Genomic DNA, 55550 nt, shown 5'->3' on the forward strand with positions numbered 1-55550 from the left:
CACGGCGGGCCCGGCGTCGGCAGCCCCATGGGCCCCGGCGGTCCGGGCGGCCCCGGAGGACCCGGTGGTCCCGGCCGTCCGGGCGGTGGCGGAGGGCGCGGCCCCGGCGGCCCGGGCGGACCCGGTGGGCCTGGAGGCCCCGGGGGGCCGGGCGGCCCCGGCGGTCCCGGTGGTCCGGGTGACGACTTCTGGGGTGGTGCGGAAGAGCGCGAGGGCCGCCGCGGACGCCGTGGCGGAGGCGACGGCGGCAAGGGCAAGCCGAAGAAGACCGGCTGGCGCCGCTACGTCCCGTCCTGGAAGATCGTCGCCGCCGCGACGGCGCTGTGCGTGCTGGCCTTCTCCACGCTGATCGTCGTGGGGTACATGCTCACCGGCGTCCCCAAGGACGCGCAGGACGGCGTGAACGACCAGGGCACGTCGATCCTCTACGCCGACGGCAGCACGCCGATCGCGCGGATCGGCACCCGCCGGCAGAGCGTCTCGATCAAGCAGGTGCCGCCGGTCGTCCAGAAGGCGGTGCTCGCCGCCGAGGACCGCAACTTCTACGGGGAGACCTGGGGCGTCTCGCCCAAGGGCCTCGGCCGCGCCGTCTACAAGACCGCGACCGGGGGCGACGTCCAGGGTGGTTCGACCATCACCCAGCAGCTCGCCCGGAACTACTACCAGGGCCTCAGCCGGGACAAGACGATGAGCCGGAAGGTGAAGGAGATCTTCATCTCCATCAAGCTCCGGCGCAAGGTCGACCCGAACAAGATCCTGGAGATGTACCTGAACACCGTCCCGTTCGGGCGCAACGCCTACGGGATCCAGGCCGCCTCGCAGGCGTACTTCCGGACCGACGTCAAGAACCTGAAGTACGAGCAGGCGGCGATGCTCGCCGCGATGATCCAGCGGCCCAGCTTCTTCGCCACCCAGGGCAACTCGGTGAACCACCGCCTGCTGGTCGAGCGCTGGCAGTACGTCCTGGGCGGCATGGTCAAGATGGGCGTGATCAGCGAGCAGCAGAAGCAGAGCGCCAAGTTCCCGAAGACCGCCAAGGCGTGGAGCGACGTCAAGGGCAACTCCCAGGGCGTCTACATCCAGCAGCGCGTCGAGTCCGAGCTGAACGGGCTCAAGCTGGACGACAACTGGCGCAAGGACGGCGCGCGGATCACCACGACGCTCGAACCCAAGTGGATGAAGTACGCCCAGGACGCGGTGAACGAGGCCGGCGTCAAGAGGTGGCCCAAGAACATCTCCAGCGGCCTGATCGCGGTCGACTCCAGCAACGGTGAGATCAAGGCGTTCTACGGCGGCGACAAGCGGCACAACGGCGACTACGACACCGTCTTCAACCCGAGCGCCCAGGCCGGTTCGTCCTTCAAGCCGTACGTGCTGGCGGCCGCCCTCAAGCAGGGCTACAGCATCAAGTCCACGATCGACGGGCGTTCGCCGCAGTGCTTCGACTCCCAGGGCGAGGACCTGAACGCCGGCGTCTCCCCGGCCTCGTGCGCCGCGAAGGGCGGCTACCGGGTCCAGAACGACGCGGGTGACGGGCCGATGGGCGTCATCGACCTGGTCAAGGCGACCGAGAAGTCGGTCAACACCGCCTACGTCAAGCTCGGCCTCAAGCTGGGGACGAACGAGGTCGCCAAGACCGCCATGCAGTTCGGCGTGCCGCAGAAGTCCATCGACGGCATCAAGCAGGCGAGCGGCGGCATCCCCGGCGGTATCTCGCTGGGTATCGCCGACGTCCCCGCCGTCAACCAGGCGGCCGGTTACGCGGCCTTCGCCAACGGCGGCCTGAAGGTCACCCCGCACCTGATCAAGAAGGTCGAGCGGTTCAACCCGCTCACCAAGAAGTGGACGGCGATCCCGCTCCCCTGGGACAAGGACAAGCCCCAGCGGATCCTGGACGAGGACCTGGCCGCGCAGGCCGACACCGCGATGAAGGCGGTGGTGCGCAGCGGTACCGCCACGCGGGCCAAGCTCAACGACGGACGCGACGTGGCCGGCAAGACCGGTACCACCGAGAAGAACGTCGCCGCCTGGTTCGTCGGCTACATCCCGCAGCTGTCCACGGCCGTGACGATGTTCAACAAGAACCACAAGACGATCGAGAACATCCCCGGCTTCCAGGGCAACAGCATCTACGGTGGCACGGTCCCGGCCGCGATCTGGAAGTCCTTCATGGAGAAGGTCATCCACGGCGAGAACCTGCCGGCGAAGAACTTCCCGGAACCGAACTACTCGGGCACCCAGCCCAAGCAGTGGGACACCCCGACCTCGACGGCCGAGCCGACCAAGGAGCCGACGGAGACCCCGAGCTGCCCGCCCGGCGAGACCCCGGGCCCGGGCAAGGGCCGCAAGGCGTGCAAGCCGACCACACCGACCAGCCCCACGGTGCCGACCCGGCCGACCACGCCGCCGCCGTCGAACCCCAACCTCCCGCCCTGCTTGGACAAGAACGGTGGCAAGCCGTTCTGCGACCCGGACAAGCCGCCGCCCGGGCCGCCGAAGTGGTGGTGCGACACGCACCCGAACAACGATGCCTGCCCCGCCGATCCGCCCGGTCCCGGCGGTCCGAACGGGGTCCAGCCGCAGGCGCTTCCCCAGTACTCGGGCCCGCCGCCGCGCGAGCTCTGGTGACCGGAACGCCGGGTTGACAGGCCGACGCGGGGCCGCCGTCCAGAAATGGGCGGCGGCCCCGCGCCGTTTTGCGTCGAGGTCATGAGAACGGTGAAGCGCGCCCTCCCGTGTGGGAGCGGCGCGCTTTTTCGTGCTGCTTTCCGTGCCGGCGGCCCGCCGGGCGTACTCCCGGCCTACCGAACGTGCCGGCCGGTTACTGGAAGATCGTTCGCCACGGGGTGCAGCGGCTGTACGAGATCTGCGGATAGTTGCCATTCATGACGATGTTGCTCGCCAGGCAGGTGCGGACGCGGAACATCCCGGTGCACTGGGAGCCGAAACTCGACGTGTGGGTCTCGCCGGGCTTGGCGTACTCGACGCCGTAGTCGCACATGGGGCCGCCGTCGGAGTGTTGGTGCTCGAAGACGGCCCATCCCTTGGACGCGGTCATGCGCAGCGTGAGCGTGCCGACGAACCGACCACCCCTGGTGTCCCAGTTGCCGGCCGCGCTGATGCCGGGCGCGGCGGACGGCGCCGTCCAGCCACCGGTGGTCTTCGGAGGCTTCTTGGCGGGCGGCGAGGCGGACTTGCTGGGGGACTTGCTCGGTGACTTGCTGGGCTTGCCGCTCTTCTCGGCCGTCGTCGCGGAGGACGGCTTGGCAGACGCGGACGGCGATCCCGAAGGCGCCACGGACGGTGTGGACGGCGTGGGCGTGCCGACGACGGCGACGGGGGCGGAGGGCTTGCCGTCCGGCCAGAGCGCGTAGGCGGCCGTTCCGGCGACGAGCAGGCCCGCCGCCACCCCGGCCGCGACACCGACCACCGGGCCGACGCGCCGCTTGGGCGCGGGCGGTCCCGGGACAGTCGGCGGGGACGAGGGCGGTCCGGCCCAGCCCATGCCGTGAGCCGCTGCCGGGGATGAGGGCGACGCGTCCGGCTGCCCGGCGCGCGGGTGGGTCGAGCCGGAGGCATCGCCAGGACCCCCGCTGCCGGACGGCGCGCTGGCGAAGCCTTGCGCGCTCGAGGGCGTCCCGGGGGAGCCGGGGGTGTTCGAGTGGGCTCCTGAGCTGGGCGTACTCGCGTCCGAGCCCGGCCCGGACGGATGAGAGCCGGAGGCCGGGCCAGGACCGTCCGCGTCCGCCGCAGGCACCCCGGGAAACCCGGGAGAGTCGGCGGCCGGAACCCCGGGGAAGCCTGAGGATCCGAGGGATCCGCCGGATTCGCCGCTGGGGACGCCCGTGAAGCCGGGACCACCGGCGGAATCGGCGCTCGGCACGCCGGGGAAGCCGGGAGCACCGGCGGAGTCAGCGAACGGGACACCCGGAAAACCGGACGAGCCGGACGAGCCGCTCGGTACGCCGGGGAAGCCCGGCGTGTCCTGCGGGACGCCGGGGAAGGCCGGGAGCGGCGGCACGCCCGGGACGCCCGGCGCGTCCGCCGGAACGCCCGGGAAGCCCTGCGCGCCCGCCGAGGAACGCCGGGCCGGGTCTGCGGAGCTCTGGTCCCCGGACTGGAGGGGGCTGGAGGCGAGGTCGGCGCCCATCCCGAGCATCTGCGACGCGGTGGGCCGCGCCGGAACGGTCCCGGACGCGCGCCCGGTGAGCAGCCGCAGCAGCAACTGCTCGGCGGTCGGACGGCGCGACGGGTCCTTGTCCAGGCAGTCGCCCACCAGGGGCAGCAGCCGCTCGGGGACGCCGGTCAGCGCGGGCTGCTCGTGCAGGATGCGGTGCGTCGTCATGGCGTCCGCGCCGAACGGGGGCCGGCCGGTGGCGACGAAGACGAGCGTGGCGGCCCAGGCGAACACGTCCACGGCACTGCTCGGCGACGTGCTGCTCAGCTGCTCGGGCGCCATGTAGGCGGGCGTGCCGACGACGGCGGTGGTCGCGGCGACCTCGGGCCCGGACGCGCGGGCGATGCCGAAGTCGATCACGCGCGGGCCGTCCGGACCCATGATCACGTTCGCCGGCTTGAAGTCCCGGTGCACGATCCCCGCCTGGTGGATCGCGACGAGCGCGGTCGCGGTGGCGACGGCGATCCGGTCCAGGTCCGAGCCGGTGCGCGGGCCGCGCTCGGTGACCAGCGCCTGCAGCGACAGGCCGGGCACGTACTCGCTCACCAGGAAGGGGCGTCCCTGGTCGGTGCCGACCGCCAGGACGCGGGCGGTGCAGAACTGCGCGACCGCCATCGCCGCGTCCGCCTCGCGGGCGAACCGGCGGGCCACGTCCTCGGACACCGCGCCCGGCGCGTCGCCGAGCAACTTGATAGCGACCGGCCCGTGCTCGGCCGAGTCGGCCAGGTAGACGACTCCTTGCCCGCCCCGGCCCAGCCTGCGGCGGATATCGTACGAGCCCAGCGTTCTGGGATCCCACGGCCCCAGCGGTTCGCCGATCGCGCCCGGATCCATGTGCCAGGGCCCCCTTTGGTTTCGCCAACTATGGAGTGAGACGAACGAGTATGTCGACCGAACACCCGAAGATCAGGATTTGATGGCACCGTGAGGCTACCTATCGGCCGGCTCCGGCCGGGTGACCGCCGTGCGCTCGCCCTGTGGCTCGGGTCCTGGGTCGGCGTGATGTTCTTCGTCGCCGTCGTCCCCCGGGTGCTGCCGTCGGTCTTCGACGGCAAGCCGTACCTGGATCGCTGGGCCCAGTGGGACGCGGTGCGCTTCCTCAACATCGCGACCTACGGGTACGGGGGAGTGCCCGGCGAGAAGTTCGATCCCGGTTGGCCCGCATTCTTCCCTGGGTATCCGCTCGCGCTCAAGCTCGTCGGGATTTTCACGGGCGGTGACTACAAGGTCGCGGGACTGCTCATCTCGTTCGTCGCGGGCGGCGTCGCGGCCGTCGCGCTCGGCAGGCTCGCCGAGGACGAGCTGACGACCCGTCCGCGGCGCGGCGGCGCGATCCGGAGGCGGCTGTCCGGGCCGGCGTCCCGGTCCGGCTCGTCCGCCGGGGAGGACGGGCACGGCGAGGCGCCCGACCACGAGGGACGTGGTGGCACGATCCAACGCGGAGTCCACGCGGCCGATGTGGCCGTGCCCTCCCGGACGACGCTCCGCCGCCCCGAAGGGAACGGCCACGCGGCGGCCGGCGGACGCGCGACCGGTGAGACCGACGCCTTCGACGACCTCGACGCCGTCGACGACCCCGACGCGCCCGGCGGACGGCGCGAGGCCTCCAACGGGCGACGGGACGCGTCCGAGGGGCCGCGCGACGCGTCCGTCGGGTCGCGTGATGGTGCCCGCTCCGCCGAAGCGGCGCATGACGGCGACGGGACGACCATGGACCGGCACGGGACGGTCGGCGCCGGCGCGGTCACGGCGATGCTGGCGGGCCCCGCGGCGGTGTTCCTGTTCGCGGGCTACTCCGAGTCGCTGTTCCTGGCGTTCGCGCTGCCCGCGTGGCTGATGGCGCGGCGCGGCCGGTGGGCCTGGGCGGCGCTGCTCGCCACGCCCGCCTCGGCCGTCCGGATCACCGGGCTGTTCCTGGTCCTCGCGATGATCGTGGAGTACGTGGTCGGACGGCACGGACGGCGCGAGCACGGCCGGCGCCCGATCGCCTGGCTGGCCCTCCCGTTCACCCCGCTGCTCGCCTACACCGTCTACCAGTGGAACCGGACCGGCGACTGGATGGCCTGGCAGCACGCGCAGGAGGCGGGCTGGCACCGGCAGTTCACTATGCCCTGGGACGCGTTCGACCTCACCTGGCGCTCGGCCTTCGAGACCGACTACGAGTTCACGCTCGCGTTCCGCATCGAGATCTTCGCGGCGCTCGTCGGCGTGCTGCTCTCCCTCTACCTGCTCTACCGGCGGCGCTGGCCGGAGCTGGCCTACGTCGGGCTGCAGCTCGGCGCCCTGCTGACCTCGTCCTACTACCTGTCGGTCGGGCGGGCGACGCTGCTGTGGTGGCCGCTGTGGATCTGGTTCGGGATGCTCGCGCTGCGGCACCGGTGGCTGTTCGGCGCGGCCGTCGCGGCGGCGGTGCCGTTCGCCGTCCTCCAGTTGCTCACCTTCACCTCCGGCGGCTGGGCGGGGTAAGCGCGGCCTGCACCTCACGCAGGGGTTTCTTCACCTCGGGACGCTTGTACGCCCTCCGGAACAGCGGAAAGGTTGCGGAGCGTCAGAACCCGACCGAGGAGGAAGCATGCGGCGTACCGCACTGGCTCTCGGCACGATGACACACGGCACGATGAAACTCGGCGCGACGGCTCTCGGCACGATGGGGCTCGTCGGCGCCCTGACCGCGGGGACCGCCCTGGCGGCCCCGTCCGGCGCGGAGACGGCGAAGGCGCACCGCTGGAGCCTGTCCGTGCAGGGCGGCAGGGCCGACGGGGCGTACACGATCTCCGGCAGAGGCTTCACGTCGACTCTGAACCTGTACAAGACCGCCCGGAACGGCAAGTACCTGGTCTTCTGGCACCGGCAGGCGAGCAGGAGCGGCGTGTGGGGCCGTCCGGGCGTCAACTACACGAAGTCCAACAGTCCGTACCGGGCGACGTTCAGCGCCCCGGAGACCGGTCGCCTCCAGGCCCGGCTGTGCTGGGCCGACCGGGTCATCGTCCACCCGAACAACACCGTGACCTTCAGGAACCTGAAGTGCGGCGAGCTCCACACCTGGCGGCTCGTCCGCTGACACGACGATCACCCTAGGCCGCGGACCACACGCGACGATCGCCCTAGGCCGCGGACCACACGCGACGATCGCCCTAGGCCGCGGACCACGCGCGACGATCGCCCAAGGCCGCGGACCACGCGTGAGGACGGCGGGACGCGCCCCGAGCCCGGGGTGGCGCGTCCCGCCGTTTCCGTCTTCATTTCGCAGGTCAGCGCGTCGGACGGGAGGGGCGGTCCGCGCCGTATGCGACGATCACCGGTGAGTAGAGGTGGTGCGCGGATGACGGTCGGCCGAAGGCTGCGACGGATGCTGGCGGCCCTGGTGCTGGTGCCGCTGCTGGCGCTGACCGGGCTGACGGCGTGCGGCGATGTGGCGCCCGGCGACGCCAACGCGTCCGGGACGACGTCCGGACGTCCCGGCGGCGTCCGGCAGGGCGGCGGAGCGCCCAAGCCGGGACGGACGGCCGACACGATCCGCACCGTCCCCGCGTCGAGCCTGCCCCCCGAGGCGCGCCGCACCCTGAAGCTGATCGACGCGGGCGGCCCGTTCCCGTACCGGAAGGACGGCTCCGTCTTCGCCAACCGCGAGCACCGGCTGCCGTCCGAGCCGAACGGGTACTACCGGGAGTACACCGTCCCGACGCCGGGCGCGGGCGACCGCGGCGCACGCCGCATCATCGGCGGCCGGAGCGGCGAGCGCTACTACACCCAGGACCACTACCGCAGTTTCGCCCGGGTCACCGGCGGATGATCGTCCAGCGCGTCCACGGGCGCCGTCCGCCGGTCGGGATCCGCCGTTCGCCGGCCGGGGTCCGCCGCGCACGGACGCCCGCGGCGCGTGGGCGGGCCGCGAGCGCGCACGGGTGGGGCGCGCGGTCGTCCGGGGTACGAACGGAAACGGAGTTCGGGGAGGTGACGTGGACGCGAACCAAGCACTCGACGAGCTGCTGACCGGACGGCTCAAGCCGGGCGTCTACCAGTGGCGGGCGACTCCGGGACACGGCGCGGCCCGTGACCTGGGGTGGATGCGGCGCGCCGCCGAGCAGGGATGGCGTCCGTTCCATCTCGAAGGCCGCCGCGCCCACGACAAGGACGGCTTCCTGCGGGTGTGCGCCGAGGCGTTCGACCTGCCGGACTGGTTCGGGCAGAACTGGGACGCCCTGGAGGACTGCCTCACCGATCTCTCCTGGGCCCCCGCCGACAAGGGCTACGTGGTGCTCTACGAGTCCTGGGCCGAACTCGCCGACGCCGACCAGGCGTCCTTCCGCACCGCCCTGGACGTCTTCGCCGAGGCCGTCGCGTCCTGGCGGGACACCGCGACCCCGATGACCGTCATGCTGTCCAGCGTCGGCGTCGAGGTGGCGGGCGTCCCCCGCCTCACCTGACGCGTCCGCCCGCCTGAGCGACGCGTCGTCCTCCGGGCGACCTCTCGACCGGGGGACCGGCCCACCTGACGGGCCGGGCGTTCAACCCCGTCCGGCCCGCGCCCGCGCCGCGAGCCCGTCCAGCGAGCCCGCGCGCGGCCGAACGTCCGCGTACCGGTGAGCCGCAGTGCCCCGGCGGCACGACCGGGCGGACGCCGCCGCGCGTCAGTACGTGGTCGAGGACGATCCGGCCATGGCCGCGAAGAGGCCGATGTAGAAGAGCCAGAAGACCAGCCAGCCGGCGGTGACGATGTAGCCGAGGACCAGGCCGGCCGTCGCCATGCCGGCCCCGCCCTCGCCGGTCCGCTTGATCTGGCTCTGCGCGATGTGCCCGAAGATGATGGCGAGCACCGAGGTGAAGCCGCAGAAGACGATCCCGATCAGGCCGAGGACCATCGACGCGGTCGCCATGCCGTTGGTCGGCGGGGCCGTCGGCCCGCCGTAGTAGTTGTGCTGGATGGGCGCGGGCACCGGCGCGGGCTGGGCGTACTGCGGGGGCTGCTGGGCGGCGTAGGGGTCCTGCCCGTAGCCGCCGTACGGGTCATAGGGGGGCTGTGCCATGGACTTCCCGATCGGGTCGCGCGCCCGCCGTCGAAGCAACTCCGCGTGCGCTGGTGGTAGGGGATCCGGATTATGCCAGTGTGTCGTGACATCGGGTCTGCGCGATATTAGATGGTGCGCCCCCGCGCGGGGTTCCCCCGGAACTCCCCGAGTTCCTGCGGCGTCCGGCCGACACTGGCCACCCAGCCCGACGGGACGCTCCTCCACGACGTTCACCGCGGCAAGAACCGCCCGCCGGACGGCCGCGAGGGGCCGCCGACGAACGGCGCGTGAAGCGAAGCGCCTGCCGCGTGTCGCGGGACGGTCAGGAGAGGTTGTCGCGGAGGAAGGCGATGTCGGCGGCCTGGCCGTCCGACGGTGTCTCGACGACGACCGGGGCGCCCGCGCCGCGCACCACGCCGAGGATCAGCTCCGGGTCGATCTTCCCGGCGCCGAGGTTGGCGTGCCGGTCGGCGCCCGAGGCGAACGCGTCCCGACTGTCGTTGCAGTGCACCAGGTCGATCCGCCCGGTGATCGCCTTGATCCGGTCGACCGCGTCGATCAGCTCCTCGCCCGCGGCGTGCGCGTGGCAGGTGTCGAGGCAGAAGCCGATCCGGGACTCCATGCCCCGGACGCCCGCCAGGACCTCCCAGAGCCGGGCGACCCGGTCGAACCGGCGGGCCATGGCGTTGCCGCCGCCCGCGGTGTTCTCGATCAGCACCGGGACCGGGACGTCGTCCATCCGCTCGAAGACCTTGCGCCAGTTCTCGAAGCCGGTCTCCGGGTCGTCGTCCTTCAGCACGTGGCCGCCGTGCACGATCAGGCCCTTGGCGCCGATCGACGCCGCGCCCTCCAGGTGCTGGGCCAGCAGCTTGCGGCTCGGGATCCGGATCCGGTTGTTGGACGTGGCCACGTTGATCACGTACGGCGCGTGGACGTAGACGTCCACGCCGGAGCCCGCAAGGTCGGCCGCGCCCTCGGGGACGACCGGCTTCTTCCAGCCCTGCGGGTCGCCCAGGAAGAACTGGACGACGTCCGCGTTCAGGGCGCGGGCGCTGTCGAGCGGACGGGTCTGGTCGACGTGGGCTCCGATGCGCATGCCATCGAGCCTATCCCCGCCCGTCCGCCCCGCGGCCCCGGACAGGCGGACCGCGCCGGACCCGCCTGGAGCCCGTCACCGCGACCGCCTGCCCGCCGCCTCAGATGGAGAAGCCGCCGTGGCGCAGCGCGAAGCCGAAGCCGACGAACGAGCCGACCAGGCCGATGACGTTCAGCCATCGCTCCCCGGTCGTCTTGGACGTCATCTGGGAGTACAGGGACAGGGGAAAGCCGATCACTCCGGCGAGCGCGCCGAAGAAGTGCGTCGCCGGGATCCAGCCGAGGACCAGCGCGAGCAGGCCCAGCACGACGGCTCCGCCGGCCAGCCCGTTCTGGACCGTGTGCCGCTCGGCCGCGCGGGCGGCGACGGCCGCGCGTTCGCTTCTGCGCCCGGCTACCTCCTGTGGCATCGGGACACCCCCTTGGGATAGGTGCGGTGTGTGTCTGGCTCGGTTGTCGAGCGCGCGGACCGTGCCGGCGGCGCGAACCAGAAGGGACGGCGCGGACCGCAGGGATACGGACCGCGCACCCGCCCGGACCACGCGCCCCGTGCGGACCGCGTGCCCGTGCCGTGCCCGCCGCGCGCCCGGCGGGGCGGGCCGTGCACGTCCCGAAGATTCCCGGACGGGACGCGGGTCAATCCGGAGCGCGTGCGCGGAAATGTCGGCGGCACCCGGTAACGTCGAACAGGAATTCGACCGGACCTGTCCGGCCGGGGAGGGGCTGATCATGAGGGAGAGCGAACTGGCGGTCATCGGCGACGCCGAGCTCGTCGAGGAACTGTCCATGCTGACGACGCAGACCGCCCGCATGCGGGCGCGGATGGTCGACATCATGACCGAGCTCGAACGCCGCCGCTGCGCCCGTCCGGCACAGCACGCGGCGTCCGCCCGCCGCTGAGCCCGTGCCGCCGAGCCCGAACGGCCAGGCCCCGAGCGGCCGGGGCCGAGCGGTCGGGGCGGAGCGGCCGGTAGAGCGGCCGAGCGCGGGTCCGGGCACGGTGGCGGGCGCGGCATCGCGTGCGGCGTCGCCCCCGAGTCCGGGAATGGCTCGCACGCTGCCGAGTCTTGATAGCCTGTATCGGTCTCGCGGCCGGTCCGCCGGTGCGGACGGGCGCCCCGAGGGGCGCGGGCCGCGACGGACGCAAGAAGCCCTCCTGTCACGGAGAGACCGTGACCGCATCAGTCCAGAGGAGGTAGGGACAAGCATGCGTCGCTACGAACTCATGACCATCCTCGACCCCGCGATCGACGAGCGCACCGCGGGTGCCGCTCTCGACCCGTTCCTGAAGGTCGTCAAGGACGACGGCGGGAGCGTCGAGAAGGTCGATGTCTGGGGCCGCCGTCGGCTGTCCTACGACATCCAGAAGAAGTCCGAAGGCATCTACGCGGTGATCGACCTCACGGCCGAGCCCGCGACGGTCAAGGAGCTCGACCGTCAGCTCAACCTGAGCGAGACGATCCTCCGTACCAAGGTCATCCGCCCCGAGGTCCACTGAGCCGGAGCGGTCCAGCCCACCACCAGCCGGAGCGAAGCCCCATGGCAGGCGACACCGTAATCACGATCGTCGGGAACCTCGTCGAGGACCCGAATCTGCGTTTCACCGCGAGCGGCCAGGCGGTCGCGTCCTTCCGCATCGCCTCGACGCCGCGGTTCTTCGACCGCCAGTCGAACGACTGGAAGGACGGCGAGGCGCTGTTCCTCACCTGCAACGTCTGGCGGCAGGCGGCCGAGAACTGCGCCGAGAGCCTGCAGCGCGGCATGCGGGTGATCGTCCAGGGCCGGCTCAAGCAGCGCTCGTACGAGACGCGCGAGGGTGAGAAGCGCACCGTGTTCGAGGTCGAGGTCGACGAGGTCGGCCCGTCCCTGCGCAACGCCACCGCCAAGGTCAACAAGACCCAGCGGCAGGGCGGCGGAGGGAACTTCGGCGGCGGCGGTGGCGGCTTCGGCGGCGGCCAGGGCGGCCAGTCCGGCGGCGGTTTCGGCGGCGGCGGCCAGGGAGGCCCCTCGGGCGCTCCGGCCGACGACCCCTGGGCCACCGGCGGCGGGGGCGGCGGGTTCTCCGACGACCCCCCCTTCTAACCATCCACACCACGTCCATTCCCGCGTGAGCGGGGCTCTCCCCAAAGGAGCACCACGATGGCGAAGCCACCTCCGCGCAAGCCGAAGAAGAAGGTTTGCGTGTTCTGCCAGGAGAAGATCTCCTACGTCGACTACAAGGACACGGTCCTGCTGCGGAAGTTCATCTCCGACCGCGGCAAGATCCGCGCCCGTCGCGTGACCGGCAACTGCACCCAGCACCAGCGGGACGTCGCCACGGCGATCAAGAACGCCCGTGAGATGGCGCTGCTGCCCTACACCAGCACCGCGCGCTGAGTCGGGGGGAAGTGACACCATGAAGCTCATCCTGACCCAGCAGGTCACCGGCCTCGGCGAGCCCGGTGACGTCATCGAGGTCCGCGACGGCTACGGCCGCAACTACCTCGTCCCGCGCGGCTTCGCGATCCAGTGGACCCGCGGCGCCGAGAAGCAGATCGACTCGATCAAGAAGGCGCGTTCGGCCCGCGAGATCGCGACCGTCGAGCACGCCAAGGAGATCGCGGGGCAGCTGAAGGCCCTCAAGGTCAACCTGCGCACCCGCACCGGCAGCAACGGCCGCCTGTTCGGCGCCGTGACCGCCGCCGACATCGCCGCCGCGGTCCAGGCCGCCGACGGCCCCGAGCTGGACAAGCGCCGGATCGAGATCGGCAACCCGATCAAGACCGTCGGCACCCACCGGGTCAGCGTCCGGCTGCACCCGGAGGTCAGCGCCTCGATCGACGTCAACGTCCTCGAGGGCTGAGCCGAACCCCGGTTCAGGACGGCCGGGCCCCCGTATCACGGGGGTCCGGCCGTTTCCGTTGGCGTTTCATGTGAAACGTCAGCGAACCTCCCGGTGCTTGGGAGGGGGCCCGCAGTGCGGCTACTTTCCGTAACCACATCGGTGGTTCGGAAGGGTCGGCATGCAGGGTCTCGCAGCAGAAGAGCCAGAACAGCCGGATCAGGCCGATCCGCGTGATCCGTCGGCTCTGCTCCGGGCGGTGACCCGGCGCGGCCTGCTGGTCGGCGTCCTCGGCGCCTGGACGATGGACGCGCTGTGCGGGCCGCAGAATACGGCCATGGCGAACAATGCTTCGGGGCCCCGTCCCTCCACCGGCCACCACGGCGACGGCGCGCACGGCGGTGCGCGCGGTGTGCATGGCGGAACACGCGGTGGGTCCGGTGGTACGCAGGGTGCGTCCGGCGAGACCCCGAAGAACCTCGGGGGCGCGCGGTCCCACGGGACCGGATCGCCGGCGCCGGTGGTCCACCCACGGCCGGACTGGAAGGCCCGTCCGCCGCGTCGCCCGGCGACCATCCTGAACAAGGCGCCCGACCGGATCGTCGTCCACCACACCTCGACGCCGAACTCGCCCGACACCTCGCTCGAACACGCCTACCGGCTCTCCCGCGACATCCAGCGGTTCCACATGGACGCCCGCGGCTGGGACGACACGGGCCAGCAGCTCACCATCAGCCGCGGCGGGATCGTCATGGAGGGCCGCAACCGCAGCCTCCGCGCCATCCGTTCGGGGAAGCTCGTCCTCGGCGCCCAGGCCCTCAACCACAACTCGCACACGATCGGGATCGAGAACGAGGGCACCTACGGTTCCGAGGACCCGCCGGACGCGCTCTGGTCGGCGCTGGTCGAGGTCTGCGCGTGGCTGTGCGTCCGGTACGACCTGCATCCGGCGGCGGCGATCGTCGGGCACCGCGACCTCACCGACACCGACTGCCCGGGGGACCGCCTCTACGCCCTGCTGCCCGATCTGCGCAGCGACGTCGCCCTCCGCCTGTCGTCGCCGGACGCCCTGGCGGTCGCCGAGGACGAGGGGCCTCCGCCCGGCCTGCTCGGCGACCCGCCGTTCACGGAGCCCGCGTCGAGGTCGTCCCGGCCCGGCACGGCGTCCCGCAGGCCGGACGCCGAGGGCCTGTCCCTACCCCGCAGCCTCAAGGGCTTCCCGCGCACCAAACGCGCTCACTAGCCGGCCCGCCCGACCGCGATCGGGTCGCGGGTGGGCGGGGCTCTTGGTGGTAGGGCCTGGGCGGCGGTCAGAGGGTGCCTTCGGTGGCGAGTCTGGCCAGTGCGCCGGAGGTGTCGGTGAACGTGGCGTCGCCGAGGATGGCGCGCAGCTCGGCGTTGAAGGCGTCGATCGTGGGCTGGGCGGCGCGCAGGGCCGCCTCGCCGGCGGGGGAGAGCCGCAGCACGACGGCCCGGTGCTCGTCCGGATGCGGCTCGCGGACGATGAGCTCCGCCGCGGTCAGCCGACCGACGAGGGAGGTGACGGCGGACTCGCGGAGGCCGAGCGTGTGGGCGAGGTCCCGTTGGGTGCGGCCGGGCCGGTCCTGGATCGCGAAGAGCGCGCCGAGCTGCGCCGTGGTGATCCCGGCGGCGGCGAGGCAGCGCCGGTCGGCCGCGAGCCGGAGCCGGTGCGCCGCGCGTTGCAGCAGGAAGAAGAGGCGCTCCTCGGGTTCGGCCATACGGCGATCTTGACAGACCCGGCCCGCATCTTCCATTCTCACTTCACTAGCGAAGTGAGGATGGCCCATGGAACTCGACCTCGGACTCGCGCAGAAGGTGCTGGCGGCGCAGCCGTTCAGCCGTCTGCTGGACGCGCGCATCACGGCCTTCGGTGACGGCGTGGCCGTCCTGGAGCTCGACATCCGCGACGAGCTGCGGCAGCAGAACGGGTTCGTCCACGGCGGCGTCCTGGCGTACGCGGCCGACAACACGCTCACGTTCGCCGCGGGGACGGTGGCGGGCGCGAACCTCATGACGGCGGGGTTCACGATCGACTACATGAAGCCCGCCGTGGGCGAGGTTCTGCGTGCGCGTGCGGAGGTCGTCCGTGCCGGGCGCACCCGTGTCGTCTGCCGTTGCGACATCTCCACCCTGGACGCCGAAGGCGCCGAGACGCTGTGCGCCGTCGCCCAGGGCGCGATCGCCGTCGGCGTCCGGTAATCGGGGTCTGGGGGCGCCTCAGCTCCTGGGCGCCTGAGATTCGCCTGCCCGCGCCGCCTGGGGCTCGCGGCGTCCAGGGCTCGTCTGCTCGTCTGCTCGCCTGCTCGGCGCTCCCGGCCGCGGTCGTGCGGGCCTGGTGTTGTGCGGCGGGTGACGTCAGTCGGTCGAGCGGGGGCGGTCGTAGAGGGATCGGCGGCGGGCTATCTCGGGGTCGAGGGCCTCGACGATGGACCACAGGCCCGCGATGCGGGCCGCGAGTTCCTCGGGGGTGAGCGCGTCGGCACCGGCGTCCGCGAGATCGTCGATCGCGTCGGCGAGCCGGTCGATTCCCTCGCCCTCGGGTGAACACATGTTCGAATGATAGCGAGTGGGGTCCCTGGGACGGGTGAGCCTGACGCCATGTCCGAGAAGGTCGGACTCGTCACGCCGCGGAGGCGTCCTGTCGCGCACGGCAGCGGACGGCGCCGGTCACCAACCACGCGTCGCCCCTCGCGCGCACGCCCAGGGTGAGCATGCGCGTGAGCATCCACAGGCCGATCGCGCCCCACAGGCCGACCAGGCTCCAGTGCGCCCAGTAGAAGAGCAGCGCGGCGGGGAGGAAGACGACGGTGGCGATGAGCGTCGTCCACGCCAGGTAGGTCCCGTCGCCCGCGCCGATGAGGATGCCGTCCAGGACGAAGACCACGCCCGCGACGGGTTGCAGCACCGCCACGACCAGCAGCGATGCGATGAGCAGCCGCCGGACGTCCGGGTCGGAGGTGAACAGCGAGGGAAGCCACGGCCGGACGGCCATGATCAGCAGGCCGAACACCACGCCGCCGCCCACGCCCCAGACGACCATCCGCCGGGTGGCCGCTCGAACGCGGGGGACGTCGCCCGCTCCCAGGTACCGTCCGGTGATGGCCTGGCCCGCGATGGCGAGGGCGTCCAGCGCGTACGCCAGCAGTGACCAGACCTGGAATCCGACCTGGTAGGCCGCGATCTCGGCGTCCCCCATGCGGGCGGCCACGGACGTCCCGACGACGAGCACGATGCGCAGCGCGGCCGTCCGCACCAGCAGCGACGCTCCGGCGGACGCGGCCGTCCGCAGCCCGGCCATGTCGGGACGCAGGCCCGCCCCGTGGCGCCGGGCGGCGCGCGCGACGACGGCGACGTAGACCGCCGCGCTGCCCGTCTGGGCGATGACCGTTCCCCAGGCCGACCCGGCGATGCCCCAGTGGAAGCCGAGGACGAACGCGGCGTTCAGCGCGAGGTTCAGCGAGAAGCCGCCGACGGAGACGACGAGCGGGATGCGGGTGTCCTGCAGGCCCCGCAGCACGCCCGTCCCGGCGAGCACCACCAGCATGGACGGCACGCCGAACAGGCTGATCGCCATGTAGGTGCGGGCGTACGGGTCCACCGCGTGGGACGCGCCGAACACGTCCACCAGCCACGGGACCAGGGGCAGCCCGACGGCGACGACGCCCACGCCGATGACGAGCGCGAGCCACATGCCGTCCACACCCTGGCGGATGCCGGCGCGCAGGTCGCCCGCGCCCACCTGGCGCGCCACGCCCGCCGTCGTCCCGTAGGCGAGGAAGACCGAGAGGTAGACGAGGGTGTTGAGGAGCTGGCTCGCGACGCCGAGCCCGCCGAGCTGCGCGGTGCCGAGCGTGCCCACGATGGCCGAGTCCGACAGCAGGAACAGGGGTTCGGCGACCAGCGCGCCGAAGGCGGGCACGGCCAGCCGCAGGATCTCGCGGTCCTGCTTGCGGGATGCGCTCATGGTCCTCGTCACGCCGATGGTCGGTAACCGACGTTCATCGTACGCTCCTTACTTCGGGTGACTTGCCCGACTTTCTTTCCCACACACCCGGTGGACAGCGTTCTCGCAGGTCAGTGGCGTGCTGTGGAGAACCGGGCGAAGATTTCCCCAGGGTTGTCCACAGGTCGTGCACAACCTGGACGGCGTGTCTGCACAGGGACTCCACAGGTCCGTCCACAGATCCTTTTGTCGTCGGCCCGGCGGGCCGGGAGAATGTCGGAGCCCTGGGGTAGATGTGGCTGGACGGCGACGAGGCGGACGGGGCCGCCCGGCGCCCGAGGTGAGGGGGTGTGCCCGGGATGAGTGTTTCCGAACTCGAACCCGGCGACCGGGAGTTCGAGCGGACACCGCCGCACGACATCGCGGCCGAGCAGGGGGTGCTCGGCGGCATGTTGCTGTCCCAGGACGCGATCGCCGAGGTGATCGAGGTGCTGCGGACGGCCGACTTCTACCGTCCCGCGCACCAGATCATCTTCGACGCCGTCCTGGAGCTCTACGGCCGCGGCGACCCGGCCGACGCCGTCACCATCGCGGGCGAGCTCACCAAGCGCGGCGAGATCGGCCGCGTCGGCGGCGCCCCCTACCTGCACACCCTCATCTCCTCGGTGCCCACCGCCGCCAACGCCGGGTACTACGCCCGGATCGTCCGCGAGCGCTCGGTGCTGCGCAAGCTGGTCGAGACCGGCACCCGCATCGTCCAGATGGGCTACAACGCCGACGGCGCCGACGCCGACGAGATCCTCGACCGCGCCCAGGCCGAGGTCTTCGCGATCGCCGAGAAGCGCTCCGGCGAGGACTACGTCCCCCTCTCCGAGATCATGCCGGGCGCCCTGGACGAGATCGAGGCGATCGGCAGCCGCGGCGGGCAGATGGTCGGCGTCCCGACCGGCTTCGCCGACCTCGACGCCCTCACCAACGGCCTGCACCCCGGCCAGATGATCGTCGTCGCCGCCCGTCCCGCGATGGGCAAGGCGCTCGCGCTGGCCACGCTCGTCCCCACGCCCTCCGGCTGGACGACCATGGGCGCCCTCCAGGTCGGCGACGAGGTGCTCGACGCGGACGGGCGGCCCACCCGCGTCGTCGCCGCGACCGAGGTCATGCACGGCCGGCCCTGCTACGAGGTCGAGTTCTCCGACGGCGAGGTCGTCGTCGCCGACGCGTTGCACCAGTGGCGCACCGCCGTCGCGGGCGAGACCGCCGTCCGCACCACCGAGCGGATCGCCGCCTCGCTGGACGAGACGCACGTGATCGACGGCCCGGGCGAGCGGGTCACCAAGATCGTCGACGTCCGTCCGGTGCCGAGCGTGCCGGTCCGGTGCGTCCAGGTGGACAACGCCGACCACATGTACCTGGTCGGCCGGTCGCGGGTGCCCACGCACAACTCCACGCTGGCCCTCGACTTCGCCCGCGCGGCGTCCATCAAGCACGGGCTGACCTCGGCCTTCTTCAGCCTGGAGATGGGCCGCAACGAGATCACGATGCGGCTGCTGTCCGCCGAGGCGCGGGTCGCCCTGCACGCCATGCGCTCGGGCACCATGCAGGACGAGGACTGGACCCGCCTAGCCCGCCGGATGAGCGAGGTCGCCGAGGCGCCGCTGTTCATCGACGACTCGCCGAACATGTCGATGATGGAGATCCGCGCCAAGGCCCGGCGGCTGAAGCAGCAGCACGATCTGCGGCTGGTCGTCATCGACTACCTGCAGCTGATGACGTCCGGCAAGCGGGTGGAGAGCCGCCAGGTCGAGGTCTCGGAGTTCTCCCGGTCGCTGAAGCTGCTGGCCAAGGAGCTGCAGGTCCCCGTCATCGCGCTGTCGCAGCTGAACCGTGGTCCCGAGCAGCGCACCGACAAGAAGCCGATGGTCTCCGACCTCCGCGAGTCGGGCTGCGTCACCGCCGCGACCCGGCTGGTCCGCGCCGACACGGGCGCCGAGGTCACGATCGGCGAGCTGGCCGCGAGCGGCGCCCGGGACGTCCCGGTCTGGGCGCTGGACGACCGGCTCAAGTACGTGCCGCGCACGATGACCCACGCGTTCCCGAGCGGACGCAAGGAGGCGTTCCGGGTCACGCTCGCGTCCGGCAGGCGGGTCGAGGCGACCGCCAACCACCCGTTCCTGACCCACGCGGGGTGGACGCCGCTCGGCGAGCTGTCGCCCGGTGACCGGGTGGCCGCCGCGCGGCACGTCCCGCCGCCGCTGGAGATTCGTCCCTGGCCGGAGGAACGGGTCGTCCTGCTGGCGCACCTCCTCGGGGGCGGGTCCTTCGGCCACGGTGAGCCGGTCCGCTATGCCGGCACGGACGAGGCATGTCTCTCCGCGGTGACGGACGCCGCCAGGCACTTCGGTGTCATCGCGGTGCGGGACGAGCACGACGCCTCCCGGGGGACGACCCTTCGGGTGACGCAGGGCAGCGGCGGCCCGATCGCCGAGTGGCTGGACGACCTCGGCCTTCTGGGGCTTCGGGCGCCGGAGAGGTTCGTCCCGGACGAGGTGTTCGGCCTGCCCAAGGAGCAGGTGGCGCTTTTCCTGCGGCATCTGTGGGCCGCCGGCGGGAGCGTGGACTGGGACGCCGAGCGCGGACGTTGCGGCGTCCACTTCTCCTCGGCCGGCCGCCGCCTCGTCGAGGACGCCTCCAGGCTGCTGCTGCGGTTCGGCATCCTGCCGCGCGTCGAGACCGTCCGCGAAGCGGGCGGCACCGTAGGCGGGGCAGGTGACATCCTCCGCGAGACGGGCGGCACCGTCCGCGGGGCAGGCGAGACCGTCCGCGGGGCGGGCGACCGGCCGGTTCACCGGCTCCGCATCGACGGCGCGGAGAACCAGCTCGCGTTCTTCTCCGCCGTCCGAGTCCTCGGCGCGCGCGGAGTCGTCGCCGCCACGGCCGCGAAGGCGCTTCGCGGTGCGCGGTCGAACGCCGGTCTCGACACGATCCCGGCCGACGTCTGGGGTGATGTCCGGCAGGTCCTCCAGAGCCAAGAGGCCAGGGAACTCGTCCCGGCCGGGGGCGGCGCCGGTGAAGGGACGACGGTGAAGGCCGCGCCGGGCGGGCAGCGCCTCGGGCGGGTCGCGGCCGTTCTCGGCGATGCCGAACTGGAGATGCTGGCCGTGAACGACATCGTCTGGGACGAGATCGTCTCGGTCGAGAGCGTGGGGGAGCAGGAGGTCTACGACGCCACCGTCATGGGGCTCCACAACTTCGTCGCGAACGGGATCGCCCTGCACAACTCCATCGAGCAGGACGCCGACATGGTCATCCTGCTGCACCGCGAGGACGCCTACGAGAAGGAGTCACCGCGCGCGGGAGAAGCCGACCTGATCGTGGCCAAGCACCGTAACGGCCCGACCGCCACCGTCACCGTCGCCTTCCAGGGGCACTACAGCAGGTTCGTCGACATGGCCCAGTAGGACGACCAGGGGGACGCTCATGTGGGATGCGATCGCGCTGCTGGAGAGCAGGGGCGCCGGGGTGATCAGGCACCCCGGCGGCACTCTGCTGGCACACCTGCGCCGGGTCCACGCCCGGCTCGACGCATGGGGCGGTCGGAGCGACCTGCTGTCCGCCGGAATGTGCCACGCCTTCTACGGGACGGACGGCTTCGCCGTCTCCCTGGGAGACGTCGAGCGGCGCGACGAGCTCGCCGAGGTCATCGGGGAGAGCGCCGAGCGGCTGGTCTACGTCTACGGCTGCTGTGATCGGGGCAGGTCCTATCCCGGCCTGGCGGAAGGCGGGGAGTTCGTCGATCGGTTCACGGGTGCGCCGATGGCGTTGTCGGAGGGCGAGCGGCGCGATTTCGCCGAGCTCACCGTCGCCAACGAACTGGACGTGGTCGACGCCGGTGCCCTGAACGCCCAGCAGGCGCGCGGCCTCTACGAGCTGTTCGGCCGCTGGCGACCACTGCTGAGCCCGGCTGCGGCCCGCGAGGTGGAACTGCGGCTGACCGCCCCGACGACGGAACCGACGGACGCCTGACACATCTCGCCTGACCCTCTCGCCTGACCCTCTCGCCTGACGCGTCCCGCATGAGTGCGGACTTGGTCGGGCGCGTGGGGGCGGTCAAGGGGTGGGCAAGATCTGTTCAGCCCGTGATTCCGGCCGGACTGGGCGGGAAGGTGAGCCAGCGGGTCCGCGACCGGCCGCCGCCGCGCGGGGCCCTGCTCGTGTCGCGCGATCGGAAGGCCGTCATGTCGATTATGGCTCGTCCGCACCAGATCCCGATGCGGCTCGCTACCGGGGCGTTCATCCTGAACTCCGGCCTGGGGAAGGTCCGCGACACCGAGGCGATGGCGGAGACCATCCACGGCACCGCGTCGACCGCCTACCCGTTCCTGAAGGAGTGGGAGCCGCAGAAGTTCACGCGGATGCTCGGCACCGCCGAGGTCGCGGTCGGTGCGATGCTGCTGACGCCGCTCGTCCCGTCGCTGGTCGCCGGAATGGCGTTGACCGGCTTCTCCGCGGGACTCGTCGGCCTCTACCTGAAGCTTCCGGGGACGCGCCTGGAGGGGAGCCTGCGTCCGAGCCCCGAGGGGCTCCCGCTCGCCAAGGACTCCTGGATGCTCGGCATCGGGGTCAGCCTCGTCCTGGAGGCGCTCACCGGCAGGAAGTGCTACAAGAAGAGCTGACCAGGCGGACCGGACTTCTCGTCCGCCTGCTGTCGTCGTCAAGGCATCCAAGGCCGCCGTACGGACGGTCCGTCAGGTCGCGCCCGCCGCCATCTCGTCTGCCGTTCGTTGGACAGGGGGGCCGCCGTGGGGACGGAGTGAGGTCGGCCGTCGCCCCACCCCGCCTCTGGCGGCTCCCGCACCGGATCACGCGGCGGCGGGGACCTTGTCGAGGAAGCCGTGGACCTTGGCGATCCGGCCGTCCGCGTCGAGGACCGCGACGTCGAAGCCGACGACCGGGGCCTCGGCGCCCTCGGGGCCGAGCTCCCAGGTGAAGCGGACGATGTCGTGGTGCGCGTCCACCGGGCCCGCCAGGCGGAACACCAGGCCGGGGAACTGCTGCTGCGCGCCGGCGATCAGGGCGTCGATCCCGTCCCGGCCCTCGACCGCCGCGAGCGGGTCGGTGTAGGCGGCGCCCTCGGCGAAGACCTCGTCGATCACGGCGCGGCGGGCGGCGGCGTCGGTCTCGTTCCAGGCGGCGATGTAGCGCTCGATCTGCTGCTGCACGGTGTTCATGATTTTCCTTTCCTGCCGGGCCCGTCCCGACGTGATCAACTCTGGCGGAGTCCGCGAGGGAGATCGATTACCTCCGGGGTCATGACGCTCGCGGTTCTTCGTCCCGGATAGGGTCGGGCGTTCGGCGAGGAGGTGCGGGTGAGCGCTGGAACGATGACCATGGCGGACGCGCGGGCCTTCGGGCGTCCGGCGAGACGGCGGTGGCGCGCGGGCGCGGCGTGGCCGGGCGGCGGGGCGACGGCGTCCATCGGACTGGGCGTGCTCGGCGCGCTGTTCTTCTCCTCGTCCTTCATCGCGAACCGGCTGATGGCGGTCGGCGGCGGCGCGTGGGAGTGGACGGCCTCGCTCCGCTTCCTCTACTCGCTGCCGATCTTCCTGCTGATCGTCGCGGTGCGCGGCGCCCGGACGGCCCCCGAGACCGGCGCGACCACGCTCTCTGACGCGGGCGCGGTCCGGGACGCGGGCGTGGTCCCGGACGGTGTCCGGGATGCCGGGCTGCGGCCGGTCTTCGGCGCGCTGCGGGCCGCTCCCGGCCGCTGGACGCTGTGGAGCACGGTCTGCTTCGGCCTGTTCTACGCCCCGCTGTGCTTCGCCGCGACGACCTCGCCCGGCTGGATGGTCGCGGCGACGTGGCAGGTCACGATCGTGTGCGGGGTCGTCCTCGCGCCGCTGCTGTACGGACGCGGCGACGAGCGCGGCCGGGTGCCGGTGCGCGGCCTGGCGCTGTCCGGGCTGATCCTGGCCGGCGTGTTCCTGACCCAGCTCGGCGGCGGCGAGTCCATGCTGACCTGGAAGGCGGCGCTGGGCGTCGGGGCCGTGCTGTTCGGCGCGGTCGCCTACCCGGTCGGCAACCGGCGCGCGATGGAACTCGCCGGGGACCGCCTGGACACCTTCCAGCGGCTCGCCGCGATGTCCGTGGCCAGCCTGCCGTTCTGGCTGCTCGTCGCGGTCGTGGGCGGAATCCGGGCGGGGTTGCCGACGGGCGGACAGCTCACCGCGACCGCCGTCGTCGCGGTGTTCTCCGGCGTGATCGCCACGTCGCTGTTCTTCGCCGCCACCCACCGCGAGCGGTCCCATCCGATGCGGCTCGCCGCCGTCGAGGCCACCCAGGCGGCGGAGGTCGTGTTCGTCGCGCTGCTGGAACCGGTCCTGCTGCACTCGTCGGCGCCCGGCGCGGTCGGCTGGGGCGGTATCGTCGCGATCACCGTGGGAGTCATGCTCTACGCCCTGGCCGGAAAGCGCTGACCTGCCCTTCCGCGACCTCGCGGCGGCCGGTGGCGGGGGTGGGCGGCGGTGACGTCAATGTCGTTTTTCCGCTAGTGAAACCCCGTGTCCTCGGTGATGCTGGAGACATGCATGAGGACACGGAACGGTGCGTGCGGGCCGTCCAGGCGAAGGACGCCCGGTTCGACGGGTGGTTCTTCACCGGGGTGGTGACGACGGGGATCTACTGCCGTCCGAGCTGCCCGGCCGTCCCGCCCAAGCCGCAGAACATGCGGTTCTACCCGAGCTCGGCGGCGGCTCAGCAGGCCGGGTTCCGGGCCTGCAAGCGGTGCCGTCCGGACACCAGCCCCGGCTCGCCGGAGTGGAACCACCGCGCGGATGTCGTCGCCCGCGCGATGCGCCTGGTCGCGGACGGCGTCGTCGACCGCGAGGGCGTTCCGGGCCTGGCGACGCGCCTCGGCTACAGCACCCGGCAGATCGAGCGGCAGCTTCGCGCCGAACTGGGCGCCGGCCCGCTCGCGCTCGCCCGGGCCCAGCGGGCGCAGACCGCGCGGCTGCTGATCGAGACGAGCGCCCTGCCCATGTCGGACGTGGCGTTCGCGTCCGGATTCGCCTCGATCAGGGCCTTCAACGAGACGATCCGCGAGGTCTTCGCCCAGACCCCGACCGAACTGCGCGACCGCGTGTCCCGCGGCCATCCGGCCGCCGCGAACGGGACGCTGTCGCTGCGGCTCCCGTTCCGCCGGCCGTTCTTCCCGGACAATCTGTTCGGGCACCTCGCCGCCACGGCCGTCCCGGGTGTCGAGGAGTGGCGGGACGGCGCGTACCGCCGGACGCTGCGGCTGCCGCACGGCCCCGGTATCGTCGCGCTGAAGCCGACCCCCGAGTACGTCGCCTGCACCCTCACCCTCACCGACCTGCGCGATCTCACGATCGCGATCAGCCGGTGCCGGTGGATGCTGGACCTGGACGCCGACCCGGTGGCGGTGGACGAGCTGCTGTCCGCCGACCCGGTGCTCGAACCGCTCGTCCGCAAGGCCCCCGGACGGCGCGTCCCGCGGACGGCCTGCGGCGCGGAGTTCGGGGTCCGGGCCGTCCTCGGGCAGCAGGTGTCCACGGCCGCCGCGCGCACCCACGCCGCGCGCCTCGTGCGGGCGCACGGGGAGCCGGTGGACGATCCGGGCGGCGGCCTCACCCACCTGTTCCCGATGCCCGACGCGCTCATGGACCTCGAACCGGCCGGCCTCGCCTTCCCCGAATCCCGCCGGACGACGCTGAAGACGCTGGTCACCGCCCTGGCGTCCGGCGATCTGGACCTCAGCGTCGGAGCGGACTGGGACGAGGCGCGGGCGAAGCTCGCGGAACTGCCCGGCATCGGGCCGTGGACGATCGAGACCATCGCCATGCGGTCGCTCGGAGACCCGGACGCGTTCGTCGCGTCCGACCTGGGCGTCCGGTACGCGGCGCGGGCCCTCGACCTGCCCGGCACCCCCGCCGCGCTGACCCGGCGCGCCGCGGCCTGGCGGCCCTGGCGCTCCTACGCCGTCCAGCACCTGTGGGCGACGGGTGACCACGCCATCAACACCATTCCCGCATGAAACGAGATCAGCTGTGCACACCCACGTCGTGATCGACAGCCCGGTCGGGCCGCTGACGCTGGTCGCGGACGGCCCGGAGCTGGTCGGGCTCTACATGAACCAGCAGCGGCACCGCCCGCCGCAGGAGACCTTCGGGACGCCCGGGGACCCGGCCGACGAGCCGTTCGCGGCCGTCGCCGCCCAGCTCGCCGACTACTTCACCGGCGGACGGCACGAGTTCGACCTCCCGCTGAAGCTGAACGGAACGCCGTTCCAGCGGAGCGTCTGGGAGGCCCTGACCCGCATCCCGTACGGCGAGACCGTGAGCTACGGCGAGCTGGCCGCCGAACTGGGCAGTCCCAGCGCGTCCCGCGCGGTGGGCCTGGCCAACGGCCGCAACCCGATCGGCATCATCGTCCCGTGCCACCGCGTCGTCGGCTCCACCGGCAGCCTCACCGGCTACGGAGGCGGCCTGGAGCGCAAGCGGTTCCTGCTGGACTTCGAGCGCTCGCACCAGCCCGCCGGGGAATCGGCCGTCCTCTTCTGATCCCGGCTCCGGTTCCGGCCGGTGCCGATGGCGGCGTCCGCGTTCTCCTCGCCGCGGGGTCCGCATACCGTGGCCCTTGGACCCCGTGCACCGAAGTCGTAGGCCCCGCGCCCCGTGCGGGGCCTACGCCGGTGGACGGCCGCGCATCGCGCCCGTTGCGAGACCGAACAGCACGCCGCCGGTCAGGAACCACGGCTCGTAGACGAACGTCGCGAAACGCTCCTCCGCGCTGAGATCGCCCAGGTGGCGCATGCCCGAGGCGAGCGCGATCCAGTCGGGGACGCTGGGCAGCGCGTGCAGGACGAGCAGCGCCGTCGTCCCCCAGACCGCCGCGCGGACCATCCGGCCCGGCAGCCGCCCGCCCCAGGGACGGACGAGCGCCAGCGCGAGCCCCGCCGCGCCCAGCGACGCCGGGATGGCGATCACGTCGATGACCAGCAGCGCGGGTGTCCCGTAGATGCTGCGTCCGTCGGGAAGGCCGAGGCGTCCGTCCGCGAGCCAGTAGACGTGGACGAGGGAGAACAGCAGGCCCCAGAGTGCCGCCGCGTAGGCGGCGACCCGGCCGGTCACGGGCGTGCTCGCGGGGTGGCGGACGAGGCGGGCGGGGGTGATCTGCATACTCCGATCCTGCGCGCTCGCCTCCGGCCGCGTCTTCCCCCACGTCGGCGATCCAGCTCCCCCCCACGGGTGAGTTCTACGGGCGGGGGTTCTGTGCGTTCCCCGGGTTCTGCTTCGGCTCGGTTCTGTCGGTGGGCGGGGTTAGGGTTCGGGACGCTGCCGGATTTCGACCAGCGAGGGGTGGATCATGGAGTTCCGGGTCGATCGTGGGGCGCTCGCCGACGCCGTGGCCTGGGCGGCCCGCACGCTTCCCGCGCGTCCGGCGCAGCCCGTCCTCGCGGGACTGCGCCTGGTCGCGGACGCGGACGGCGGCCTGGAGCTGGCCGGGTTCGACTACGAGGTGTCCGCGCAGGCCAGGCTGGACGCCGCCGTGGACACCCCCGGCCGGGCGCTCGTCCCCGGACGGCTGCTCGCCGACATCGTCCGCAGCCTGCCCGCGCAGCCGGTCGAGTTCCTCACCAAGGACAGCGAGCTCGTCCTGCGCTGCGGCAGCGCCGAGTTCGGCCTGCAGACCATGCCCGTGGAGGACTACCCGACCCTCCCCGAGCCGCCCGCCCGCGCGGGCACGGTCGCCGGGGAGGCGTTCGCCGCCGCCGTCGCCCAGGTCACCCCCGCCGCCGGACGCGACGACACGCTGCCGATGCTCACCGGCGTCCGGATCGACCTCGAAGGCGACACCATGTGGCTGGCCTGCACCGACAGGTACCGCATCGCCGCCCGCGAGCTCACCTGGTCGCCGGACGCCGAGGACTTCCACGCCGGGGTCGTCGTCCCGGCGCGCACCCTCGCCGACACCGCCAAGGCCATCCGGCCGGGCGCGACCGTGGCGCTGGGCCTGACCGGGGAGGCCGACACCCTCATCGGGGTGTCCGGCGGCGACCGCAGCATGACCACGCGCCTGCTCGACGACCAGTACATCGACTACCGCAAGCGGCTCACCGGCGACTGGACGTCGGTCGCCCGCGTCCGCACCGCCCCGTTCGTCGAGGCGATCAAGCGCGTGGCGCTGGTCACCGAGCGCAGCACGCCCGTCCGGCTCGCGTTCGCGGGCGGCGAGGTCAGCGTCCGCGCCGCGTCCGGTGACGCCGCCCGGGCGAACGAGTCGCTGGGCGCCGAACTCGACGGCAACGAGATCGACATCGCCTTCAGCCCGCAGTACCTGCTGGACGGCCTGGCCGGCATCCACACCGAGTACGCCCGCCTCGAATGCGCGGGTCCGACCAAGGCCGCGCTGCTCACCGGCATCCCCGACCCGGAGAAGGAGGGCGAGGGGGCCGACCTCGACGCCGACACGGGCTTCCGCTACCTGGCCATGCCCGTCCGCCTGACCTCCTGACGCCCTCACCGCCGAGGCGTCACGGCCGGGGGCCGGGGGCCGGGCCCCGGGCCGACTCGTGACCGCGACGAACCACCCTCAGCGCCCGTCTAGGGCTGCGCCGTTCGTGCCGCCCTGGGCCGGCACGAACGGCTTTGTTCGTTGAGGGGCGGGAAGAGCCGCGCGAACGGCTCTTCCCGCCCCTCAAGGGACATCCAGGAGGAGTCAGGCGTCCTTCGGCTGCGCGGTGATGTCGGGGGAGGCGGTCGCGTCCGAGGCGGGCTCCTGAGCCCGGCTGCCCGCGAGCCAGAGCGTGCCGTCGGGGGCGGACGCCGAGGCGAGCCAGACGACCGGCTCGGCGGTGGAACGGTCCGTCCAGCCGTGGCCGTCGTAGTGGGCCGCGCCGCCGTCGCCGGCCGCGGTCCAGACGTCGTCGGATGCCCGAGCCGCCACGGTGTTCGCCGAGGTCAGCGGGGTTTTCATTCGAGACCAGCGCCGTCCGTCCCAGTGCAGGACGCCGCCGTGCCCGACGGCCCAGACGTCATCCGCGGCCGTCGCGGACACCCCGGCCAGCGGACCCTTGGCCGGGCTGCGGACGCGGTTCCAGGTTCGTCCGTCGAAGTGCAGGACGAGACCGGCCCGGTCGTCGGACCCGACGGCCCAGACGTCGTCCGGGGCCGTCGCGGCCACGGCGACGAGCCGTCCGCGCGGGATGTCCGGCATGTCGGACGGATTCCAGGATGTGCCGTCCCAGTACAGCGCCCGCGGCCCGTGCGGGGTGGCGTGCCCCACGGCCCACGCGCCGTCCTGCCCGGCCGCGCCGGCGGTTGCCACGGCGTTGAGGACGAGCCCGCGCAGCAGTTCAGGGGCGTCCCAGGACGTCCAGAAGGTGCCGTCCCCATGCCGGATGAGCGCCACGTCCCCGCGCTCAAGCCGGTCGTACGCGCCGCCGACGGCGATCACCGTCGCGCCGTCCGCCGGACCGCCCTTCCCTGATCGCGAACCGCCGCCCGCCGGACCGCCCGTCCCTGATCGCGGACCGCCGCCCGCGCCTGGATCGTCCTCCTGCCCGGCGTGCCGTCCGCGCTCGGTCGCCTGAACGCCTTCCCGGCCAGCAACCACACTGTCCCCGCCAGGGACGTGGGCCACACCGCGCAGCCGAGCTCCCACCAACGCCGCGGAAGCCAACGAGGCCTCGGAAGGATCCGGCAGGACGGCCCAGGACGAGCCGTCCCAGCGGGCGGCCAGGGGCTTCTGGCCGACCGAGCCGACCACCCAGACCCCGCACGGCCCCGCCGTGATCCCCGAAAGCAGGCATCCCGCGACGCCCGGCGGCGGCACGCTCGCGGAGGGGGCGCCGCCGGGGCCGAGGGCGGCGCGCGGGAAGAGCGCCATCACCGCGCCGGTCACTCCGGCGCGGGCTCGGGTCGCGTTCCGGTTCACCGTGAGCAGCCCCTCGTGAAGGTCAGGACCGACGTCCCCGCTGGACGGGATCATGAACGGTCCGGGGGTGTGTTGACAAGCGTCCCCCACCCTCTGAACGCACGAGGCGCTTCGGGCCGTTCCGGTCCCTCGGGAGCGTTACAGGTCCTGTACCGCGAGGGTGAAGCGCACTGGCTCCGCGGTGTCGTTTCCATAACCGTGGGGACGGTCGCCGGGGAAGAGCGCGGCGGTCCCGGCGGGAACGGCCTCGGCGTGGCCGTCCACATACAGCGTCAGCGTGCCGGACTCGACGTGCGCGATCTCCTTGGTGCCCGGCTTGTGCGCCTCGCTCTCGCGCAGCTCGCCCGGCCGCAGCTCCCAGCGCCACAGCTCCATGGTCGGGCGCGGGTCGGTGCCCGCCAGCAGCGTCCCGGTGCCGCCGGACTCGCCCTCCCACAGCACCACCTGCCGCGCGGGCGGGAACAGCCGGACCGGCGGCTCCTCGCTCACCTGCACCAGCCGGACGAGCGGGACGCCGAGCGCGTCCGAGACCCGGATGAGCGTGCCGAGGTTGGGATTGCCGCGCGCCTGCTCCAGGTTGACCAGGACGCCCTTGCTGACGCCCGCGCGCTCGGCGAGCTCGTCCAGGCTCCAGCCGTGGCCGGTGCGCAGGGCCCGGACGGTCCGCGCGACGGCGCCGCCGACCGCCTCCTGATCGCTCATCCCCGTCACCCTACCTTCGGTCGATATAATGATATACAGAGTCCGCTTAAATGACCGAAAGGGTGTTCTCCATGCTGGAACAGATCGTCGTCGACGCCGCGGTGCGCGAACTGCGCCCCGACTTCGCGGTGCTCCTCATGTCCGCGGAGGGCCTGGTCAACGGCCCTTCGGACGCGACGTCCGAGGGCTGGCTGGCCGCCGCCGCGACCGCCGCCGACCCGTCCGACCCGCACGTCGAGTCGTGGCGCGAGGCGTACACCGCGTTCGGCGCCAAGCCCAAGCGGACCCGGCCGTCCGTGGACGCGCTGCTCCGCCGCGCCGACGCCCTGCCCGCCATCAACCGCGTCGTGGACGCCTACAACGCCGTCAGCGTCGAGTACGCCCTGCCCATCGGCGGCGAGGACCTCGACACCTACGAGGGCCCGGCCCGCCTCGTGCGCGCGCGGGGCGATGAGCCGTTCGACGTCGTCGTCAACGGCGAACCGGCCGTGGAGCACCCGTCCGAGGGCGAGGTCGTCTGGCGGGACGACAGGGGCGTCACCTGCCGCCGCTGGAACTGGCGGCAGTGCGTCCGCACCCGCATCACCGAGGACACCAAGAACGCCCTGTTCCTGTTCGAACGCCTCGAGCCGTACCCGCTCGACCGCCTGCGCGCCGCCGGCGACGCGCTCGCGGCCCACCTCCGCGCGATCTCCCCGGACGTCCGGATCGAGACCAGGCTGCTCGACTGATGATCACGATCCTCGCGCTCGGCGCCGCGCTGGCCTACGGCGTCGCCGACTTCCTCGGCGGCACGGTCACCCGGTACTCCAGCACCCTCAAGGCGCTGTTCTGGTGCGTCCCGGCCGGCCTCGCCGTGCTGGCCGCCTCCGCGCTGCTCACCGGCCGCACCCCCACCTCCGCCTCGCTGGCCTGGGGGTTCGCCGCCGGGATCGCGGGCGGCACGGGCCTGCTGGCCTTCTACCGGGCGCTCGCCCGCGGTCCCATGTCGGTCGTCGCCCCCGTCTCGGCCCTGGCGTCCGCGCTGCTGCCGATCGCGGTCGGCGTCGCCCGCGGCGAACGCCTCGACGCGACCGTCCTCACCGGCGTCCTGATCTGCCTGGTGGCGATCGCCCTGGTCAGCATGGAGAAGTCGGACGGCCCGTCCGAGCGGTCCCGCGGCGTGCTGGACAGCGGCCCGCTCATGGCGGGCGTCTCCGGCGTCTGCTTCGGCCTGTTCTTCGTGCTGGTCAAGGCCGCCGGGACGGACGGCGGCCTCTGGCCCCTCGTCGCCGCCCGCGCCGGGAACCTCGCCGTCGTGGCGCTCGCCCTCGCCGTCGTCCTCGCGCGCGGCGGCGCGCCCGGAGCGCGCGTGTCCGGACGCCGCCTGATCGGCCTCGCGCTCCTCTCCGGCGCCCTGGACGCGTCCGCGAACGTCCTCTACTACCTCGCGGTGAACAGCGGCCTGCTCAGCCTCGCCGCCGTCCTGACCTCGCTCTACCCGGCGATCACCGTCCTGCTGGCCCGGATCGCCTACAGCGAGCGGCTCCGCAGCGTCCAACGCGTCGGCCTCGCGCTGGCCGCCACGGGCGTCACGCTGGTCACCGTCGGCTGACCGTCCCGCCCCCTAGAGTGGACGGCCGTGCCTGATTCCTCCTCCTACGTCGGCGCCACCGCCGACGCCTACGACGCGGTCGCCGTCCTGTACACCGAGTTCGTCGCCGGCATCCTCGACGACGCGGCGCTGGACAGGGCGACGCTCGCGGCGTTCGCCGAACTGGTCCGCGCCTCCGGCAACCCGGCCGCCGTCGAGGTCGGCTGCGGCCCCGGCCACATGACCGCGCACCTGCGCGACCTCGGCCTGGACGCCTTCGGCCTCGACATCGCCCCCGCGATGATCGACATCGCCCGCGGCGCCCATCCGGAGATCCGCTTCGACCTCTCCTCCATGGACGCCGTGGCCGTCCCGGACGCCTCCCTCGGCGGCGTCCTGTCCTGGTACTCCCTCATCCACACCCCGCCCGCCGAACTCCGCCCCTACCTGGAGGAGTTCCACCGCGTCCTGGCGCCCGGCGGCCTGCTCCTGCTCGGCTTCTTCGCGGCGGACGGCCCCGACCCGGTGCCCTTCGACCACCGGGTCGCCCCCGCCTACCGCTGGTCCCTGGACGCCCTCGCCGCCCGCGTCACCGAGGCCGGCTTCACCGAGGTCGAACGCAGCCTCCGCGAGCCCGCCGAGAACGAACGCCACCGCCAGGGCCGCCTGCTGCTCCGCCGCACTTGATCAGTTCTGCGCCCCGTACGAAACAGCACCGGGACCCCGGACCAGCCGGCCCCCGAAGAACCTGGACCGGACGATCCTGCCGGTCCCTGACGAGTCGCCGGAGCGAGGACGTGATCGAGCAGCAGAACCTGACCGAGTTCGCCGGACTGCCCGTCCGGCGCGAGGCGGAACCGGGCGTCGCCCCCGAGTCCGTCGCCTGGAAGATCGACAGCAACGGCCGCGACAAGTGGCGTGACGTGCTGCAACGCCTGTTCGACGCCGTCCCGGCCGAGCGGATCACCGCCCTGGTCGTGGGCTGGTGGGCCTACGACGACGAGGACGAGCCCGATCCGGTGCAAGCCCTGGTCGAGGCCGCCGACCGGATGCCCGCGCTGCGTGCCCTGTTCCTCGGCGACATGTCCAGGGAGCAGGCGGAGATCTCCTGGATCCGGCTCTCCGACGTCACGCCCCTGCTCGCCGCCTACCCCGCGCTCGAGCAGTTCGAGGTCCGCGGCGGCGACGGCCTGCTCCTCCAGCCGGTCGCGAGCACCACATTGCGGAGACTGCGCTTCGAGTCCGGCGGCCTGCCCGCCGAGGTGGTCCGGGCGGTGTGGGAGAGCGACCTGCCCAACCTCGCCCATCTGGACTTCTGGATCGGCGACCCGAACTACAACTACGGCGGCGAGGTCCGCATGGACGACCTGGAGCCGTTCCTCTCGGGGGAGCGGTTCCCGGCGCTCCGGCGGCTCGCCCTGGAGAACTGCGAGTTCCAGGACCAGATCGCCGAGGCCGTCGCGACGGCGCCGGTCGTCGCCCAACTGCAGTCCCTGAGCCTCGCCAAGGGCACCCTCACCGACCGCGGCGCCGAGGCGCTGCTGACCGGCCAGCCCCTCACCCACCTGAACTCCCTCGACCTGCACCACCACTACCTGTCGGACGACATGATGCGCCGACTCCGCCACGCCCTCCCCGGCGTAGACCTCAACCTGACCGAACAGCAGACCCCGGACGACGGCTGGCTCTACATCGCCATCTCCGAATAACAAGCCCGCGCGCGAAGGGCAGCTGAAACCAGAAAACGTCTGAGGGCGGCACCCGCAGGTGCCGCCCTCAGACGTTTGGCCAGCTCAAAGGCCATCTAGATGGCGGTGGCGGTGGGATTCGAACCCACGGAAGCTTGCACTTCACACGCTTTCGAGGCGTGCGCCCTCGTCCACTAGGCGACGCCACCGCGGAAGAGCCTACCGGACTCTGCGGGATGCGAAGAACTCGATTAGCGGAGCGGCGCACTCGTCGGCCAGGACGCCGATGATCACCTCGGGCCGGTGGTTGAGCCGGCGGTCCCGGACGACGTCCCACAGGGAGCCCACCGCGCCCGCCTTCTCGTCGATCGCGCCGTACACGACGCGGTCGAGGCGGGACTGCACCGCGGCCCCCGCGCACATCGTGCAGGGCTCCAGGGTCACCACCAGCGTGCAGCCGGACAGGCGCCACGAGCCGAGCGCCGAGGCGGCCTCGCGCATCGCGACGATCTCGGCATGGCCGGTCGGGTCGTGGGTCTCCTCACGGTCGTTGCGGCCCCGTCCGAGGACGGTCCCGTCCGGGCCGAGGACCACCGCCCCCACCGGGACGTCCCCCGACCGGGCCGCGAGGCGCGCCTCGTCCAGGGCGAGGCGCATGACCGGCTCGTACCCGCGGGCGGCGGCGTCGGTGGCGCGGACGCCGAAGTCCGGGCTCCGCGGCGGCTCCGGGGCACCTGCGGCCTGATCAGTCACGGAGCCGGTCGAACTCCTCGCCGAACCCGGCGGCCTCGGCGATCGTCAGCAGCGCGTCGCCGGGCAGGGAGCGCTCGCCCAGCTCGCCGAGCTGCTCGCCGTCCACGCCGAGATCGGTGAGCAGGGACGCGTCGCCGGACGGGTCACCGTCCGGGGCGTCCCCGACGAGCGGCTGGAACAGGCCCGCGAGCCGGTCGTCGCGGACGGCCGAGACGTAGGCACGGGGCTCGTCGTCGCCGTCCAGCCGGACGATCGCGAACCAGTCGTCCTCCTGCTCCACCAGCAGCACCACGGAGTCCCCGTAGGACTCGACGGCGGCCTCGCGGAGCTGGTCGGCGATGTCGTCGACGCTCTCGGCCTCGGCGAGCGCGGCCTCGGTCCCGACCCAGCCCTGCGGCGTGCGGGCGAAGACGGCGGCGAAATACGACACCCGTTCATTGTGGACCACGAGGCTCCGCCGGTCACACCCCTCACCCGCCCCAAGGGGCCGGACGGGGGTCAGGCGACGGCGTCGAGGGCCCGCTCGAAGGCGACGGCGAAGCCCAGGCGTCCGGCGATGCTGAGCAGCATCTCGTCCGGGTAGAGCTCCAGGTCGCCGGAGATCGCGCCCAGCTCCATCTCGTCCAGCCCGAGGTCGGAGAAGATCGACATGTCGCCGACCGGGAGCACCTGGTCCAGCTCCTCGTCCTCGGGGACGGGGATGTCGAGGTACTCCAGGACCTGCTGGGCGAGCGGCCAGTCCACCGAGGCCGTGACGTCGGACAGGAAGACCATGTCCTCGTCGCCGAGCAGCCGGATCGCCACGAAGAAGTCGTCGCCCACCGAGACGAGCCCGATGGTCCCGCCGAGGCTCGGCTGCTGCCGCAGGGCGTGGATGAGCCCTTCCAGGTCCTCGGTCAACGCGACCGGAAGGACCTCGGCCTCCCAGTTGGCGTCCTCTCGGTACACCACGACGGCGAAGTCCGCCGCGTCCACATCCGTCATGTCCACCCCACCGGCGCGCGTGTCCTGCGAGGTCGGAGCACGGACGTGCCCCACCCCTCACGAACCCCGCCGCCGTGCCGGGCGGGGTGCCGCGGCGCCCTTCCGGACACCGCGCCGTCCGAATCTACTCGATCCGGCCCCGCCGGGAGCCTCGGATGGCCGGTAGGCCCCTCCGGCAGGGACGTTTCGAGGGCCCGGCGAGGGCACCGCACCCCGCCGGGCCTCCTGCTCACCTTCGTCGACCAGGCAGGACGCCGCCGCGCGGCGGCCAGGCCGTCAGCCCAGGAACCGGAACGTGCGCCGACGCAGGGCCGCGTGGATCTGCTTGCGCCGCGCCCGATGCGGCGTGACGCGTTCGCGCAGCTCACGGGCCTCGGCGAGCTCCCGCAGGAACCTGGCGCGCCGCCGCAGCCGCTCCCGCGACTCCTCCGGCGTGAGATTCAGCACCCCCGCCTCCTGGGGATCGCCCGTTCCCCGCCCGGGCTCCCCGTCGTCCCCGTTCGCCCCGTCGCGCCGCGGGGAGGCGCGGTAACGGACGTCCTCGTCGGTACAGGTCTCGTCGGGCGTCGGAGCCGGACGTCCCGCGCCCCTCCACAGGACACGGCCGCCCTCCGAACGCCGACCGCGTTCGGCGTCGAGCTCCAACTCCAGGCGGACGACTCTCCTGGCCATATATCCAGCATCACCGATGCCGGCCGCCCCCTGCGCACGGGTCCCCCGACCCGTCACACGGGCGGGGCGTCCGGTGTCGAAGAACGCGTCCACATCGAGAAACCGCTGGTCCACCCCGGATTCTCGGGCGGACCGAGCCCTCCGGGGGCGTGCGGGACGGGGATTCCGCCCGCTCTGCGGAGTCGGGGCATCCGGTCGGTTCGCGGAGCCGGGCCGACCGTCCACCCCAGGTGCGGAGGCTTCCTTCTCTTCCTCTGGCCGGTGAGCCTTCTCACCTTCCGCCTCCTGTGGGGCGGGGGCCGCGGGACCGGTGGGAGCCGTCCGGGCATTCGGACGGGAGGGGCGCTCGCCCGCGCTCCGCGCGCGGTGAGCCGGATCGGTGTCGGCAGAGGCCTCGTCGGCCGCCTGCCGGGCGGGCGCCTCTGCCTCGGCCTCGCGAGGTTCGGCCTCGCGAGGTTCGGCCTCGGACGAGGGTGCTGCGCAAGTGTGGGGACGGGGGGTCATCGGGGCGGAACCGGACTCGGCGTCCGGCTCCGCGACCGCCTCAGGAGCCTCCTGAGCTCTGGCATCCCGGGCGGTACGGAGGGTTCGCTCGGTCTCCTGGCTCCGTCCGCGCGTGGAGCGGACGGGACGGCTCGGATCGACGTGCGCCGGGCTCCGGGGGGAGCGGGCTCGGGCCCGACGCTCCTCCGCGCCGGGCGGGTCCGGGGCGGGCTCCCGGACGGGCCGGGAGCCGCCTCTCGGGCGGACTTCACGATCGCTGTCCATACCGCCATGGTGCCCAGCGGTTCGACGTCCTATCCGCAGGCCGGGCACGATCTGATCAGGCGTTCGGGGTCGGCTACCGTGAAGGTATGCAGACCCTTGCCGTCGACCACCCGCTCGTCGCCCACAAGCTCACCACGCTTCGCGACGTACGCACCGACTCGCCCACTTTCCGCCGCCTGGCGGACGAGCTGGTGACCCTCCTCGCCTACGAGGCGACCCGGGACGTGCGGGTGACCGACGTCACCGTCCAGACCCCGGTCGCCGAGGCCCACGGCGTCCAGCTGGCGAGCCCCAAGCCGCTGGTCGTGCCGATCCTGCGGGCCGGGCTGGGGATGCTCGACGGCATGACGCGGCTGCTGCCCACCGCCGAGGTCGGCTTCCTCGGCATGATCCGGGACGAGGGCTCGCTCCAGGCGCAGACCTACGCGACGCGGCTGCCGGACGACCTGTCCGGCCGCCAGTGCTACGTCCTCGACCCGATGCTGGCCACCGGCGGCACCCTCGCCGCGGCCATCAAGCTCCTCCTCGCCCGCGGCGCGCGCGACGTCACGGCCCTGTGCCTGCTCGCCGCCCCGGAGGGCATGAAGTACCTCGAAGAGGAGCTCGCCGACACCGACGCCCCGATCCGCGTCGTGACCGCCGCGATCGACGACCACCTCAACGAGCACGGCTTCATCATCCCGGGCCTCGGCGACGCCGGCGACCGCCTCTACGGCGTCGTCTGATCCTCGCCCTCCAGCGCTTCTTCCTCCCTCCTTCTCCCACCCCTCTCTTCCTCCGTTTCGCTCGCGCGCCCCGCGCCGTCCCCTCGTCCGGCCGACCGGGGACGGCCGGCCCGCCTACGGGACGGCTCGCCCACCGCTCGCCGCGCCCACCCGCTCGGCGCGCCCACCCGCTCGGCGCGCCCACCGGCCGCCCGTCCACCAGGTGGACCGCCCCCAGGCAGGTGGACCGCCCACTGGCAGGTGGACCGCCCACTGGCAGGTGGACCGCCCACAGGCAGGTGGACCGCCCACCCGCTCGGCGCGCCCGCCGGCCGCCCGCCCACCGGGGGGTCCACCCAGCGGGCGGTCCGCATTTGGCGATCTTGGTGGTTCGGGCAATGGTCACCTTGGGTAGTACTGGACTTACGGAACGTCGGCGTACGTTCCTCTCCGCCGCTTCGGCACACGGGGACGGTTCAGGATCGGAGCTGGGGGAGCGAGCTGGGGGAATGCGTCATGGCTCAGCGTCCGGACTCCGAGCCGCCGTTCGGCGAGATCGGCGACCGCCTCGCCCGCGAGTTCACCGGGGTGCACGACGAGCGGACCGTCCAGCGGTGCGTGGCCGCCGCCCGGTACGGCGCGCTCGAGGTGACCGGTGCGGCGGCGCCGGATCTGGTGGAGCGCGTCGCGCGCAAGCACCTGCAGGTGCTGGCCGTCGTTGCCGCCGAGAAGAGGCGCCGTTCACCGCGCACCTCACTGGGCAACACCCCCTGACCCTTCCGTCTCCGTCGTCCCTCACCCCACAGAACGAGTGGGAGCCCCGGAACGTTGGGGTCAGGTTGGGGTGACACGGCGGCGGAGTGGGCCGTACGGATGCTTTGCCGCGCTTGGACGCTGTGCGAGACTGGCCGAGGGTCTGTGGGTCATCCGCACCGGGAGGCATGAGTGCCCGCGAAGAAGTACGTCGCCTGGGCGGCCGCCGCCGTGGCGGTGGCCTACCTCGTGCAGCGGCCCGACGGGGCCGCCCGCGCGGTCGCCCGCGTCGCGACGGGGCTGACCTCCGCCGCAGACTCCGTGGCCACCTTCCTCGACGCGCTCGGCTGAGGTCCTCCATGCGCCTGGTCACGCCCGGTGACTCCGCCCCGGCTTCGGTCAACAAGTACCTGCTCCCGCACGAGACGCAGGTCATCACGGTCCGACGGCACCCGGCCGTCCTGATGCTGCCGGTGGGCGTCGTCCTCGGCGGCCTGATCCTCGCCGGGGTGCTCAGCAACACGCTGGCCAGCGCCGGTTCGGTGATCAGCTGGATCTGGTGGGGCTGGCTGCTCCTGCTCGCCTGGTTCGTCTGGCGGGTCGCCGAGTGGTCGGTGGACTACTTCGTGATCACCAACCAGCGGATGCTGCTGACCACGGGCCTGATCACGCGCAAGGTCGCGATGATGCCGCTGGCCAAGGTCACCGACATGAGCTTCAAGCGCACCGTCGCGGGCCGGATGCTCGGCTACGGCGAGTTCGTGCTGGAGTCGGCCGGCCAGGACCAGGCCCTCTCGGCCGTCCCGTACCTGCCCTACCCGGAGCAGCTGTACCTGGAGGTCTGCGAGATGATCTTCCCGAACAAGAACGCCTCCGACGACTGACACCCCCGGCCCTGTGATCTGTGTCACGGGAGGACGTGGTGGGATACGACTCCACCCCTGCCCGGACGGGCCCTCCGGCGGTGTGGCATGGGCCTCTGGGAGGGCGATGCGGCGTTTCTCACGTTGCTCGGCGGGCGCCTGCGGGCGCGTGCGGGCGTGACGGGGCCCTGTGGTCGTGGTAGCGCTTCCGTGCGCGAGAGCCGTCCAGCATGATCTACTGGCCTGAGCCGTTATTACCACCAAAGCCGTATCTAGGGACGACTGGGACCGCTTCGTTACTCTCGACGTGCGATAACCGCCGATGTGCAATTATGTCGGAACCCCAGCCGCCTGTTTACTTCCGCTAAGTGAGTTCTCATGCCGGGTCCAGGCAACGTCGGGGAGCGCGTCCGCAACCTGCGGCTGACCAGACGCTTGTCGCAGGCGCAGCTCGCCGGACACGATCTCTCCGACAGCTACATCTCGTTGATCGAGTCCGGGAAGCGGACTCCGACGCCGACCGTCCTGCGGATGCTGGCCGAGCGGCTCGGGTGCACGCCCGAGTACCTCGCCGAGGGCGTCGAGCCCGAGCAGCGCGCCCACCTGGAGGTCCGTGAGCGCCACGCGCACCTGGCCCTGCTGGCCGGGGACCCGCGCGGCGCCGCGTCCGTCTTCGAGGACGTCATCAAGCGCAGCGACGACCCCGACCTGACCGCGCGGGCGCGCGAGGGACAGGCGCACGCGCTGGAGCGGCTCGGCCGCGTCGAGGACGCCATCGCCCTCTTCGAGGAGCTCCGCGAGCAGGCCGAACGCGACCCCGGACGGACCAGTTGGCTGCCGCCCGTGATCGCGCTGGCGCGCTGCTACCACGCGGTCGGCGACCTCGGCCAGGCCATCGCGCTGGGCGAGCGCACCCTCGCACGCCTGGACGAACTCGGCCTCGCGCGCGGGCACGAGCGGATCGAGGTGGGCCGGATGCTGCTGCTCGCCTACGTGGACCGCTCGGAGTTCGACCGCGCGCACGCCCTCGGACGGACCCTGCTGACCGCCGAGGAGCCCGGACGCTCCGGCGACGGCGACTCCCTGAGCGTCTGCTATCAGAAGGCCAGCGTCAGCGCCCTCGAACAGAACGCCATCGGCGACTCGCTCTACTTCGCCGACCAGGCGCTCGCCGCACGCGGCGAAGGCACCCGCCCGCGGGGACTCGCACGGCTCGACCTGGCCGCCGCGAAGGCCCTGCTGCGCGGCGTCCCGGCGTTCGCCGAGGAGACGCCGGTGCGGGAGGACATGCCGCTCGGCGCGTCCCCGGCCGCCGCCGAGGAGGCGCTGCGCCTGCTCCAGGGCGCCGAGGATCTGGAAGGTTCCGAAGCCACCGAACGCACTGTGGAGACGGCGCGCGCCCTGGTGATCCTGGGGCAGCCGGCGGAGGCGATCTCCCGGCTGGAGGAGTTCCTGGAGACCGGCATGGTGCTGGCCGCCCCGAACGGGCACGGCGTCGCCGCACTCGGCCCGCCGCCGGACACCGACCTGGTCGCCCGCACGCTCAAGGTGGCGCAGGCCCGGCTCGTCCTCGCGCGCGCACGAGTGGCGCAGCACGACGCGCAGGCCGCGCTCGTGGTCCTGCGCGCCGCGGCGACGCAGCTCACGGACCTTCCGGCGACCCGTGCGTCGGCCCGTCTGCTCCACGAACTGGGCGACCTGTTCCAGTACGCGGGCGACACCTATGCCGCCACGTCCGCCTATCGCCAGGCCCTCGAAGCCGTGGGCCTCCGCGCCGCCCGTCCGCACACGGCCCCCTGCGACATCGGCGTCTGACGTCCGTGCGACCTGCGCATACGCCATGAGTTGGCCGACGCTTCAGGCGGGATGACCTGCCCTGGAGTTACGCCTGCCTAACGCGCGCCCACGAGCACGCTCCGCGAGAGTGTGCCCGCCGGGGCGCGTTTCGCATTCCCGTCTCGCCCGGACGGGCTGAGGGCGGGGTGATCGAAGGCACACCGTCGGTTCGGCCGGGTGGACGCGAGCCGGGGCGTGGGGGCGTTTCCGCTGGTCATCGCATGTTCTGTGGTGCGCCTCCGGCCGGTTGACCGTGCCTGGACGGGTTCTTGGGGCTGGAATGAAGAAAGGCCCCTGGACGTCCTAACATGGAGACATGGGATGATTGGCTCATTGGAGGAGTCACCCCGGTACCGCTTGTGAGGAGGAACGTGACACTGCGGACAGCTCGCCGCTCGTCCCTGGTCGAGCAGGTGATCGATCAGCTCAAGGGCGAGATCGTCGCGGGCACGTGGCCCATAGGCGGCCGGATCCCACCCGAGCCCGTCCTGTCGGAGAGCCTCGGCGTCGGCCGGAACACCGTCCGCGAGGCCGTCCGAGCCCTGACGCACGCCGGAATCCTGGAGAGCCTCCAGGGGGACGGGACGTACGTGCGCGCCACGAGCGAGATGTCCGGCGCGATGCGGCGGCGGCTGGAACGCGCCGAACTCGTGGAGACGCTGGAGATCCGGCGCGGGCTGGAGGTGGAGGCGGCACGGCTGGCCGCGGTCCGCCGCACCCCGTCCGACCTCACCGCGATCGAGGCCGCGCTCGTCCTGCGCGACGCCGCCTGGGCCGCCCGGGAGCATCCCGAGTTCGTCGAGGCCGACCTCGCGTTCCACACCGCCGTCGTCGAGGCCACTCACAACGGCATGCTGATCGAGCTGTACCGGGACTTCAGCGCCGCCCTCCGGGCGAGCATCGGCGCGGCGGGCGCCGTCGTCGAACACGCCGACATCCCGCACGGCCCCATCGCCGCCGCGATCGCGGCGGGCGACGGCCAGGCCGCGGCGACCGCCGCGCGCCGATGTCTCGACCAGATCATGGACGAGGCGGACGACCACAACACCGACGACGAGGTCGAACGCTCCGTCCCCGACGCTCCCTGAGGGCTTGCGCCTGAGCGGCCCTGATCGCGAGGACGGACGACCTCCGACCGGGTGATCGGCTTCGGCTCGGCGCCTCGCTCCCCGGAGCGGCCCGCTTCGCTTGCCCTCCGGGTCGGCACTCGCCGAGTCGCTTCGCTGCGGCGGCCTAACGGCCGTGGGTCTTCTGCCCTGCTTCTTCGCCTTGGCGTGTGGAGAAGGTTCTCTTTGATGCGAGAGCCGGTGTTCGCCGCATCGCCAGCGCGAAGAACACCCGACTTGAGCCGCATAGGCGTGGGTTCAGGAACGTACGTGCTGCCTCACGGTGGGGCGCCATTCGATTTCGCTGAGGTCTGAGCCTCACGCGGCACGAAAACCCCAGGGCTCGCGAAATGTGAAAGAAATTCGCGTAGCGGTGCTTGGGCAAGCGGATCCGGTTCTCACGCGCCGCGCACTACGGGGCCTTCGGTTCCGCGCTCGGGGAGCACGGACCTCGCGCGGACGACGTCTCCGTGGAGGGCGGGCGTGCCCCCCGAACATCTTCATTTGCCGCCTATGCGGAGCGAGCCCGAAGAGGGCGGCCGGCCTCCGCCGGGCGAACCCGGAAACACAGGCGTGTGTGAGCACGCGTCCGCGACAGACAGACCGACCATGACGACATCGCCGCCCCGAGCGGCGGCCAGGACCGAAGGATCATGATCACCAAGACATCGACCACCGCGCCGTCCGTCTCGCGGCTGACGGCGCTCTGGACCCTCATCGGGCTCATCCTGCTGACCGTCAACCTGCGCGCCGCGATCACCGGCGTCGCCCCGGTGCTCGGCGACCTCCAGGATTCGCTGGGGCTGAGCGGCGTCGAGGTCAGCGTGCTGACGACGCTGCCCGTGCTGTGCCTGGGCGTGTTCGCGTCCGTCGCGCCGGTGGTGGCGCGGCGCGTCGGGGCCGAGGCGGCGATCACGGTGGCGCTCACCCTGATCACGGCCGGGATCGTGCTGCGGGTCGTCCCGTCGCAGCCCGCGCTGTTCGGAGGGACGGTGCTCGCCGGTGCGGGCATCGCGATGGGCAACGTGCTGATGCCCGCGGTGATCAAGAGCGCGTTCCCGAGCCGGGTGGGCTCGCTGACCGGCCTCATGATGATGCTCATGGCGGGCAGCGGTGCGATCGCCGCCGGACTGGCCGTCCCGCTGGACGGCGCGGGCGGATGGCGGCTGGCGCTCGCCGTGTGGGCCGTCCCGTCCCTCGTCGGCGTTCTGGCCTGGGGGCCGCTGGCGGTCCGCTCCCGCCGCGTCGCCGCCGGAAGGCTCGCGGACGACGAGGACGGTTCCACCGCCGCACGTCGCGCGGAGTGCGAGTCGGCCGGGAAGCCGGAGACGGAGGGGTCGCTGCTCCGGTCGCCGCTGGCATGGTCCGTCGCGGGCTTCATGGGACTGGCGTCGCTGATGTTCTACGTCCTGATGTCGTGGCTGCCGCAGGTCATGCGCGACCACGGATTCGCCGCCGGTGAGGCCGGCGCGATGGTCTCGGTGATGATGCTGATCGGCATCCCGCTGGGGTTCGTGACGCCGGTGGCCGCCGCGCGGATGCGCCGCCAGAGCGCGCTGGTGATCGCGGTCGCCGCGACCATGGTGCTGGGCGTCGGCGGCCTGCTCGTCGCGCCGTCCGCCGGATGGCTCTGGGTCGTCTTCCTCGGCCTCGGCACGGGTAGCGCCTTCCCGCTGGCGTTCACCCTGCTGAACCTGCGGTCCCCGAGCCCGATGATCGCGGCCCGTCTGTCCGGGATGGCGCAGACCGCCGGTTACCTCCTCGCGGGTGTGGGGCCGCTGGCCGTCGGGCTGCTGCACGACCTGACCGGCGGCTGGACGACCTCGCTGGGACTGCTGTTCGTCCTGATCGTCCCCGAGGTGGTCCTGGGCCTCGTGGCCTCGCGGCCCGGGTTCGTCCGTCCGAGTACGGACACCGCCGAGTCCGAGCTGGAGTACCTGATCGAGTCCGAGGTCCCGCTTCCCGCCCAGGAACCGGCCCGAAGCCGCTGATCCGGTCGAACTAGAAGCACCGGCAACCGACGCGTCCCCTGCGGAGATGTCCCAGGGGGCGCGTCGGCATCTCCGCACGCAAATGCCCTGGCCAGCGGTGCTACGGACGTCTGAGCGCCGTACTCGCCCCGAGCCGGCATGCGCTCCACCTCTGCAAGCAGCAGGGATTCAGTCGGAGCCTTCGGCCGACTTCGTCACGGCCCGGTCGAGGCGGTCGCGGACCTCGCGCAACACCGGGACCAGCTCCGGTGGGTCCAGCACCTCGAAGTCGAACCCCTTCACCGCCACGTGCACCGCCAGCTCGTGCAGCGAGTTCGAGCCGGCCGTGAACAGGCAGGTGTGAGCGTCCACGGCCTCCAGCCGCCCAGCGCCGGGCGACGTGCGCGGCGCCACCGCCTCCAGCGGCGCGTGGAAGAGGATGCGCGCCTGGTGGGCGTACGGCGCCGAGGTGATGCCGTGGGAGACGTAGGCGGCCGTGCCCTCCTCGGGCGGCGGGCGCGGTGTGAAGCGCGCGCCCGGCGAGCCCAGCGGCTCCTCGATCCGGTCCACGCGGAAGGTGCGCCAGTCGTCCTTCGCCACGTCCCACGCCACCAGGTACCACCGGCGCGGGGTGTGCACCAGCCGGTGCGGTTCGACCTCGCGCGCGGTGACGCCGTCGCGTCCGCGGTAGCGCAGGCGCACGCGGCGCCGGTCCCGGCAGGCGGCGGCGACCGCGGCCAGCAGATCCGCGCCGACCTCCGGACCGGCCGATCCGGGCAGCGGCACGGTCGCCGCGCGGAACGCCTCCATCCGGTGCCGCAGCCGCGAGGGCAGGAGCTGCTGGAGCTTGGCCAGCGCCCGCACCGCGCCCTCCTCCAGGCCGGCGACGCTGCCGGTCGCCGCCATGCGCAGGCTGATCGCCACCGCGACGGCCTCCTCGTCGTCGAGCAGCAGCGGCGGCAACGCCGCGCCCACCCCGAGCCGGTACCCGCCGGCCGCACCCGGAACGGCGTCGACCGGATAGCCCAGCTCGCGCAGCCTCCCGACGTCACGCCGAACGGTGCGCAGGCCGACGCCCAACCGGTCGGCGAGTTCGGCGCCGGTCCAGTCCCGGCGCGCCTGGAGGAGGGACAGCAGGCGCAGCAGCCGCGCCGAGGTCTCCAACATGGGCACCATTGTCGTCCGTGATCGGTGCCTGAACCTGACACCAATGGCACCTACCGTTCCGGACATGACGAACGAGATCCAGAGCTACCGCGTCCAGATTCCGAAGGCCGACCTCAATGACCTGCGCGAGCGGCTGCACGGCACCCGCTGGGCCCCCGAGGTGCCCGGCACCGGCTGGGAGCGCGGTGTCCCGACCGGCTACCTGCGGGAACTCGCGACCTACTGGGCCGACGGCTTCGACTGGTACGCCCAGGAGGCGGCACTCAACGCCCATCCGCAGTTCACCACGACCGTGGACGGCGCTCAGGTGCACTTCCTGCACGTCCGCTCCGCCGAGGCCGACGCCACCCCGCTCCTCCTGCTGCACGGCTGGCCCGGCTCGGTCGTGGAGTTCCTCGACCTCATCGGCCCGCTCACCGACCCTCGAGCCCACGGCGGCGAGGCCGCGGACGCGTTCCACCTGGTGATCCCGTCCCTTCCGGGGTACGGCTTCTCCGGCCCGCTGCCCGCCACCGGCTGGACCGACGGCCGTACCGCCGCGGCGCTGGCGGAACTGATGTCCAGGCTCGGTTACGACCGGTACGGCGTCCAGGGAGGCGACGTCAGCGCGTTCATCGCGCCGCTGGTCGGACGCGCCGCGCCGGACGACGTCATCGGCGTGCACGTCAACGGCCTGCTCACGTTCCCCGGCGGCGATCCGGCGATCATGGGCTCGCTGAGCGAGGCCGAGCGGACGCGGCTGGCCGGGATGAAGGAGTGGCAGGAGAAGCAGGGCGCGTACATGCAGCTCCAGGGCACGCGCCCGCAGACGATCGCGGCCGCGCTGCACGACTCACCCGTCGGCCAGCTCGCCTGGATCGTGGAGAAGTTCAAGGACTGGACGGACCCCTCCGCCGAACTCCCCGAGGAGGCGGTGGACCGGGACCGGATCCTCACCGACGTGAGCGTCTACTGGTTCACCGGCACCGCGGGCTCGGCGGCGCACACCTACTACGAGCGCTTCAACGACCACACCATGTGGGCGCCGAAGGAACGCGGGACGGTGCCGACCGCCGTCGCGGTGTTCCCCACCGACTTCTCCGTCCGCGCGCTGGCCGACCAGGTGCACAACGTGGTGCGCTGGTCGGAGTTCGAGCGCGGCGGCCACTTCGCGGCCCTGGAGACCCCCGACCTGATGATCGCCGACCTCCGGGCGTTCTTCCGAAGCCTGGGCTGACCGACCGGTAGAGGGCCGCGCCGTGCCGCATATGCGCGCCGTGCCGCATATGACGGCCGGCTCTTCAGCCAGGTGCTCAGGGGCGCGGGAGAGCCGCCCGGCACTCCCGCCTCGCTCGGACGTTGGGGAGGAGAGGAGGGCTATGGGGTGCCCAGGTCCACGACGTCGAGGTCGAGGATTCGGGCGTGGAGGACGAGGCGTTGCTGGAGGGCGGCGCGGAGGGCCCGGTGGAGGCCGTCCTCCAGGTAGAGCTCGCCCTTCCACTGGACGACGTGGGGGAACAGGTCGCCGTAGAACGTGGAGTCCTTGGCGAGCAGGGAGCGCAGGTCGAGTTCGCGCTTGGTGCTGACGAGCTGGTCGAGCCGGATCTGCCGCGGCGGGATCTTGGCCCAGTCCCGGGAGGACAGGCCGTGCTCGGGATAGGGCTTTCCGTCGCCGACCGCCTTGAAGATCACGGCTTCGAGTCTATGGTCTCGGCGACGGCGGACGGTTCCGAGGCGAAGGCGCCCCACCGGACGTCGGAACGGCGCGGGGCGTCGGACCGGCGCGGGGTGTCGGAACGGCGAGAGGTATCGGTACGGCGCGGTGTGTCGGAACGGCGAGAGGTATCGGTACGGCGCGGTGTGTCGGTACGGCGCGGTGTGTCGGTACGGCGCGGTGTGTCGGAGCGGCGCGGGCGCGTCGCCGGGACACCGCCACCGTAAGCAGGGGCGGGAGAGGGCGACGCCCGGTGACCGGGCGGGAGTGGTGTGATCACGGGTCTCCTCGGTAGGGGATGGGACGGGTCAGATGGAGCCGGAGAAGGTGTCGCACTGGGCGGGGTCGCCCGTCCGGTAACCGGTCGAGAACCACTTCTGGCGCTGGGCCGCGGTGCCGTGGGTGAAGCCGTCCGGGTCGACGCGGCCCTGCGACCGCTCCTGGATGCGGTCGTCGCCGACGGCTCCGGCGGCGTCCAGGGCCTCGTTGATGTCGTTCTCGGTGAGGCGGGTCAGGAAGCCGGTGGACACCGCGTGGTTGGCCCACGTGCCGGCGTAGCAGTCGGCCTGGAGTTCGAGCCGGACCGAGCCGCCCGTGGCGCCCTTGGCGTTCGCCTTCACCCTGCCCATCGTGCCGAGCAGGTTCTGGATGTGGTGGCCGTACTCGTGGCCGACCACGTACGCCTGCGCGAACGGGCCGCCCTTCGCGCCGAAGTCGCGCTGCAGGTCGTCGAAGAAGGTCAGGTCGAGGTACACGCGGCGGTCGGCCGGGCAGTAGAACGGGCCGACCTGGGACGTGGCGTGCCCGCAACCGGTCTGGGTGGCGCCGCTGAACAGCCGCGTCTTGGCGGGGCTGTAGCGCTTCCCATCGGCGGCGAACCGCTGCGACCAGTACTTCTGCACGCTGTTGACCGTGCCGACGATGCGGCAGTCGGCCGACTGGTCGGCGTCCGCACCCGTGCGGCACTTGGCCGCCAGGTTCGAGCCGGAGCCGATCCGCCCCTGCCCGCCGCCCGGCTGGGACCCGCTCCCCGACCCGCCCGTCAGGTCGAGGCCGAACACGAGCGCGACGATCGTCACGACGACACCGACGGCGCCGCCGCCGATGACCATGCCTCCGGGCAGGCCGCCGCCACCGCCGCGGGCGTCCTCCACCTGCGAGGCGTCGAGCTCGGCATCGTCTCTGAAGTCCATCCCGATCCTTTTCCCGGTGCCTTCACACTCACACCAGGGTGACACGGACGCCAACGACTCGCACAAGCCGCGCCAAGCTGTGGATAACTTCACCCTCAGCCGGTTGACCAGCGCAGACGGTCAGCCGGCGGGCGGCGGGAGGCGGATGTCCTGCCCGCCGAGGCCGAGCCGCCGGAGGATCCCGCCCGCGTGCTCCCGCAGCAGCCGCCGTGCGGTCGGCGCGTCGCCCTCCCGCAGCGCGGCGGCGATCCGGCCGTGCTCCTCGACGTCCTCGGCGGCGTTGTCGGGGTCGGCGACGGAGCCCGCCGTGAGCCGGAGCTGCTTGTTCCACAGCCGCGCGTACATGTCCTGGACGACCGAGTTCCCCGCCGCCGCGAGAAGCCGGTTGTGGAAGGACGCGCCCATGTCCACGAAGTCGTCGTCCCGGACGGGACGCGTCGGGTCGGCGTCCGGGGCGAGCGCGTGCCCGAGCTCCCGGAGCCGGTCCGGTCCCATGGCGGCGACGCGGTCCAGCGCGAAGAGCTCCAGGAGCAGCCGGGCCTCCATCGTCTCCCGGCCCTCCGCCAACGTCACCGGGACGACCAGCCAGCCGCGCTTCGGGTAGAGCCGCAGGAACCCCTCGGCCTCCAGCCGGTGCAGCGCCTCGCGGACGGGCGTCCTGGAGATGTCCAGCTGCTCGGCCAGCGCCCCTTCGGACAGCAGCGTGCCGCCGGGATGCGTGCCGTCCAGCAGGCGTCGCCTCACGTGCGCGTACGCGCGTTCGGCGGCGGGGGTGCGCATGGTCATGCCGTCATCGTCCCGCAGAACGCGTCCTGCTTTCAGCGTCCGGGACGTCACCGGGACGTGAGCGTACGTCGCAGGGGTGTGTCGTCCGGCGCTCGGTCAGGGCCCGGCTCATGCCTGCGCGTCGGCTCGGTCCAGGTGCGGCGCGCTCGCGAACGCGTCCTGGGGAAGATGGCGGCGCGAGTTGACGGCCACCACGCCCAGGCAGGCGAGCACAACGGCCGTCACCAGGAGCAGAAGGACGGTGTAGGAGAAGGCCGCGGAGAGGAACGCCAGCAGGGCGGGCAGGAGGAAGCCCGTGTACGTGAGGGCGTAGAACACTCCGGTGAGGCCGGCCAGGTCCTTGCCGGTGGCGATGCGCTGGATCTCCAGGAGTCCGCTGACCAGTCCGATGCTGTAGCCCGCTCCCAGGACGACCGCCACGGCCAATCCTGCCCAAGGTGAGCGTGGGCCGGCGTTGAGCGCGCACATGAGCGATCCCAACCCGACGAGCCCCAGCGCCACCATCGCGCCTCGTGCGGTCGAGACCGAGTCCAGCCGCTTGGCGATGGGCTGAACGGCCACACCCGTCCCGAGCGTAAGGACGGTCAGCGCCGTCGCATAGACGAGTTGCCAGGAGCCCATCCGGTCGGCTTCCAGCTGAGGCGTGATGGCGTAGGCCATGCCCGCCGCACCGAAAATCCACGGCGCCGTAGGAAGGATCACCCGGACGAACCGGCGATGCCCGGCGGCCGGAACACGCAGATCCCGCCACAGCGGCCCCTCGATGCGTCCCGGAGGCAGTTGCGGGACCTTCGGCAACAGCAACAGCACACCGAGCGCGATCGCGATGGGCGGCAGGTAGGGAAGCACCATCGGCCAAGGCGCCCACTGCGCGAGCGCCCCCGCGACACCGGCGCCCATGCCGAAACCGGCCGTCAGCGCAAGGGAGGCTCGCCGCGCGCCCGCGCCTGGCGACGCTCCGGGATCGAAGGGCGCGCCGGACAGCTCCTTGACCCAGCTCGTCCCTACGGCCATCGCGACACCGACCGCCACCCCGGTCAGCATCCGGCCGAGGAAGATCGGCCCGACGCCCAGCGGACCTGCGGCGAGCACGGCGCACGCGACGCCGGACAGGGCCGTCCCCACGAGCATCAGCGGCCGGCGGCCGTACCGGTCCGACGCCGGGCCGCCGATCAGGAGCCCGGGCACCAGGCCGAGGACGTACGCGCCGAGCATCGCGTCCACGGTGAGGGGCGAGTAGCCGCCCAGCCGCCGGTACATGACCAGTAGAGGTGTGAACTGGTTGCCCGCCCACCCGCAGCAGAACATCGCGGCGGCGACGGGCCGCCAGGCGGACGTGGCGGGACGCGGTTCGTCGGTTCCGGGCATCGCGGCGGGGATCTCTCGCTCGGGGCTACTTGGATCCTAAGAATATGCGACTTGTATACAAGATGTCGGCGGCGGGGTGCCGATCACGGATGCGACGAGAAACGCCCAGGTCGAGCCGGCAATGAGGGCGGCGCCGGAGTGGCCCCGCCCCCTCGGATCCGCTCAGTCGAGGAAGGGCGGTTCCTGGCCGTCCGGCTGTGGCGCCGGCTCGACGGACCGCAGCCACTCTTCGAGATCGACTCGTCCGTCGCCGTTGGTGTCGGCGCTCATCAGCTGATCGAGAGCCGCCTCGGGAAGGTCCAACCCCAGGCTCTTGTAGGACGCGCGCAACTCGTCCCTGGTGACGAAGCCGTCCCCGTCGCCGTCCAGCGCCTTGAACGTGGCCTCCGCCTGCTGCAACAAGGAGGTGGCGTTCGGTGAGGCCGCCGACCCCGGGTTCCCGTCGGACGATGCCTCGGAACCGGTGAAGCTCACTTCGTCCGCCATGTCTTCCTCTTCTCGCTTCTCGGGGCCGCCGGGGTGGCACCGCGGCGGGTACGCACGTCCGGCCCCCCTGGAGGTGACGCGGCGTCGTACCGGCGCATGAACATGTCGCCGCGTCCTTCCCCATCCGCGGCCCACGAATCCCGGTCGGCTGGCCGAAAAGCCCACTGCCTGCGAAAAGGGAGGGCGGCACCGTTGGGGTGCCGCCCTCGACTTCAACGACCGCCAGGCCGGCGGGCGGCCGTCCCGTCAGACCCCGGGGATCTGACGGGCCGCGAACGCCTGCCGGACGCTCTCAGCGGCCTTGTCGCCGTACATGCTGCGCGCCGTCGCGATCGTCGCCTTCGCGGCGGCGCTGAAGCTCGTGTCGGGCGCGAAGGAGAACTGCGCGTTGACGATGACCCGGTCCGCGACGCGGGCCCCCAGCGCCTTGCGGATGTCCCACAGGGCGTTCGACCAGATCTCGCCGTCGGCGTGCACCTCACCCACCTTGTCGCCGTACACCTTGCCCGTGTCCAGACGCCGCAGGCAGTGCGGAACGGTCGAGGTGTAGCCGGTGGAGTCCCAGTCGGCGACACAGGGCTCGGGCGTCAGGCGCGGCCAGCCGTACCGGGCGTCGGCGGCCAGACCCACCTCGACACCCAGGTAGTCACCCCACGCCTCACCGATCGCGCCGGCCTCCTCGGACGTCCCGAACCCCGGAACCTGGGCCTCGTGCACGGCGTGCCCGTACTCGTGCACGACCACCTCGGCGTCCTCGGCGTCGTCCACGCCGCCCTTCCCGAAGCGGATCTCGTGCTTCTTGTCGGTGAAGAACGAGTTGTCCGCACCGTACTGGTTGATCCGGACGCCCTGCTGCTTGTCGTTCGCGCCGGGCAGCTCCGAGCCGAAACCGAGCGACTGCAGGTACTCCTGCGCCTCGTTGACCCAGAAGTAGGCCATGACCTGCTCGAACTGGTCGGTGTCCCGCGTGTAGCGGAAGTCGCCGGTCGCCGAGAACGCGGGCGCGCCCGTCTCCGAGCGGACGGCGGCCCAGCGTCCGGAGAGGTTGCCGCTGCCGTCCAGGTTCCGCAGGGCGACCGTGGTGTACGCGGACGCGGGGACGGCCGACGCGGCGTCCTTGCCGTCCGTCAGGCTCTCGTCCCCCGACGACTGGACGGGATTGACCATGAAGACCTGGCCGGTCGCGGTCGCGGTCCCCGCCGGGGGCGCGGCGAGGGCGGGGGCGGCGAGTCCGGACGCGGAGACGAGCGCGGCGGCGGTGGCCAGCGCGGCGCGGGAGACGCGGATGGGACGGGACAAGGCTCCTCCAGGGCGGGCCGAGGACCGGCCGGTCGGGCCGGTCCGTCGGGGGATCATGTCCTACCGAGGGGCCTTTGGGTAGAGGGCTCCCGAATCCGCTTCCCGCGGCTGTCCGAGGCTCCAGAGACCCTGAAAGAGACCTGAAAAGCAGTGAGGGCGGCACCGGTGGTGCCGCCCTCAGCGTGCTTAGCCTGCTAGAGGCTGGCGGAGGATACGAGATTTGAACTCGTGAGGGGTTGCCCCCAACACGCTTTCCAAGCGTGCGCCCTAGGCCACTAGGCGAATCCTCCGTGGGCAAGCTTACCGGGTTTCGGGGACTGGTCCGACCTCGATTACGGCCGACAGGGGGACGGGGCCGTAGATGTGGGGGAACAGGCGGCCGTCGGCGGGCTCCAGGCGGACGTCCAGGCCCGCCGTGGAGATCGTCAGGAGGGCCAGGTCGTCCGGGGGGACGTCTCGGTAGAACGTCCCCAGGACGGCCTTGACCTGGTCGAGGTCGGAGGAGCAGTGGATGAAGCCCTCCTCGTCCAGCGTCCGGCCCCGGGTGGACATCGCGTACGGCGCGCCGGTGGCGCGGGCCGATTCCCAATGCCGGCGCTCGGCGATGTGGAGGACGGTTTCGGGTGGTGAGGAGGGGGTGAGATCGGTCATAGAGGCGGAGCTTACGTGCGGACGCGGCCGGAGGAGGCGCGAGCAAGACCGGGGATGTCATAGACTCTGGGCAGACCCCTCGCACGGCGTCACCCTGTGAACCTCCCCAGGGCCGGAAGGCAGCAAGGATAAGCAGGCTCTGGCGGGTGTGCGGGGGGTCCTTTTCGCTTCTGACGCTCTGCTGCGCGAGGGAGGGCGGCCCCGATGAGCCTGGCTCTGTACCGCAAGTACCGTCCAGCGACGTTCGCCGAGCTCAAGGGGCAGGAACACGTCGCCGAACCCCTGCAGCAGGCGCTGCGCAACGGGCGCATCAACCACGCGTACCTCTTCAGCGGCCCTCGCGGCTGCGGCAAGACCTCGTCCGCCCGCATCCTCGCGCGGTCGCTGAACTGCGAGCAGGGCCCCACACCCGACCCGTGCGGCGTCTGCGACTCGTGCGTGGCGCTCGGGCCGACCGGTTCCGGGCACATCGACGTCATCGAGATCGACGCCGCCTCCCACGGTGGTGTGGACGACGCCCGCGACCTGCGCGAACGGGCGTTCTTCGCGCCGGTGTCCGCGCGCTTCAAGGTGTACATCATCGACGAGGCGCACATGGTCACCCGGGAGGGCTTCAACGCGCTGCTGAAGCTCGTCGAGGAGCCCCCGCCGCACCTGAAGTTCGTCTTCGCGACGACCGAGCCCGAGAAGGTCATCGGGACGATCCGGTCGCGGACGCACCACTACCCGTTCCGGTTGATCCCGCCCGGGACGCTCCAGGAGCTCGTCGAGGAGATCCTGAAGTCCGAGGACGTCCCGTACGAGACCGCGGCGCTGCCGCTCGCCGTCCGGGCCGGGGCCGGCTCCGCGCGCGACACCCTGTCGATCCTCGACCAGCTTCTCGCCGGGTCGGACGAGAAGGGCATCACGTACGCGCGCGCGGTGTCCCTGCTCGGCTACACGGACTCGGCGCTGCTGGACGAGGTCATCGGCGCTTTCGCGGCGCGGGACGGCGGGGCCGTCTTCGCGGCGATCGACCGGGTCGTCGAGAGCGGGCAGGATCCGCGCCGGTTCACCGCCGACCTGCTGGAACGCGTCCGCGACCTGGTGATCCTCTCGAACGTCCCCGAGGCCGGCGGATCGGGGCTGCTGAACGTCCCGCCGGACGAGCTGGAGCAGATGCGGCGCCAGGCGTCGTCGCTCGGCCCGGCGGAACTGACCAGGGCCGCCGACCTGCTGCACACCGGGCTGACGGAGATGCGCGGCGCGACCTCGCCCCGGCTGCTGCTCGAACTGATCGCCGCGCGGATCCTGCTGCCCGGGGCGTACGGGGACGAGGCGTCCCTGATGGCGCGGCTCGACCGGCTCGAGCGCACGGCGGCCTCCGGGGGCGGCTTCGGCGGTCCCGGAGGCGGAGGCGGGGGCCAGGGGGCTCCTGGTTATGGCGCTTACGGCGGGGCTGCTGGTGCGGGCTCGAACGGTGGCGCTGGCGCTGGCGCTGGCGCGGCGCCGGGTGCGGGTGCGGCTTCGGGTGGCGGAGCGGGCTCGGGCCTGAGCGCGGGGGCCGGTGCGGGCGCGGGTGGGGCTTCTTACGCTCCCCAGCAACCCCCGCCCGCCCAGGGGGGCGACCCCACTTCCAGTGTCCAACGCCCCACGGGGACGGCGGAAGGCGAACGCGGTTCTGTGGATAACCGCGCCGGGTCCGCCTTCGCGGGCGCGTTCTCCGCGTCTTCCTCCGCGTCTTCCGAGTCCTCTGCGGCCTCTGCGCCCTCTGGACCTTCGGCGTCCTCTGGAGGCGTCGCCGCAGGCTCTTCCAGCGTCGCCGCTGGCTCTTCCAGCGTCGCCGCTGGCTCTTCCGGTGTCGCCTCGTCGGCGCGCGCCGATTCCACCGGTTCTGCCGCCGGCGGATCCGCCGCGACCACCGGGCCCGGTGCGGCCGGTTCCAGCTCTGCCGGGTCTGCGTCTACAGGTTCGGGATCGCGTGCGATGGCCGGGCCTGCGAGCACGTCCGGTGGTTTCTCCGGCGCGGCGGGATCTCACAATGCGTCCTCCGCTCCTTCCGCTTCCGCATCGGCGGGCCAAGGCGGCGGCGGGGACGTGGCGATGGTCCAGCAACGCTGGCCGGAGATCGTCGACGCGGTGAAGTTCAAGAGCCGCGTTGCGTGGGTCTCGGTCATGAACGGCGTCCGGCCCATCGGTCTGACCGGGAACCAGCTCACCCTCGCCTTCGAGGCCGAGGGCGCGCTCAAGAACTTCACCGCGGGCAACCGTGACACCGTCCTGCGCGAGGTGCTCCGGGAACGCCTGGGCGTCGACTGGCGCATCGAGGCCGTCCTCGGCGGAGCGAACGTTCCGCCCCCCGGCGGCGGACGTCCTGGATCCCCGGGCGGCTTCGGCGGGGGCGGAGGCGGCGGCAACGGCGGTGGTGTTCCGGTCGCCGGGTTCTCCGGCGCTTCCACCCCGGCTCCGCCGCCCGCCCCCGGGCCGCGTCCGTCCGTGCCTCCGCAGAGCCCGTCCGTTCCGGCGCCCGCCCAGCCGTCCCAGCAAGCCTCCGGATCGTCCGGCTCCGGCCATGCGGGACAGCCCGGCGGCCCATCCGCTCCGAACGAGGGCGGTGACCGCGGTCACGGCGGCGGTGCCGGAAGCGGCGGTGGCCGCGGTTCCGGCGGAGCGGGCGCGTCCGTGCCGGACCCCGGCCCGCTTCCGCCGCCTCCGGACGAGCCTCCGCCCCCGTCCGAGCCCGGGCCGCCCGACGACATCGACGTCGTGGACCCGGAAGGCGACGCCGACTACGACGGCACGGAGGCCGAGGCCGGCGGCATGGCGCTGATCCAGCGCGAGCTGGGCGGCCAGATCATCCGCGAGATCGACAACACCTGATCCCGGAACTGACTACGGCGGAGACCCGCCGGCTTCCGGCCAGTGCTGGACGCGTGCCGAGGGCTACGACCTCCGGACGTTCCGATCCGAACGCCATCCGCAAGCCGCTCCTGCCGCTCCTGCTGCCTGCTCGGATGCATCACCCTCGTCGCCCGTCGTCGGGACGACCCCGGCCGACCGACTCCGCGGCGAAGGTCGGACGGACGGCCACGTGTCCCGAATATGCAGCACGGACGACCTGCTCCGCGTACGTCGGGAAACGCCGGGACTGCCCTCGGACGGGGGCGCCGGGGCGGTGAATACCGCATCCGGTTTCAAACCCGTAGTCTCAGGTAGACAAACGTCCGGTGCCGGACGGACGGGCCAAGTGCGGCCCCCGCCCGGTTGAGGGATGCGACGGAACGGAGCTCACCGTGGAACCCGGTGGATTCAACATCCAGGATCTGCTGCAGCAGGCGCAGCGCATGCAGCAGCAGCTCCTCGACGCCCAGCAGGAACTCGCCGACGCCGAGGTCACCGGCACGGCGGGCGGCGGGCTGGTCACGGCCACGGTGAACGGCCAGGGCGAGGTCACCGGCCTCACCATCGACCCGAAGGCGATCGACGCCGACGACCCGGCCGACACCGCCGAGACCGTCGCCGACCTGGTGCTCGCCGC

55 protein-coding genes, 2 tRNA genes, 1 other RNA gene and 1 pseudogene (1 of these 59 running past the window's edge) are annotated in these 55550 nt (G+C 72.5%); 34 read left to right on the forward strand and 25 right to left on the reverse strand.

Translation table 11 applies throughout. The features are described 5' to 3' along the window. A partial coding sequence (locus DZF91_RS05485; RefSeq protein WP_235834104.1) for a transglycosylase domain-containing protein occupies positions 1-2628 on the forward strand: 2628 nt, incomplete at its 5' end. 193 nt (positions 2629-2821) lie between these two features. Here the strand turns inward: DZF91_RS05485 and DZF91_RS40950 are convergent. Next, positions 2822-5011 (reverse strand): serine/threonine-protein kinase, encoded by a 2190-nt coding sequence (locus tag DZF91_RS40950; RefSeq protein ID WP_199486428.1) that lies wholly within the window; start codon positions 5009-5011, stop codon positions 2822-2824. 90 nt (positions 5012-5101) lie between these two features. On the opposite strand from DZF91_RS40950, the gene DZF91_RS05495 reads away from it, so the two are divergent. The 4 genes from DZF91_RS05495 (at position 5102) to DZF91_RS05510 (ending at position 8604) form a co-directional block, all read left to right on the forward strand. Then, positions 5102-6643, forward strand: coding sequence for a hypothetical protein (locus DZF91_RS05495; RefSeq protein WP_147341006.1), 1542 nt, complete (start codon positions 5102-5104; stop codon positions 6641-6643). A 106-nt stretch (positions 6644-6749) separates the two neighbouring features. Next, the gene (locus DZF91_RS05500) at positions 6750-7238 is read left to right on the forward strand and encodes a hypothetical protein (protein ID WP_147341007.1); all 489 of its coding nucleotides are present in this window, start codon (positions 6750-6752) and stop codon (positions 7236-7238) included. A 261-nt stretch (positions 7239-7499) separates the two neighbouring features. After that, a complete protein-coding gene (locus tag DZF91_RS05505) occupies positions 7500-7970 on the forward strand; it encodes a ribonuclease domain-containing protein (protein ID WP_117356407.1) in 471 nt (156 codons plus the stop codon). A 166-nt stretch (positions 7971-8136) separates the two neighbouring features. Next, the gene (locus tag DZF91_RS05510) at positions 8137-8604 is read left to right on the forward strand and encodes a barstar family protein (RefSeq protein WP_199486429.1); all 468 of its coding nucleotides are present in this window, start codon (positions 8137-8139) and stop codon (positions 8602-8604) included. A 204-nt stretch (positions 8605-8808) separates the two neighbouring features. Here DZF91_RS05510 and DZF91_RS05515 read toward each other — a convergent pair whose 3' ends face one another. From DZF91_RS05515 to DZF91_RS05525, 3 genes are all read right to left on the reverse strand, one after another. Beyond that, positions 8809-9204 (reverse strand): DUF4190 domain-containing protein, encoded by a 396-nt coding sequence (locus DZF91_RS05515; protein ID WP_117356408.1) that lies wholly within the window; start codon positions 9202-9204, stop codon positions 8809-8811. 304 nt (positions 9205-9508) lie between these two features. Further along, on the reverse strand, positions 9509-10282 hold the full coding sequence (locus DZF91_RS05520) for a deoxyribonuclease IV (protein WP_117356409.1): 774 nt from the start codon (positions 10280-10282) through the stop codon (positions 9509-9511). Between the two features lie 100 nt (positions 10283-10382). After that, the gene (locus tag DZF91_RS05525; protein WP_199486430.1) at positions 10383-10691 is read right to left on the reverse strand and encodes a hypothetical protein; all 309 of its coding nucleotides are present in this window, start codon (positions 10689-10691) and stop codon (positions 10383-10385) included. 319 nt (positions 10692-11010) lie between these two features. On the opposite strand from DZF91_RS05525, the gene DZF91_RS40955 reads away from it, so the two are divergent. The 6 genes from DZF91_RS40955 to DZF91_RS05555 all read left to right on the forward strand — a co-directional run bounded on the left by DZF91_RS40955 (position 11011) and on the right by DZF91_RS05555 (position 14345). Next, complete coding sequence (locus tag DZF91_RS40955; protein WP_199486431.1) at positions 11011-11181, forward strand: hypothetical protein; 171 nt, start codon at positions 11011-11013, stop codon at positions 11179-11181. Positions 11182-11488: 307 nt separating this feature from the next. Then, a complete protein-coding gene (gene rpsF / locus DZF91_RS05535) occupies positions 11489-11779 on the forward strand; it encodes a 30S ribosomal protein S6 (RefSeq protein ID WP_117356411.1) in 291 nt (96 codons plus the stop codon). 41 nt (positions 11780-11820) lie between these two features. Next, on the forward strand, positions 11821-12363 hold the full coding sequence (locus DZF91_RS05540; protein WP_117356412.1) for a single-stranded DNA-binding protein: 543 nt from the start codon (positions 11821-11823) through the stop codon (positions 12361-12363). 57 nt (positions 12364-12420) lie between these two features. Beyond that, on the forward strand, positions 12421-12657 hold the full coding sequence (gene rpsR / locus DZF91_RS05545) for a 30S ribosomal protein S18 (protein ID WP_026403973.1): 237 nt from the start codon (positions 12421-12423) through the stop codon (positions 12655-12657). 19 nt (positions 12658-12676) lie between these two features. Then, complete coding sequence (gene rplI / locus DZF91_RS05550; RefSeq protein WP_117356413.1) at positions 12677-13123, forward strand: 50S ribosomal protein L9; 447 nt, start codon at positions 12677-12679, stop codon at positions 13121-13123. Positions 13124-13622: 499 nt separating this feature from the next. Further along, positions 13623-14345 (forward strand): peptidoglycan recognition protein family protein, encoded by a 723-nt coding sequence (locus DZF91_RS05555; protein WP_407920884.1) that lies wholly within the window; start codon positions 13623-13625, stop codon positions 14343-14345. 67 nt (positions 14346-14412) lie between these two features. On the opposite strand, the gene DZF91_RS05560 is transcribed toward DZF91_RS05555, so the two are convergent. Next, positions 14413-14841 carry a MarR family winged helix-turn-helix transcriptional regulator gene (locus DZF91_RS05560; protein WP_117356414.1) on the reverse strand — a complete coding sequence of 143 codons (429 nt, stop codon included), beginning with the start codon at positions 14839-14841 and terminating at the stop codon, positions 14413-14415. Between the two features lie 67 nt (positions 14842-14908). Here DZF91_RS05560 and DZF91_RS05565 point away from each other — a divergent pair, with 67 nt between their 5' ends. Then, on the forward strand, positions 14909-15322 hold the full coding sequence (locus tag DZF91_RS05565) for a PaaI family thioesterase (protein WP_117356415.1): 414 nt from the start codon (positions 14909-14911) through the stop codon (positions 15320-15322). 156 nt (positions 15323-15478) lie between these two features. Here the strand turns inward: DZF91_RS05565 and DZF91_RS05570 are convergent, their stop codons facing one another. Together DZF91_RS05570 and DZF91_RS05575 are read right to left on the reverse strand one after the other, a co-directional pair. Then, positions 15479-15673 (reverse strand): hypothetical protein, encoded by a 195-nt coding sequence (locus DZF91_RS05570; protein ID WP_117356416.1) that lies wholly within the window; start codon positions 15671-15673, stop codon positions 15479-15481. A gap of 70 nt (positions 15674-15743) precedes the next feature. Then, positions 15744-17087 (reverse strand): MATE family efflux transporter, encoded by a 1344-nt coding sequence (locus DZF91_RS05575; protein WP_117356417.1) that lies wholly within the window; start codon positions 17085-17087, stop codon positions 15744-15746. Positions 17088-17425: 338 nt separating this feature from the next. On the opposite strand from DZF91_RS05575, the gene dnaB reads away from it, so the two are divergent. The 3 genes from dnaB to DZF91_RS05590 all read left to right on the forward strand — a co-directional run bounded on the left by dnaB (position 17426) and on the right by DZF91_RS05590 (position 21739). After that, positions 17426-20524 carry a replicative DNA helicase gene (dnaB, locus tag DZF91_RS05580; protein WP_117356418.1) on the forward strand — a complete coding sequence of 1033 codons (3099 nt, stop codon included), beginning with the start codon at positions 17426-17428 and terminating at the stop codon, positions 20522-20524. A 19-nt stretch (positions 20525-20543) separates the two neighbouring features. Continuing rightward, positions 20544-21089: a DUF6817 domain-containing protein gene (locus DZF91_RS05585; RefSeq protein ID WP_117356419.1), complete on the forward strand. Its 546-nt coding sequence runs from the start codon at positions 20544-20546 to the stop codon at positions 21087-21089. Between the two features lie 221 nt (positions 21090-21310). Further along, positions 21311-21739 carry a hypothetical protein gene (locus DZF91_RS05590; RefSeq protein WP_407920885.1) on the forward strand — a complete coding sequence of 143 codons (429 nt, stop codon included), beginning with the start codon at positions 21311-21313 and terminating at the stop codon, positions 21737-21739. A gap of 186 nt (positions 21740-21925) precedes the next feature. Here DZF91_RS05590 and DZF91_RS05595 read toward each other — a convergent pair whose 3' ends face one another. Continuing rightward, complete coding sequence (locus tag DZF91_RS05595; RefSeq protein WP_117356420.1) at positions 21926-22294, reverse strand: nuclear transport factor 2 family protein; 369 nt, start codon at positions 22292-22294, stop codon at positions 21926-21928. Between the two features lie 138 nt (positions 22295-22432). Between DZF91_RS05595 and DZF91_RS05600 the strand changes: the two genes are divergently transcribed. The 3 genes from DZF91_RS05600 to DZF91_RS05610 all read left to right on the forward strand — a co-directional run bounded on the left by DZF91_RS05600 (position 22433) and on the right by DZF91_RS05610 (position 25642). After that, a complete protein-coding gene (locus tag DZF91_RS05600; RefSeq protein ID WP_147341008.1) occupies positions 22433-23539 on the forward strand; it encodes a DMT family transporter in 1107 nt (368 codons plus the stop codon). A 107-nt stretch (positions 23540-23646) separates the two neighbouring features. Further along, positions 23647-25116 carry a DNA-3-methyladenine glycosylase 2 family protein gene (locus DZF91_RS05605; protein WP_117356422.1) on the forward strand — a complete coding sequence of 490 codons (1470 nt, stop codon included), beginning with the start codon at positions 23647-23649 and terminating at the stop codon, positions 25114-25116. Positions 25117-25129: 13 nt separating this feature from the next. After that, positions 25130-25642 carry a methylated-DNA--[protein]-cysteine S-methyltransferase gene (locus DZF91_RS05610; RefSeq protein ID WP_117356423.1) on the forward strand — a complete coding sequence of 171 codons (513 nt, stop codon included), beginning with the start codon at positions 25130-25132 and terminating at the stop codon, positions 25640-25642. A gap of 123 nt (positions 25643-25765) precedes the next feature. On the opposite strand, the gene DZF91_RS05615 is transcribed toward DZF91_RS05610, so the two are convergent. Then, on the reverse strand, positions 25766-26260 hold the full coding sequence (locus DZF91_RS05615) for a DUF3995 domain-containing protein (protein WP_117356424.1): 495 nt from the start codon (positions 26258-26260) through the stop codon (positions 25766-25768). A 187-nt stretch (positions 26261-26447) separates the two neighbouring features. Between DZF91_RS05615 and dnaN the strand changes: the two genes are divergently transcribed. Further along, positions 26448-27596, forward strand: coding sequence for a DNA polymerase III subunit beta (dnaN, locus tag DZF91_RS05620; protein WP_117356425.1), 1149 nt, complete (start codon positions 26448-26450; stop codon positions 27594-27596). Between the two features lie 204 nt (positions 27597-27800). Here the strand turns inward: dnaN and DZF91_RS38790 are convergent, their stop codons facing one another. Together DZF91_RS38790 and DZF91_RS05630 are read right to left on the reverse strand one after the other, a co-directional pair. After that, on the reverse strand, positions 27801-29072 hold the full coding sequence (locus tag DZF91_RS38790) for a WD40/YVTN/BNR-like repeat-containing protein (RefSeq protein ID WP_147341009.1): 1272 nt from the start codon (positions 29070-29072) through the stop codon (positions 27801-27803). Positions 29073-29156: 84 nt separating this feature from the next. Further along, positions 29157-29720, reverse strand: coding sequence for a helix-turn-helix domain-containing protein (locus DZF91_RS05630; RefSeq protein ID WP_117356427.1), 564 nt, complete (start codon positions 29718-29720; stop codon positions 29157-29159). 50 nt (positions 29721-29770) lie between these two features. On the opposite strand from DZF91_RS05630, the gene DZF91_RS05635 reads away from it, so the two are divergent. The 4 genes from DZF91_RS05635 to DZF91_RS05650 all read left to right on the forward strand — a co-directional run bounded on the left by DZF91_RS05635 (position 29771) and on the right by DZF91_RS05650 (position 33002). Next, positions 29771-30451 (forward strand): B3/B4 domain-containing protein, encoded by a 681-nt coding sequence (locus DZF91_RS05635; protein WP_235834105.1) that lies wholly within the window; start codon positions 29771-29773, stop codon positions 30449-30451. Beyond that, positions 30451-31314, forward strand: a complete 864-nt coding sequence (locus DZF91_RS05640; protein ID WP_117356428.1) for a DMT family transporter — start codon at positions 30451-30453, stop codon at positions 31312-31314. Before DZF91_RS05635 ends, DZF91_RS05640 begins: the two co-directional genes overlap by 1 nt. Positions 31315-31341: 27 nt before the next feature. Next, on the forward strand, positions 31342-31980 hold the full coding sequence (locus DZF91_RS05645; RefSeq protein ID WP_117356429.1) for a class I SAM-dependent methyltransferase: 639 nt from the start codon (positions 31342-31344) through the stop codon (positions 31978-31980). 110 nt (positions 31981-32090) lie between these two features. Next, positions 32091-33002 carry an STM4015 family protein gene (locus DZF91_RS05650; protein WP_117356430.1) on the forward strand — a complete coding sequence of 304 codons (912 nt, stop codon included), beginning with the start codon at positions 32091-32093 and terminating at the stop codon, positions 33000-33002. 100 nt (positions 33003-33102) lie between these two features. On the opposite strand, the gene DZF91_RS05655 is transcribed toward DZF91_RS05650, so the two are convergent. The 5 genes from DZF91_RS05655 to DZF91_RS40960 form a co-directional block, all read right to left on the reverse strand. After that, positions 33103-33190 (reverse strand) — tRNA-Ser (locus tag DZF91_RS05655). Between the two features lie 10 nt (positions 33191-33200). After that, the gene (gene tadA, locus DZF91_RS05660) at positions 33201-33638 is read right to left on the reverse strand and encodes a tRNA adenosine(34) deaminase TadA (protein WP_117356461.1); all 438 of its coding nucleotides are present in this window, start codon (positions 33636-33638) and stop codon (positions 33201-33203) included. Positions 33639-33726: 88 nt separating this feature from the next. Next, complete coding sequence (locus DZF91_RS05665; RefSeq protein ID WP_117356431.1) at positions 33727-34164, reverse strand: tRNA adenosine deaminase-associated protein; 438 nt, start codon at positions 34162-34164, stop codon at positions 33727-33729. A 68-nt stretch (positions 34165-34232) separates the two neighbouring features. After that, entirely contained in the window at positions 34233-34718 is a 486-nt protein-coding gene (locus DZF91_RS05670) for a tRNA adenosine deaminase-associated protein (RefSeq protein ID WP_117356462.1), read from the reverse strand. A gap of 276 nt (positions 34719-34994) precedes the next feature. Continuing rightward, the gene (locus DZF91_RS40960) at positions 34995-35165 is read right to left on the reverse strand and encodes a hypothetical protein (RefSeq protein WP_199486432.1); all 171 of its coding nucleotides are present in this window, start codon (positions 35163-35165) and stop codon (positions 34995-34997) included. A gap of 1079 nt (positions 35166-36244) precedes the next feature. Between DZF91_RS40960 and upp the strand changes: the two genes are divergently transcribed. The 7 genes from upp to DZF91_RS05705 all read left to right on the forward strand — a co-directional run bounded on the left by upp (position 36245) and on the right by DZF91_RS05705 (position 43411). After that, complete coding sequence (gene upp, locus DZF91_RS05680; protein ID WP_117356433.1) at positions 36245-36883, forward strand: uracil phosphoribosyltransferase; 639 nt, start codon at positions 36245-36247, stop codon at positions 36881-36883. 495 nt (positions 36884-37378) lie between these two features. Beyond that, positions 37379-37636: a hypothetical protein gene (locus DZF91_RS05685; protein WP_117356434.1), complete on the forward strand. Its 258-nt coding sequence runs from the start codon at positions 37379-37381 to the stop codon at positions 37634-37636. A 171-nt stretch (positions 37637-37807) separates the two neighbouring features. Further along, the gene (locus DZF91_RS39480) at positions 37808-37966 is read left to right on the forward strand and encodes a hypothetical protein (RefSeq protein WP_158587860.1); all 159 of its coding nucleotides are present in this window, start codon (positions 37808-37810) and stop codon (positions 37964-37966) included. 8 nt (positions 37967-37974) lie between these two features. Next, a complete protein-coding gene (locus DZF91_RS05690; RefSeq protein ID WP_117356435.1) occupies positions 37975-38499 on the forward strand; it encodes a PH domain-containing protein in 525 nt (174 codons plus the stop codon). A gap of 357 nt (positions 38500-38856) precedes the next feature. Next, positions 38857-40293, forward strand: a complete 1437-nt coding sequence (locus tag DZF91_RS05695) for a helix-turn-helix transcriptional regulator (RefSeq protein WP_117356436.1) — start codon at positions 38857-38859, stop codon at positions 40291-40293. A gap of 392 nt (positions 40294-40685) precedes the next feature. Next, positions 40686-41402 (forward strand): FadR/GntR family transcriptional regulator, encoded by a 717-nt coding sequence (locus DZF91_RS05700; RefSeq protein ID WP_117356437.1) that lies wholly within the window; start codon positions 40686-40688, stop codon positions 41400-41402. 671 nt (positions 41403-42073) lie between these two features. Beyond that, positions 42074-43411: a CynX/NimT family MFS transporter gene (locus DZF91_RS05705; RefSeq protein WP_117356438.1), complete on the forward strand. Its 1338-nt coding sequence runs from the start codon at positions 42074-42076 to the stop codon at positions 43409-43411. A 168-nt stretch (positions 43412-43579) separates the two neighbouring features. Here the strand turns inward: DZF91_RS05705 and DZF91_RS05710 are convergent, their stop codons facing one another. Beyond that, on the reverse strand, positions 43580-44557 hold the full coding sequence (locus DZF91_RS05710; protein WP_199486434.1) for a helix-turn-helix transcriptional regulator: 978 nt from the start codon (positions 44555-44557) through the stop codon (positions 43580-43582). 64 nt (positions 44558-44621) lie between these two features. On the opposite strand from DZF91_RS05710, the gene DZF91_RS05715 reads away from it, so the two are divergent. After that, positions 44622-45773: an epoxide hydrolase family protein gene (locus tag DZF91_RS05715; protein ID WP_117356440.1), complete on the forward strand. Its 1152-nt coding sequence runs from the start codon at positions 44622-44624 to the stop codon at positions 45771-45773. Positions 45774-45913: 140 nt separating this feature from the next. Here DZF91_RS05715 and DZF91_RS05720 read toward each other — a convergent pair whose 3' ends face one another. From DZF91_RS05720 to DZF91_RS05755, 8 genes are all read right to left on the reverse strand, one after another. Further along, the gene (locus DZF91_RS05720) at positions 45914-46228 is read right to left on the reverse strand and encodes a type II toxin-antitoxin system VapB family antitoxin (RefSeq protein WP_117356441.1); all 315 of its coding nucleotides are present in this window, start codon (positions 46226-46228) and stop codon (positions 45914-45916) included. A gap of 330 nt (positions 46229-46558) precedes the next feature. Then, complete coding sequence (ypfJ, locus tag DZF91_RS05725; RefSeq protein ID WP_117356442.1) at positions 46559-47443, reverse strand: KPN_02809 family neutral zinc metallopeptidase; 885 nt, start codon at positions 47441-47443, stop codon at positions 46559-46561. A 120-nt stretch (positions 47444-47563) separates the two neighbouring features. Next, positions 47564-48229: a GntR family transcriptional regulator gene (locus DZF91_RS05730; RefSeq protein ID WP_117356443.1), complete on the reverse strand. Its 666-nt coding sequence runs from the start codon at positions 48227-48229 to the stop codon at positions 47564-47566. Positions 48230-48337: 108 nt separating this feature from the next. Next, positions 48338-49597, reverse strand: coding sequence for an MFS transporter (locus DZF91_RS05735; RefSeq protein WP_117356444.1), 1260 nt, complete (start codon positions 49595-49597; stop codon positions 48338-48340). Between the two features lie 162 nt (positions 49598-49759). After that, the gene (locus DZF91_RS05740) at positions 49760-50083 is read right to left on the reverse strand and encodes an EF-hand domain-containing protein (RefSeq protein WP_117356445.1); all 324 of its coding nucleotides are present in this window, start codon (positions 50081-50083) and stop codon (positions 49760-49762) included. Between the two features lie 246 nt (positions 50084-50329). Beyond that, the gene (locus tag DZF91_RS05745; protein WP_199486435.1) at positions 50330-51382 is read right to left on the reverse strand and encodes a M4 family metallopeptidase; all 1053 of its coding nucleotides are present in this window, start codon (positions 51380-51382) and stop codon (positions 50330-50332) included. Between the two features lie 202 nt (positions 51383-51584). Next, positions 51585-51672 (reverse strand) — tRNA-Ser (locus DZF91_RS05750). 10 nt (positions 51673-51682) lie between these two features. After that, entirely contained in the window at positions 51683-52033 is a 351-nt protein-coding gene (locus DZF91_RS05755) for a DUF952 domain-containing protein (RefSeq protein WP_117356447.1), read from the reverse strand. Between the two features lie 70 nt (positions 52034-52103). Here DZF91_RS05755 and ffs point away from each other — a divergent pair. From ffs to DZF91_RS05770, 3 genes and pseudogenes are all read left to right on the forward strand, one after another. Beyond that, positions 52104-52199: signal recognition particle sRNA small type (gene ffs / locus DZF91_RS05760), an RNA gene on the forward strand. Between the two features lie 38 nt (positions 52200-52237). After that, a complete protein-coding gene (locus tag DZF91_RS05765) occupies positions 52238-54892 on the forward strand; it encodes a DNA polymerase III subunit gamma and tau (RefSeq protein WP_117356448.1) in 2655 nt (884 codons plus the stop codon). Positions 54893-55305: 413 nt separating this feature from the next. Beyond that, positions 55306-55550 (forward strand): annotated as a pseudogene (locus tag DZF91_RS05770) (YbaB/EbfC family nucleoid-associated protein); its annotated part runs 106 nt beyond the window's last position; the annotation flags it as partial.

The sequence above is a fragment of the Actinomadura logoneensis genome, from assembly GCF_003428695.1.
In the GTDB taxonomy this organism is placed as follows: domain Bacteria; phylum Actinomycetota; class Actinomycetes; order Streptosporangiales; family Streptosporangiaceae; genus Spirillospora; species Spirillospora logoneensis.

Bases quoted from the DNA above. Each gene is read 5' to 3' on its own strand.
- DZF91_RS05615 (WP_117356424.1), bottom strand. From the start codon at position 26,260: ATGCAGATCACCCCCGCCCGCCTCGTCCGCCACCCCGCGAGCACGCCC.
- DZF91_RS05540 (WP_117356412.1), top strand. From the start codon at position 11,821: ATGGCAGGCGACACCGTAATCACGATCGTCGGGAACCTCGTCGAGGAC.
- DZF91_RS05755 (WP_117356447.1), bottom strand. From the start codon at position 52,033: ATGACCGATCTCACCCCCTCCTCACCACCCGAAACCGTCCTCCACATC.
- DZF91_RS05575 (WP_117356417.1), bottom strand. From the start codon at position 17,087: ATGAGCGCATCCCGCAAGCAGGACCGCGAGATCCTGCGGCTGGCCGTG.
- DZF91_RS05740 (WP_117356445.1), bottom strand. From the start codon at position 50,083: ATGGCGGACGAAGTGAGCTTCACCGGTTCCGAGGCATCGTCCGACGGG.
- DZF91_RS05595 (WP_117356420.1), bottom strand. From the start codon at position 22,294: ATGAACACCGTGCAGCAGCAGATCGAGCGCTACATCGCCGCCTGGAAC.
- DZF91_RS05710 (WP_199486434.1), bottom strand. From the start codon at position 44,557: ATGTTGGAGACCTCGGCGCGGCTGCTGCGCCTGCTGTCCCTCCTCCAG.
- DZF91_RS05525 (WP_199486430.1), bottom strand. From the start codon at position 10,691: ATGCCACAGGAGGTAGCCGGGCGCAGAAGCGAACGCGCGGCCGTCGCC.
- dnaN (WP_117356425.1), top strand. From the start codon at position 26,448: ATGGAGTTCCGGGTCGATCGTGGGGCGCTCGCCGACGCCGTGGCCTGG.
- DZF91_RS05560 (WP_117356414.1), bottom strand. From the start codon at position 14,841: ATGGCCGAACCCGAGGAGCGCCTCTTCTTCCTGCTGCAACGCGCGGCG.
- DZF91_RS05765 (WP_117356448.1), top strand. From the start codon at position 52,238: ATGAGCCTGGCTCTGTACCGCAAGTACCGTCCAGCGACGTTCGCCGAG.
- DZF91_RS05690 (WP_117356435.1), top strand. From the start codon at position 37,975: ATGCGCCTGGTCACGCCCGGTGACTCCGCCCCGGCTTCGGTCAACAAG.
- DZF91_RS05565 (WP_117356415.1), top strand. From the start codon at position 14,909: ATGGAACTCGACCTCGGACTCGCGCAGAAGGTGCTGGCGGCGCAGCCG.
- tadA (WP_117356461.1), bottom strand. From the start codon at position 33,638: ATGCGCCTCGCCCTGGACGAGGCGCGCCTCGCGGCCCGGTCGGGGGAC.
- DZF91_RS05715 (WP_117356440.1), top strand. From the start codon at position 44,622: ATGACGAACGAGATCCAGAGCTACCGCGTCCAGATTCCGAAGGCCGAC.
- DZF91_RS05685 (WP_117356434.1), top strand. From the start codon at position 37,379: ATGGCTCAGCGTCCGGACTCCGAGCCGCCGTTCGGCGAGATCGGCGAC.
- rpsR (WP_026403973.1), top strand. From the start codon at position 12,421: ATGGCGAAGCCACCTCCGCGCAAGCCGAAGAAGAAGGTTTGCGTGTTC.
- DZF91_RS05605 (WP_117356422.1), top strand. From the start codon at position 23,647: ATGCATGAGGACACGGAACGGTGCGTGCGGGCCGTCCAGGCGAAGGAC.
- DZF91_RS05570 (WP_117356416.1), bottom strand. From the start codon at position 15,673: ATGTGTTCACCCGAGGGCGAGGGAATCGACCGGCTCGCCGACGCGATC.
- dnaB (WP_117356418.1), top strand. From the start codon at position 17,426: ATGAGTGTTTCCGAACTCGAACCCGGCGACCGGGAGTTCGAGCGGACA.
- ypfJ (WP_117356442.1), bottom strand. From the start codon at position 47,443: ATGGACTTCAGAGACGATGCCGAGCTCGACGCCTCGCAGGTGGAGGAC.
- DZF91_RS05590 (WP_407920885.1), top strand. From the start codon at position 21,311: ATGGCTCGTCCGCACCAGATCCCGATGCGGCTCGCTACCGGGGCGTTC.
- DZF91_RS38790 (WP_147341009.1), bottom strand. From the start codon at position 29,072: ATGATCCCGTCCAGCGGGGACGTCGGTCCTGACCTTCACGAGGGGCTG.
- DZF91_RS40950 (WP_199486428.1), bottom strand. From the start codon at position 5,011: ATGGATCCGGGCGCGATCGGCGAACCGCTGGGGCCGTGGGATCCCAGA.
- DZF91_RS05635 (WP_235834105.1), top strand. From the start codon at position 29,771: ATGACCGAAAGGGTGTTCTCCATGCTGGAACAGATCGTCGTCGACGCC.
- upp (WP_117356433.1), top strand. From the start codon at position 36,245: ATGCAGACCCTTGCCGTCGACCACCCGCTCGTCGCCCACAAGCTCACC.
- DZF91_RS05585 (WP_117356419.1), top strand. From the start codon at position 20,544: ATGTGGGATGCGATCGCGCTGCTGGAGAGCAGGGGCGCCGGGGTGATC.
- DZF91_RS05670 (WP_117356462.1), bottom strand. From the start codon at position 34,718: ATGACGGATGTGGACGCGGCGGACTTCGCCGTCGTGGTGTACCGAGAG.
- DZF91_RS05520 (WP_117356409.1), bottom strand. From the start codon at position 10,282: ATGCGCATCGGAGCCCACGTCGACCAGACCCGTCCGCTCGACAGCGCC.
- DZF91_RS05735 (WP_117356444.1), bottom strand. From the start codon at position 49,597: ATGCCCGGAACCGACGAACCGCGTCCCGCCACGTCCGCCTGGCGGCCC.
- DZF91_RS05730 (WP_117356443.1), bottom strand. From the start codon at position 48,229: ATGACCATGCGCACCCCCGCCGCCGAACGCGCGTACGCGCACGTGAGG.
- DZF91_RS05640 (WP_117356428.1), top strand. From the start codon at position 30,451: ATGATCACGATCCTCGCGCTCGGCGCCGCGCTGGCCTACGGCGTCGCC.
- DZF91_RS40955 (WP_199486431.1), top strand. From the start codon at position 11,011: ATGAGGGAGAGCGAACTGGCGGTCATCGGCGACGCCGAGCTCGTCGAG.
- DZF91_RS05695 (WP_117356436.1), top strand. From the start codon at position 38,857: ATGCCGGGTCCAGGCAACGTCGGGGAGCGCGTCCGCAACCTGCGGCTG.
- rplI (WP_117356413.1), top strand. From the start codon at position 12,677: ATGAAGCTCATCCTGACCCAGCAGGTCACCGGCCTCGGCGAGCCCGGT.
- DZF91_RS05500 (WP_147341007.1), top strand. From the start codon at position 6,750: ATGCGGCGTACCGCACTGGCTCTCGGCACGATGACACACGGCACGATG.
- DZF91_RS05515 (WP_117356408.1), bottom strand. From the start codon at position 9,204: ATGGCACAGCCCCCCTATGACCCGTACGGCGGCTACGGGCAGGACCCC.
- DZF91_RS05630 (WP_117356427.1), bottom strand. From the start codon at position 29,720: ATGAGCGATCAGGAGGCGGTCGGCGGCGCCGTCGCGCGGACCGTCCGG.
- DZF91_RS05505 (WP_117356407.1), top strand. From the start codon at position 7,500: ATGACGGTCGGCCGAAGGCTGCGACGGATGCTGGCGGCCCTGGTGCTG.
- rpsF (WP_117356411.1), top strand. From the start codon at position 11,489: ATGCGTCGCTACGAACTCATGACCATCCTCGACCCCGCGATCGACGAG.
- DZF91_RS05705 (WP_117356438.1), top strand. From the start codon at position 42,074: ATGATCACCAAGACATCGACCACCGCGCCGTCCGTCTCGCGGCTGACG.